The following is a 57,671-nucleotide window of genomic DNA, read 5'->3' on the forward strand; positions in this document are numbered from 1 at the left end:
TATAGTATTGAATATAATTTTACAAATCATCAGCAATCACTGGATATACCATCGAGAATACGAATGGATATGCCATTGAGAATACGAAGCAGTCAAGTCTGTAATGATCAGTCCGTCTTGATTTATTGTAGTGTTTATATCCCCCTCACAATATATATCCTCCTCACAATATATATCCCCCACACAATATATATCCCCCACACAATATATATCCTCCTCACATTAATTATATACCCCACCTCTACATTATATATCCCCTTCACATTATATATTATATGTATGATTTCCTGTATTCTTTTATATTGATATAAAGAGCATGTTTCCCGACAATCAGCTATTTCCGTCAGGTGACCGATTTCGCGGTTAATGCCGACTTTAGCCATGTGTCTTCTTCCATTCAATGAAGATGCACTTATTGTCATGATAATAAGTGTATAAATATCACATAATAATGAAACAAACCCCGAAATTGCGTCATTTGTTAAATAATCGAGCCATTTTCTTTATTTTTCTTGTTTTTTATTTGGGAGTAAACAATATAAAAATTAATTTTGCCACGAAATACACAATACATGTTATTAATAATCGATTAAATATCATACTCATGAGAAAGAATTGTATATTGAATCTGAGCAAGATGAGCAAGAGTCTGCTCGTTTTGGCAATGCTCCTCTTCGCTGTTGTGGAGAACGCGAGCGCACAGCTTCCATCGTTCAAGCTGAAGAACATCGAGGGCAAGACAGTTGACACCTCTACTCTCAGCAACGACGGAAAACCGTTTATCATCTCATTCTTTGCCACATGGTGCAAGCCATGTAACCGTGAGCTCAGCGCTATCGGCGAGGTTTACGAGGACTGGGTGGCAGAGACTGGCGTGAAGCTCTATGCTGTTTCCATCGACAAGGCACAGAACGCCAACAAGGTGAAGCCTCTCGTTAACCAGCACGGATGGCCATACGAGGTACTCCTCGACTCCAACAGCGAGTTCCGCAAGTCGTTCGGTGGCGAGATGATTCCATTCGTTATCATCTGCGACGGTGAAGGCAAGGTGGTGTTCAAGCACAACGGCTACACCGAGGGTGCCGAGCAGGAGCTGATAGAGAAGGTGAGAGAACTCATCAAGTAATAAAGAAATTTCATAAGCATTATGTTATGGAAGGGATTTCCATGGCATGATGCTTTTAATCCTTTTTTTTGATAATGGCAGAAGCCTGGGCGCTTCTTCTATATACCTTATTAACTTATAAAAGACAATCTCAAATGAGACCAATTCTATTTTTCTCACTCGCAGCAGCCCTCGCCGCCACGACAACAGCGACGGCACAGGAGAACAACGACGACAAGTTCGTTGTAAGCGGTAGTATCCAGAGCGATGTCATCATTCCTCAGGAGGATACCGAAATCGGGGCAAAGAAATACAACGAGTGGGCTCTTACTAATACCTATGCCGATATTGCGGCACGTAGCAACCACCTCGATGCCGGACTCCGTTTCGAGTTCACAAAGCATCCGCTGCCAGGTTATGCCGACACAGACAAGAGCTTCAAGGGATGGGGCGTGCCAAACTTCTATATCAAGACACACTTCGACAAATTCGACCTTACGCTCGGTACTTTTTATGAGCAGTTCGGTTCGGGCTTCATCCTCCGCACATACGAGGAGAGAAGTCTCGGTATCGACAACTCGCTGCTCGGAGGCAAGCTCGTGCTGCGCCCTGCAAAGGGTGTTCAGATCAAGGCACTCTCAGGAAAGCAGCGCCACTACTGGAAGTGGAACGACGCATGGGTGACAGGCGGTGACCTGGAGCTCAGCCTCGACCAGTGGTTCCGTGGCTTCCAGGAGAATAATACATACCTCACACTCGGTGCATCGTGGGTGAACAAGTATGAGTCTGCCGACGAAGACAATGTGATGGTGCCCGGAGCTTCATACAAGCTCAAGTTCCCGTCAACGGTAAACGCATTCGACGTGCGTGCCAACCTGCAGACCGGCGATTTCTCATTCCTCGCTGAATATGCGTGGAAGACCCAGGACCCATCATTCGAGAACAAGTATGTCTACCGTACCGGCCGCGTAGGAATGCTCTCTGCTTCTTACTCACGCAATGGATTCAGCGTGCTGGCTCAGGCAAAGCGTTCTGACAACATGGGATTCCGCAGCGCACGCAGCGTGACAGGACTCTCGTCGAACATTAACAACCTGCCTGCATTCACAATGGAGCAGACATACACCCTCGCAGCTCTCTATCCTTATGCCACACGCTCCGACGGCGAGTGGGCTTTCCAGGGAGAAATCGGATACAAGTTCAAGGGCAGATACGCTCCAAGCTTCAAGCTCAACTATTCTCACGTGTTCGACATCGACAAGAACTTCAGCAAGGGTCCTCACTATGACGGATACGGATATGGCTCAAATGGTTATGGTTCGGCATTCTGGAAGATAGGCAAGTCGTTCTACCGCGACTTCAACATCCAGTATGAGCAGAAGTACAGCCGTGACTTCAAGCTCAACTTCATGTATATGAACCAGTATTACAACAACGACGTGCTCACGGCAATCGAGCGTGAAGACGGTGCACACGTCGGCGACGTGCTCAACCACATCTTCATCGCTGACGCTAAGTGGAAGATGACTCGCAAGATGACTCTCCGCGGTGAGGCTCAGTATATGAAGTCTTCTGACGGCAAGGACTATCAGATCTTCAAGTGGAACTCAAACGGCGCACAGGGCGACTGGATCAGCGGACTGCTCGAGCTCTCTGTACTTCCTAACTGGATGTTCACTGTATCTGACCTCTACAATGCCGGTGAGACAAAGCACCACTATTATATGGGATCCGTGACATTCAACTATGGTGCACATCGCCTGCAGGTGGGTTACGGACGTACACGCGCCGGATTCAACTGTACTGGTGGCGTCTGCCGCTATGTGCCAGCAAGCAAGGGCGTAACATTGTCGTATAACTATAACTTCTAAATCTCATGAAACTAAAGAATATTCTATATAGCTCGGCAGTAGTTGCCGTTGCGGCTCTCTTCACGGCATGTTCTGACATCGACGAGAACGAGCGCTTCGAATACGTTAAGCCTGCATCAGTAAACCGTGCCGTGCTCATCGAGGACTTCACAGGCCAGAACTGTGTTTACTGCCCTAACGGAACTGAAATCATCGAAGGTCTCCTCAAGCAGTATGGCGAGGATCACATCATCGCTGTTGGTATGCACAGCGGTCCGCTCGGATTCAAGGGCAGCAAGAAATATGTAGGTCTCAAGACCGACATCGCTGATACATACTATAACGCATGGGGCGTGACAACACAGCCTACTGCTACTATCAACCGTTCTGTAGTGCTCTCCGACTATACCAAGTGGGGAGCAGCCGTGGCTATTGAGCTGCAGAAGGAAGCCAAGCTTTCGCTCAACTTGACAAATACTTACGACGAGGCTTCTCGTCAGCTCACTATCAACGTTGAGGCTTACGGCACAGACGGCAACACCGACGGCAAGCTCACCGTATGGCTGCTCGAAGACGGCGTGAAGGCTTATCAGAAGGACCAGAGCGGATATAACTACGACTATATCCACAACCACGTGTTCCGTGCCAACGTTACCGCTGACGCATGGGGTGATGCAATCTCCGTGAAAGAGGGTGTGAAAAGCGAGAAGAGCTACACCTACACTCTGCCGGAGGAATGGAATGCCGATAACGTCAGTGTAGTGGCTTTCGTAAACGGTGCCGACAACCACAACGTGGAGCAGGTGACCAAGAAGGCAATCAAGCCACAGTCATTGTTGACAAAGTAATTTATCCTCAGGGAGTCCGGAAATTCCGGACTTCCATATATGCTTTGAGCCGACAGGTCGCTCGGGGCGCATCAAATACAAAACCGATTAAAATCAAAAAAAGAAAAATATGAAATCATTAAAGACCCTTTTGTTGGCTGGTTTGAGCCTCATGGCTTTCACTACAGTCTATGCGCAGGAGGAAGATGAGGTGGAGACAGACCTCACTACCCTGCAGTTCGTTGACGCTGACGGCAATGTAATCGCTGACGGCGCAACCGTAAACTTTGCTCCTACAGATCCAGAGGAGACCCCTGGAGGCTTTGAAATCAAGCCTGGAATCTTTGTAGAGAATCTTACAGACGAGCCGGTGTATACAGCTGCACAGGTTAATATTACTGCAATAAGCAGTGGTTCTTTGAGTTGCTGCTTCCCTATGAACTGCTATAATAAGTCTGAGCCTGAAGAATTTACAACCAATCCTTCAGAGCCTATCCAGGCAAAGGCAAAGCACAGTCTCAATACAGAATGGTATGCTGAGGCATATGGTTCTTGCACTGCTTCTTTCCAGTTGAAGATCTATGAGGAGGCACTTGCTCCGGGTCAGTTTGTTCCTACCAAGGTCCTCAGAGCCAACGGTCCTAAGATCACTGTAAACTTCATCTACAATGACCCAGCAAGCATTAACGGCGTTTCCAACGACGGTGCGAAGGCAGTAGCATTCTACAATGCAAACGGTCAGCAGATCAACAACCTGCAGAAGGGCTTGAACTTCATCAAGTATTCTAACGGCAAGACAGTGAAGACTGTTATAAAATAATCATCCGGAAATATTCAATAACAATTAAATTTAATAGAACATGAAAAAAGTTTTACTTTCTATGGTTGCTCTTCTCATGTCTACATTCACTTTCGCACAGGTGAATGGAGCATTGAAGCTGGAGCGCAACACCGCACCTGCAAAGGTGGCTGTCAAGGCATCGCCAAGAAAAGCCCTTGCTGACGGTCAGCGTTATCTCGGTTATTACTCATCAGACAATTTCGGTCAGTCTGGTTTGGGTATCGCTAATTTAGGAGCTTATGAGAGATGTAAGGCAGTCACAGCAATGAGTGCTGATTTCCTCAAGCCTTTCGTGGGTATGAAGGTTGTAGGTATCAGATATGCCGTCCTGGCTTCTAACTTGGTATCTAAAGTGATGCTCGGTGATTGTGAGTTCACAAGCCAGGGCGTAGGATTTGGCGATGAGGTCCTCTTGAGCAAGGACGTTACTTCTTCAAATGCGGGCTGGAACACAGTGATGTTCGATGCTCCTTACACTATTCCTGCCAACACCGCTCTCTACGCAGGATTCCAGTACAACCAGAAGGCTGATAAGCAGGGTGGTTATTTCACAAGTGAGTGCTATCCTCTCTCTCTCATCAACGAGGGCGTAACAGGAAATCCTCTTTATATTTATACCGACGTTCCAGCAAATAAAGGCGGTAACGGTGAGGGATGGTATAACTTCGGCTCTGACTTCGGTAACATCTGTATTCAGCTCATCGTTGAGGGACAGCCGGCTGGCAACTTCCTCTCTCCAGTTCAGTTGGATGAATTCCAGACTGTAGTAGGCAAGACAAAGAACGTTGAGGTTCTCTTCCAGAATGTATGCAACGGCTCTCTGAGCAGCTACTCTTATACATATACTCAGAATGGTGTCACATCTGCAGAGCAGACTGTTGATCTCGCAGCAAACACTATTGAGACTATCGTGAAGATTCCTGTTCAGATTGAAGGCGCTGCCGCTCCTGGCAAATACGATTTCACTCTGAACATCACAAAGGTGAACAATGTTGAGAACGCTGCTGCCGTTACTTCTATCAAGAGCAAGAACGAGACAATGGCAAAGGATTTCAAGCCTGTTGTAGTTATGGAGGAATACACAGGTTCTACATGTCAGTTCTGCCCACGTGGTATTGTTGGTATGGAGAAGGCTGCCAAGACCTTCGGCGACCAGTTCATCGGTATCGGTATCCACCAGTATGACCGCTCAGACCCAATGTACACAGCTAACTGGGCTAACCTCAGTTGGCAGGGTGCTCCTGGTTGCAAACTCAACCGCAACGGAAGCCAGATAGACCCATATTATGGTTCAGAGACAAACATCTGCGACGATATCGCAGCTCTTCTCACCAAGATTCCTGCAGCTTCACTTACTGTAAAGGGTGAGTGGGGTGCTGAAGATGACGGTACTATCAACGCAACAGCCACTGTTGAGGCACAGACTGAAAAGGAATACCAGCTCGTATTCGCTGTTACAGCAGACAACGTGAAGGGCGAGGGCAATCTCTGGTCACAGACAAACGGCTTCTCAAAGAAGGCAGGCCAGTTCACATACGAGTCTCTCCCAGAGGATATGCAGTTCCTTTACAACGAGCCAATCTACTACTATCCCGCATTCAACGAAGTGCTCGTAGCAAGCTCTTATGTTCGTACACTCAACAAGTGTGCTAACGTCAAGGTTCCTGCAGAGGGTACAGTGGATGGTACATACCAGCTCCAGATGCCTGTTACAAACAAGACTCTCCTGCCGGCTATCGACAAGGACCAGCTCAACATCATCGCTTTCGTTATCGATCCAACTACAAAGAAGATCGTCAACGGTGCCAAGGCTAAGCTCCCGACATGGGTAACAGCAGTGAAGGGTGTTAAGACCAATGATGTAAACGCTGTTGAGGTAGCTCGCTACACAATGGACGGACGTCAGGTTTCTGCTCCTGTAAAGGGCATCAACCTCGTGAAGATGTCTGACGGCACAACACAGAAAGTGCTCGTAAAGTAATATCGCAGAGATAAAAATCTCCTTTATAGATAATATGGAGTTGTGAAGGCGGTACGCCGTCGGAGCAACTCCATATTTTTGTCTTCATAAAGCATTTACCATAGACGGTTAATGACCGTTTGGGAATTGTCCAATCCGTTGCCCACGTCTATTTATCGTATTGTCAATGGTTTCCGAGTTGAAACTTGCGAAAGTTAAGTGACTTTATTGAATAATGGGTTAAACCCAAAACGGTCATTAGGACGTTTTACTTTATTTTTTTATGACTGCTTGCAGTCTTTTGCTTTTTATAAGGTGTCTTTTGTCCGTTTTTAATTCGCAATAGCTCGCTATTACTCATTAAAAGCCAAACAAAATCCACTCTTCTAAAAAATCAAAATCCAAGCAAGCCCTAATGGCCGATTTGGGTTAAAATCTCTAAATAAGCAGGGGTAATGCGATTAGTTTTTTGTGTATTTCGATAAATACCTATATCTTTGCAAGGCTTTTGCGGAAATAGCTCAGTTGGTAGAGCACAACCTTGCCAAGGTTGGGGTCGCGGGTCCGAGTCCCGTTTTCCGCTCCAGAAGATGCCGCAATGGTGGAATTGGTAGACACGAGGGACTTAAAATCCCTTGGCCAGGAATGGCCGTGCGGGTTCGAGTCCCGCTCGCGGCACATATTTAATATCACATTTAGCGTTATAATTATAAAACTTTTCTTTATATCTTTATCAGTATGCAAAAGAATGTAGTATTGTTCATGTCAGCAGCAGCGTTACTCGCGCTTTCTTCATGTTCATCTAAATTAGGTGCATTGAGCGCTGACAATTTTAGTGTTAATCCCAACCCGCTCGAAACAGAAGCAGGTAAGGTGCCAACAACAATCAACGGCAAATTCCCGGAAAAGTATATGAAGAAGAAGGCTGTTGTTACCGTAACTCCAGAGCTGCGCTATGCCGACGGCAAGACAGCAAAGGGCAACGGAGCTACTTTCCAGGGAGAGAAAGTGGCAGGCAACAACCAGACAATCCAGTATAAGGTTGGTGGAAACTACACAATGAACACCAGCTTCGACTACGTGCCGGAGATGCAGAAGAGCGACCTCTATCTCATCTTCGACGCTTACGTAGGCAAGAAGAAAGTAAACGTGCCTGAAGTTAAGGTAGCCACAGGCGTTATCTCAACATCAGAGTTCTACAAGAAGACACTCGCCAGCGACGGTGCCTGCATCGCCCCAGACTCATTCCAGAGAGTGAAGGCTCAGAAGCAGGAGGCAGAAATCAAGTTCCTCATCAACCAGGCTAACCTGCGCAAGAGCGAGATGAAGAACAACTCAGTGAAGGAGTTCGTTCAGATGCTCAAGAAGATCAACCGCGACAAAGAGGGACTCAACATCAAGAACGTGGAAGTTGCAGCTTACGCTTCTCCAGAGGGTGGCGTGAAGTTCAACGACAAGCTCGCAAGCAAGCGTCAGAACACATCAGAGAAGTATGTCAAGCAGACTCTGAAGAAGACAAAGGTGAACACCGATGTGGATGCAAGATATACAGCACAGGACTGGGACGGATTCCAGAAGCTTGTTGCAGCGTCTAACCTCCAGGACAAGGACGTAATCCTCCGCGTGCTCTCTATGTATCAGGACCCACAGGAGCGCGAGCAGCAGATCAGAAACATGTCTGCCGGTTTCCGTGAGCTCGCTGACGGTATCCTGCCGGAGTTGCGCCGTTCACGTCTCATCATCAACTACGAGACAATCGGACGCAGCGACGACCAGATCAAGGAGCAGTACAATGCTGACCCAACCAAGCTCAGCGCCGACGAGCTTCTCTATGCTGCAGCTCTTGAGGACAACGCTGACAAGAAGGAGGCTATCTACAAGAAGACAGCAGAGATCTATCCTAACGACAACAGAGCATTCAACAACGTTGCCGCTCTGGAGTTTGCAAAGGGTAACAACGACGCTGCCAAGGAATATCTCGCAAAGGCTGTAAACGCAAAGAGCGACGCTGCCGAGGCTAATGCCAACAAGGGTCTTGTAGCTCTGCTCGAGGGTAACACCGCAGAGGCACAGAACCACATCGCCAAGGCTACCGGCGCCAACGACCTGAACAAGGCTCTCGGTGCTCTCAACATCGCCAACGGCAAATATGCACAGGCTGAGCAGAACTTCAACGGTGTGAACAGCAACACCGCTGCTTTGGCACAGATTCTGAACAAGAACTATGCTGGCGCTATCTCTACTCTCAACGGAGTGAAGAACAAGACTGGCGTGACAGACTACCTGCTCGCTATCGCCAACGCACGTCAGGGCAACAACGATGCTGCTTCTTCATATCTGAAGAGCGCGCTGCAGAAGGATCCAAGCCTGGCTTCATACGCAGCAAACGACCTCGAGCTGATCAATGTCAGCAAGTAAGGTCATCGCTATGACAATATAATAAACTGATCATACACAGAGGAGGATGTAAGCAACATATCGTTTGTCTACACCCTCCTCTTTTTTTTATTCCAAGAAAATGAAACGCATACTCTATTTCTTCATCACCATCATGGCGATAGCCTTCACTGCCTGTTCCGGCAGAAAGGGATACTTCACCATTGAGGGTCGCTTCCTAAACATGAACCAGGGAGAACTCTATGTGTATAGCAACGACGGACTGACAAACGGCATCGACACCATAAAGGTGAACGGCGGACGATTCTCCCTCGACATTCCATGCAAGAGGAAGGGAACGCTGATGATCGTCTTCCCCAACTTCTCAGAGCAGCCCGTCTTTGCCGAACCCGGCAAGAGCGTAGACATAAAGGCGGACGCCTCACACCTGAAGCAGATGACAACCACCGGCACAAAGGACAACGAGCTGATGAGCGACTTCAGACAGGCGGTGGCATCTGCAAGTCCGCCAGAAACGGTGAAGATGGCAGAGACCTTCATCAAAGACAATCCGAAGTCGCAGGTGGCAATATATCTGATGAACAAATATTTCGTATGCAGCGGAAACACCGAATACGTGAAGAAAGCCAAGGAGCTGCTTCCGTTGATAAACCAGCCTGACAACGGCGGACTCGTGAGGATGCAGCGCAACATCGACATGCTGCTCGCCTCATGCAAGGGAAACATGCTGCCGGCATTCAATGCCACTACGACCGACGGCAATTCCGTGAGCAATGCCACATTCAGAGGCAAGACAACGATAATATTCACATGGGCTTCGTGGAGCTTCGAGAGCGAGAACATGATGCGCCGTGTGAACACTGTCATCAACAACGCCGGCGGCAGCGTGGCTGCCCTGGGCATCAATGTAGATGCCAGCGCCAAGATATGCAGCAGGGTGATGAAGAACGAATCGCTGACTTATCCGTCGGTATGCGACGAACAGCTTTTTGAAAGCAAGCTTCTCTCGAAACTCGGACTGCATGCCGTGCCCGATAACATCATCGTGGGGGCCGACGGCAAGGTGGTGGCACGCAGCGTGCCGATAGACGAGATAGAACGTTATCTCAGATAATGCATAGCCCCCGATAGGCATACAACAGAATAGACATAAATACACTCACTACCCATAAACCAGAAGACTAATGCTCGTAAAGACATACAGCGCCGCCGTGAACGGACTTGAGGTGACCACAGTGACGGTAGAGATAAGCCTCACCAGAGGAATCATGTTCCACCTGTCAGGACTCGCCGATACGGCGGTGAAGGAAAGCCACGACCGCATCGTTGCGGCATTGCTCAACAACGGATACAAATTCCCCGTTGCCGACATCACGGTGAACATGGCTCCCGCCGACCTTCGCAAGGAGGGCAGTGGCTACGACCTGCCATTGGCGATAGGTATCCTTGCCGCCATGGAGAAGGTGGAGACGGAGAATCTCGACAAATACATGTTTGTCGGAGAACTTGGTCTCGACGGCAGGCTGCAGCCCGTACGCGGTGCCCTGCCCATAGCCATCCGTGCCAGGAAAGAGCAGTTCAAGGCTCTCATCGTGCCGCGCCAGAACATCCGTGAGGCGGCGGTGGTGAACAATATCGACGTGTATGGCATGGACAGTCTTGCCGATGTAATCGCTTTCATCAACGGCACGGCAGAATTTGAACCAACGAGGATTGACACGAGGCGCGAATTCTACGAACAGCAGTCTAATTTCGATCTCGATTTCGCCGACGTGCGCGGACAGGAGAACGTGAAGCGTGCCATGGAAGTGGCTGCCGCCGGCGGTCACAACATGGTGATGATAGGTCCGCCGGGAAGCGGAAAGTCGATGATGGCAAAGCGTCTGCCCTCTATCCTCCCTCCGCTCTCGCTTGCCGAGAGCTTGGAGACCACACAGATACACTCCGTGGCAGGAAAGCTCGGCAAAGGGATGTCGCTCATCTCGCAGCGCCCCTTCCGGTCGCCCCATCACACTATATCCCAGGTCGCCCTCGTTGGCGGTGGCATGAATCCGCAGCCGGGAGAGATATCTCTCGCTCACAACGGTGTGCTCTTTGCCGACGAGCTGCCGGAGTTCAACAAGGCAACGCTCGAGGTGTTGCGTCAGCCGCTCGAAGACCGCAAGATAACGATAGCCCGTTCGAAATACACCATAGAATATCCCTGCTCATTCATGTTCGTGGCGAGCATGAACCCCTGTCCGTGCGGATATTTCAACGACCCCACACACCATTGTGTCTGCACCCCCGGTCAGATACAGCGATATATGAACAAGATCAGCGGTCCGCTTCTCGACCGCATCGACATCCAGGTGGAAATCACTCCCGTGCCCTTCAAGGATATCTCCAAGGCACAGCCCGGCGAACCGAGTTCTGCCATCCGCGACCGTGTCATCAAGGCGCGCCACCGTCAGGAAGAGCGTTTCAAGGATATTCCTGGCGTATATTGCAACGCACAGATGACCGAGCGCATGATACACCAGTATGCCGAACCCGACGAGACAGGCATCAACCTCCTGCGTATGGCGATGGAGCGTCTGAATTTGTCAGCCCGTGCATACAACCGTATTCTGAAAGTAGCCCGTACCATCGCCGACCTTGAAGGATGTGAAAACGTGCAGTCAGACCATCTCGCCGAAGCCATCAGCTACCGCAACCTCGACCGCAGCGACTGGGCGGAGAGAGGACTGTGATTGAGGGTTCCGTAGATTGTAGTGTGGAAAGTCGTTAGCAAGTAGTTTAACCCCAAATGGCCTAATGACCGTTTGGGGTTTATGTCAGAACACCGGTAGGGTGGCGAGCTGATACATCAGCGTTAGAGCCATGCGGCGATGTCCCTCGTTGTTGGGATGCAGACGGTCGGTATCTTTGTTGTTGAAAAATTCAGCCTGTTCGTCCATCAAAGGATAGAGTCCGGATAGGGCGTTCATGTCGATTACCGGAAGGCTCCAGATGTTGCCGGCCTCCTTCACCGACTCCACGTAGCTGCTCACATATTCACCACATTTGTTGCGATATTCCTCCGTAGGCTGCCAGTTGGTGTCTTTCAGATAGAATCCCGCACGGTGTATCGGAGTCACCAGAACCACCTGTTTGCCGGGGAACATCCTCTTCACCTTGTCAAGCGCTATGTTTATCCTTCCGCAATAAGTGGAATCCGTCATGCACATCCTCTTGCGCATTCTCTTCACCATGTGTTTCTGCTCGTGAATGCCAGCCATCACCTCCTCTTCCTGTTCGGTGAACCATTCTCCGACAGGTACCCCGGCATTGAAGTCGTTGGTGCCGATGAAAATCAGTATGGCGTCGAACTCGTTGCCATGCTCCGCCTTGAGCTTGTCAGCCTGTCGCGGAATGTCGTTCCATTGCCGTCCGCTCACGGCATATACGTATGGCGTGATGCCGAGCCATTCCTGCAGCAGACTCCAGTATTTCCTGTTTGCCGCCTTGTGGTTAGGGTCGGTGATGGAATCTCCGAAATATGCCACCCGTTTCCCCTTCCATGGATGGCATCCCCATGAAGGACCTGCTCCTGTAGCGGATTGCGTGACAAACATCCCGGCAGAAGTGTTTCCGGGTGTTTCTACGCCGTTCTCCTTTGCTTGTGTGGTAGTCACAGCCGTTGCCAACAACAACGCCGTGAGAGTAGAATTTAGTATATTCATTTGTTTTTGGATATTCGTTTGCCCCAATCGGCTTGGTCTCCGATTTGGGGATAACCCCCAATCGGCCATTAGGCCGTTTGTTGTTTTTTTATATACTGCTTGCAGGCTTTTGTTTTTTATAAGGTGTCTTTTGCCTGTTTTTAATTCGCAATAGCTCGCTATTACTCATTAAAAGCCAAACAAAATCCACTCTTCTAAAAATACAAAATCCAGGCAAGCCCTAATAACCGATTTGGGGATATAAGCAAATGAGCCTGAGTCCATATCCGAACCCAGACTCATAAGTATTGTTTTAACCCAAATCGGTCATTAGACCGTTTTTTTGTATTTATTTAAATTGCTTGCAGTCTTTTGCCTTTTAAGAGCAAAATCCAAGCAAGCTCTGACTACCGGTTTTGGGTTAAATAAGCTTCTTCCATTACATCTCCGTCAGATGCATGTCGCCCTTTTCAGCCAGTGCGATATGCATGGCGAAGGCCTTTCCGAGGTTGTGGCGTGTCTGTCCCATCTGTGCATGCTCAAGGTAAGCACGCAGGATAGGTCTGTAGTCAGGATGCGCACAGTTTTCTATTATGAGATGCGCACGCTCTATCGGACTCTTGCCACGCAGGTCGGCAACGCCCTGCTCCGTGACGATCACGTTCACGTCGTGTTCAGAGTGGTCCTGATGGCTCACCATCGGCACTATGCTGCTTATCAAGCCACCCTTTGCCGTTGACGGACAGGTGAAGATGCTGATGTATGCGTTGCGTTCGAAGTCGCCGCTTCCGCCGATACCGTTCATCATCTTAGTTCCGCTGATGTGTGTAGAGTTAGCATTGCCGTAGATGTCCACCTCGATGGCAGTGTTGATGGCAATCACACCCAGTCGGCGTATCACCTCAGGCGAGTTTGATATCTCACTTGGGCGGAGCGTGATGTGGTCTTTCAGATAGTTCATGTTGTCGTAAACCTGCTTCAGACACTCGTTAGACACCGTGAGCGAGCAAGACGATGCGTCTTTCACTCTGCCCTCAAGCATCATCTCCACCACGCTGTCCTGCATCACTTCAGTGTATACATTGAAGTCAGGCACCTCCTTGTGCTTGCCCAGTGCGCCGAGGATGGCGTTTGCCGTGCTTCCCACACCGCTCTGCAGCGGGAGGAATGTTGAAGGAATGATGCCACGCTTCATGTCGTTTACGAGGAATTCAGCCACGTTGTGTCCTATCTGGTCAGTAATAGGGTCGCTGTCCTTGAAGGCACGTGCCTCGTCGGGGAGGTCACACTCCACTACGCCCACAATCTTCTTGGCGTCGATTTCCACGTATGGCTTGCCGATGCGGTCGCCCACGTTGATGATAGGTATAGGCTGGCGCATTGGCGGATCGAGCGGCTCATATACGTCGTGCATGAACTTGGCGTCCTTGCTGTGGAAGGAGTTCAGTTCCAGAATCACGTGCTTTGCCATTCTCGCTACGGTAGGGCTGATGCCACCTGCCGATGTGAGATACGCCTTGCAGGTGTCTGTACCCTCCTCGATGTCGCACACTTCGAGGATAGCCCAGTCTATGTCACCATAGAATCCGTAGCGCAGCTCCTGTGCCATCTGGCTCAGGTGTATGTCGTTGTAGGATATCTCTCCCTTGTTCACGCTCTTGCGGAACGAAGGGTTTGTGGTATATGGTGCACGGTATTTTATGGCGTGTGCCTCGGTGAGCACACCGTCGGTGCTCTCTCCTGTAGATGCTCCAGTGAATATATTAACCTTGAACTCCCTGCCGGCTTCATGCTCGGCAGTGGCGATTGCAGCCAGTTCTCTCGTTACCGCCTTTGCCGAACCGGCAGGCGTGAATCCGCTCATTCCCAGCGTGTCGCCGTTTTTGATTAATGCGGCTGCGTCGGCCGCCGTCATACGTGTGTAAGCCATATAATACTTTTTTTAATGGTTAATATTTTTTCCCCGATCCGGCAATGAGGTCAATCAGGGAAAGCCCTAATTACCGATTCGGGTTAAGGCCAAGTCAGTTGTTCACAGTCAGAATGCCAAACGTGCCGGTGGTATTGCCGCGGTATTCTATCATTCCGCGTCCTTTGTCGCCTTTGATGAGAATTCCTCCGCTGTTCATGTCATACACCCTGTGGCAGTATCGGCAAGTCGCCGTGCCGTCGGTATTCATCGTCAGGGCATAGCGAGTCAGTCCCGAACTCTCATAGCAGTTGCGGCACTGGCTGTCGTAGGCATAGAATTTTCCCGTCTGGTTTCCGAATCCCACGATGATGGCATTGTATATGCCTATCGTCCATTGTGCCTTCTGGTCTATCGCCGTCAGCATTCCGTAGCTCGGTTCGCTGTTTTGGTTGGTCTCAAACTTGAACCGTGTCTTGCCGTCTCTTGATATCCTGCAGAACACACCCGGCGACATGGCGTTCATCGCGCTGCCAAGAGTCATGTTCTGCATCGTGGAGTTGTTGATGACGAGGTGACACGGATAGTTGCTGTATTCCGAGTCGGCACAGGCAGACAGCAGCATGACTGCCGCTCCGGCATAGAGCGTCAGCCGCTGTCTGTGGCATGGGCAGTGGGCAATGATGCCGTGGAGCATCTCTGCCACTTTACCCCTTATGATTTTCTTTTCCCAGAGCTTGTTCATTGGTGTGAAATCAGCTGTTGTATGGTATCATTGCCAACACGTCGGCAATCTTTTCCAGTCCCTCCTGCAGCGGCTTCGACACCATTCCCTTGATAAAGGGGTTGATGTCGGCCTTTATGGTGAGACGCATCTTGCATGCCTCGTCGCCCTCAGGCACCACCTGTATCCACAGGTTGGCGGCAATCGGAGAGTTTGTGGTGGCAAACTTGATGCATTTGGGCTCTTCCCTCTCCACGATTTTCATCGCCACGCTTCCCATCGGAGCACTGATGCTCAGGCTGTCGCGGTCGAAGGAGAGGTCCTTTATCTTGTCCTCAGGCAGTTTGTCGCGCACTTTCTCCAGATTGCTCAGGTCGCTGAGCATGGCATATACGGCGGTCTGAGGGTATGGGATATGCTTGATGCTGCTTTCAAACTTGCTCATAACTTCATCCAGTTAGCAGGGTCCTTGCGCCATTCGTTGAGCACTTCCACATGCTCTGGCTTGATATATCCTGTCTCCTTTGCCTGCTCCACCACGTGGTCGTAGTCGGTCAGTGTGATGAGCTTCACTCCAGCCTCTTCGAAAGCCTTCTTTGCCACGTCGAAGCCGTAGGTGTAAGAAGCTACCATTCCTACCACTTCGCAGCAGTTCTTGCGTATTGCCTCTACAGCCTTCAGCGATGAACCGCCGGTAGAGATGAGGTCTTCCACTACCACTACCTTCATGCCAGGTTTTAGCTCGCCCTCGATGAGGTTCTCCAGTCCGTGATCCTTTGGTTTGCTGCGCACGTAAACGAACGGCAGGTTGAGCTCGTCAGCCACGAGAGCACCCTGTGCGATGGCGCCGGTAGCCACACCGGCCACGGCCTCTGCCTCAGGGAAGTTCTCGAGCACGGCGTGCACGAGTTCCAGTTTCACGTAGTTGCGGAGGTCCGGATAAGACAGAGTCTTGCGGTTGTCGCAATAGAAAGGAGATTTCCAGCCAGAAGCCCAAGTGAATGGATTCTCTGGTTGCAACTTGATAGCCTTAACCTTCATGAGTCTAGAGGCAAATTCTTTTTTCAGTAAGTCCATGATTATTTCGTTTTTAGTTATGATACTGTTTATTTCTTTTATTCCGATTATTCCTTTATGGTATTGCACTCCTTGTCTTCAGGGCCTTGATGCCCTTTGTCTTCAGAGTATGGAAACTCTTTGTCTTTTAGAGCAATGATACCATTTGTTCCCTGTGTGTTATACCCTTTATTTCTCTGAGAACAGCACCTGTATCACCGTCTGTCCCACAGCCTTGAGTGAGTTCTTGTCGATGTTGTCCATCGTGTCGGTCACGGTGTGCCATGTGGGTCCGAATGAACTTTGCTGGCAGTTTGGATAATATGCGATGATGTCGATGGTGGGTATTCTCGCCTTTTCGTTCACCGGTCCGTGGTCGTCGGTGATGTATCCGCCTTCCGCCTTTGGGAACAGCGACTCATATCCTGCCACTTCAGCAGCCTTCCACACTTTGTCCACGATGTTCAGGGCGTATTGCTTCGAGAATCCCTCCTGGTAGAAGCGTGCTCCAGTGCCTCCCACCATGTCGAGCAGGATGCCGAAGCGAGCCTCATATCCCGGTTTGTGCGGATTCTCAGCCCAATACTGTGCACCGAGAGCCCAGGAGTCACCGTTGGTGTCTTGGTCGTCGCTCCACTGTGGCACTCCCCAGTCTTCGGCATCGAAGCATACGAAGTCCACTCCCATCTGCAGCGAGTCTGCCTTCTGTATCAGGCGCGCCACTTCGAGCATCACCGCCACGCCGCTCGCAGCGTCGTTGGCACCCATCACCGGTTTGCGCCAGTTAGTGCTGTCGGGGTCGTTGTCAGCCCATGGTCTGCAGTCCCAGTGGGCGCAGAGCAGTATTCTTGTGGTCAGCTCTGGCTTGTAGCTCGCTATGATGTTGGTGCTCTTGAGCACCGTGCCGTCGAAAGCCTTCAGGTCAGCCTTCTGCTCCGTCACCGTGCATCCGTATTCCCTGAATTTCGCCGCTATCCATTCGCCGCACTTGTCGTGAGCTTCGCTGTTCATCGTTCGTGGTCCGAACTCACACTGTTTTGCACAGAAGGCATAAGCCGAGTCTGCATTGAATGTAGGTCCCACCATGGTCATCGTCTCCGTTTCGGCATCAGCCTTTTTGCTGCTTTTGCATGATGCCATAGTGAGTAGCATTGCCGCCATGGGCAGCAAGATATGTGTTAATCTGAGTTTCATTGTATTCTGCTTTTTTGCACCTCAGCCATCACCCTGAGCCAGTTGCCGCCCCATATCTTTTCTATGTCGGCATGAGAGTAGCGTCGTCTGAGCAGTTGGATGGTGAAGTTTATGAGTTCCGAAGAGTCGGCGATGCCGCAGACCCCTCCGTCGCCGTCGAAGTCTGTTCCTATTCCCACGCTGTCGATGCCCATTATGTCGATGGCATGTTCCAAATGGTCTATTGCGTCGATGATGCTCGCCTCCTGTTCGTCGTTTCTTAGAAATCCGTTGTATAGAGTTATCTGCGCCACGCCACCCTTTCTCGCCAGTGCTTCGAGCTGGTCGTCGGTGAGGTTTCGCGGTACGTCACACAGAGCCTTGCTGTTGCTGTGGCTGCATACTATCGGTGTGGCGCTGATGTCGAGGGCATCGTAGAAGCTCTGTTCGCCGGCATGACTGAGGTCCACCATCAGTCCGCAGCGGTTCATCTCCCTTATCACCTGCTCTCCCAGCTGGCTCACTCCGCCGTGAGTGTTCTCCGTGCGTCGTGCGCTGTCGCAGATGTCGTTGTCGCCGTTGTGACACAGAGTGATATACACCACTCCTCGCTTTGCGAAATGCTCCACGTTGCGTATGTCGCCGTTCAGCGCCAGTCCGTTCTCTATGCCGAGCATTATGGATTTGCGTCCGTTGCGCTTGTCGGCATACAGGTCAGCCGGAGTCCTTGCTATCGACACGAACTTGCCGTTTGCCCTCACTATGTCTTCAATCTTGTCGAAGATGAGGTCGGCATATTCCGTTGGTGTCTGTGCCGGCAGCGGTGCTATCTCGGCGAATGTGTCTCCCGGTTTTGGCTGTGGCAGATATGCCGCCATTGTCACGGCGCTTTGTCTGCCGTCTGTCATCTTGTGCAGGTCAACGAGGATGCGGCTGTCTCTCCAGTCGAAGTGTATTCCTTGTGGGAAGAACATCGGTGTGTCGCAATGCGAGTCGATTGTCATCACCTTGTCGTGCAGTTCCTTTGCCTCGTTGAATTCAGCGGCACGTTCCACGAGCCATCTGAAGAGCGGCAGTCCGTCGTCGCCGAGCCATTCCGGATGCCATTGCACTCCGAGGATGCTCTTGTGTTCGCTGCTCTCCACAGCCTCTATCACCCCGTCTTCTGCCCATGCCGACGTCTCCATCCTCCTGCCGCAGCTGCCCACGGCCTGGTGGTGGAATGAATTCACGTAGATGCGCTCCCTCTGGTATATGTCGTAGAGCACGGTTCCCGGTTCTATCCTCACCGAGTGAGTCGGTTCGCCGCGCCATTCCGCATCCTGGTCGTGTTTCACCCTTGTCTGGGTCTTCCTTTCGGCATTGTCGGTTCTGCAGGAGTCGATGTCCTGTCTCACCTTTCCTCCCAGTGCCATGGCGAGTGTCTGTATGCCGCGGCAGATGCCGAGCATCGGAATCTGTCTGTTGTAAGCCAGTTCCACGGTGAGCAGTTCCGGCAGGTCGCGGTGTGAGTTTATGCCATGCAGTTGCGGCACCGGCTCCTCTCCACACCAGAGCGGATTGAAGTCGCCGCCGCCGGAGAGCAGCAGTCCGTCGATAGAATCAAGGGTGTTTATTATCACGTCGGTGTCATCGACGGGAGGTATGATTACGGGCACACCGCCAGCCCTCACCACAGCCATATAGTATGGCTCGGCGAGTGTAGCGTTTCCGTTTGCAAAGTTTCCGGTGATTCCTATCACCGGTTTTTTCCGTCCTTCAGGATATCTCTTGTATATCCCATTAAGGCGCGACTGGAAATCAAATGGTTCCACGTCTTGAAAGTGTTTTTTTTAGTTGACAAGTAGACGAGTAGATTACTCCTTTTTACTAGACATGTAGACGAGTAGACAAGGAAATTACCACTTCTTGTCTGTTAACCACTCTTCAGTTTGTCAATCCAATCTCCTCGTCAACTTGTCAACTTGTTAACTTGTCAACTCGTTAATCAATATCATCCTCAACAGATTGAGCCTTGGCTCTTCTGCGAGGTCCCACCTCTCCGAGATCTTTCGGTGCGATAGGAATCTCTCTCTTGATGCTCTGCTCCAGAGAGATGAGCGTCTCTGTAGACACCACTCCCGGAATCTCCTGCATCTGGTTGTTGAGCAGGTCCATGAGCTGTCCGTTGTCCTTGGCATAGAGCTTCACGAGCATTGTGTAAGGACCGGTGGTGAAGTGGCACTCCACGATTTCCGGAATATGCTCCAGCTGCTCCACAACAGCCTTATACATGCTACCCTTCTGAAGGGTGATACCCACATAAGTACAGGTAGAGAAACCGAGGCTCTTCGGGTCAACGTCGAATTTGCTGCCCGTTATTACTCCGTCCTCTGTCAGATGCTGCACACGCTGATGGATGGCTGCACGTGAAACGTTACATTCTGCCGCTACGTCTTTGAACGGCATTCTTGCATTTTTAGAAAGGATACTAAGTATCTTTTTGTCAAGTCTGTCTATCTTTTCCATAAGAATAAATTACTATTTGGTTCTAATATTATGTTTTATCTTAAAAATGTGCTTTCTATATGGCATTTATAGCATTTTTTACAACATTTGAGCTATTTGCTATTTACCAATAAGCAAAATTAGTGGTTTTTTATAAACCGCACAACATTTTGGCGGTTAAAATTAGTTTTTTTGCAACAAATTGGTTGTTTCCCTTCATTTTCCTTTAGGTTCGGCTAATTATTAGCCAATATCGCCTTGTCTCCGCTTTTTTCCCTCTTGATATATGATAAGGTGAACATTATGGTCGATACAGGAGGCGACGTTGCCTTGTAATCCAAAAATAATGACGAATACCTCGGCTATTTGGGAAAAAGGTGTAACTTTGTGGTCGCGGATTATGAAGGATAAGTAAAAACCGGCAAAATGCGCCTTATCAAAACGAAAGACTGCAAGCGGTTTAAATAAGACTCCGTTAAAGGTCTAATTACTGTTTTATCCCTCATAGTCGGTCATTGACATTCGAAACTTTAAATAATACCTATTGATATATGAAAAATATTCTATTGATTATTTCGCTGTTTGCGATTTGTGTCGGCATCAAGGGCCAGAATGTGAAGGATGATGTGCGTCCGGAGGTGCTCATCGAGACTACGATGGGAAATATACGGGTGGAACTGTATAACGAGACACCGCTTCATCGTGACAATTTTCTGAAACTCATCAGAGAGGACCATTTCTATGACTCGCTACTGTTTCATCGTGTGATACCCGATTTCATGATCCAGGGCGGCGACCCTTCCAGCAAGAATGCTCCCAAGGGGGCAATGCTCGGCGAGCATTCACTGGGCTACACCTTGCCGGCCGAGATCCGTTTGCCTCAGATTTTCCATAAGCGCGGTGCGTTGGCGGCAGCCCGCGAACCCGATGATGTCAATCCGAAGCATGAGTCGAGCAGTACGCAGTTTTATATCGTCTACGGCAGACGGCAGGGCGAGAAGGGACTGCAGCGGGGACGTGAGAATCTGGAAAAACTCTTCGGCGACAGTATCAGGATGACGAAGGAGATGGAGGATGTGTATACCACCGTGGGCGGCACGCCACATCTTGATGGAGCCTATACGGTGTTCGGTCAGGTGGTAGAAGGTATGGATGTGGTTGACCGCATCCAGCACGTTGAGCGTGATGCCAACGACAGACCGCTGGAGGATGTAAGGATTATCCGTGCCACGATATTGAGGGACAAGTAATACAAGTTGACGAGGAGACAAGTTGATGAGTTGACAAGGAGATTCGCCTTTTAAACCTTGCAAACAATGATTGTCAGGTTTGGATATGTCCAAGAGCGTATGGAGGTTAGACAAGAGCCATGATATGATTTGAGACAAAAACCGGGATAAAACTAAGGTTGGTGAGGATATTCAAAACCAAGACCCATTATAACCTCAAACCCATCCTAACCTTCCCAAAGAGAAGGAACAAGTTACTATGCCAATCATTTCAGCCAATGAACTTCAGCCCCCACCTAACCTCCCCCGTAGGGGAGGGACAGTTACCATTGGCAGTATGATTATTGCCTGTTGTAAACGTAAGTTTGCACCACTATAACTATCAGAGTATCAATGGTTTATCGAAGACAGCGGTAACTGTCCCTCCCCTACGGGGGAGGTTAGGTGGGGGCTGATGACAATAACTTGAGAAACTTCCTTGTTCCCTCGTCATATAAATTATACAATAGAAGAGGGCGTGTCATTGCGACACGCCCTCTTCACATTACTTCTTTTATTGGTGTATGGAATTTATCCCCAACCGTTTGTTTGGGTTTATCCCCAACCGTTTGCCTGGGATTATTTCTTCTTGGCCTTTGGAGTAGCCTTCATAGTTATACCCTTCTTGGCAGTAGCCTTCTTAGTAGCGGTCTTCTCCTCGACCTTTACCTCAGCCTTTGGCTTCTCGATGTCTACAAGCTCAACGGTGAAGATGAGAGCCTCATAAGGCTTGATGTTGCGGCCGGAACCCCTCTCGCCATAAGCAAGGTCGTAAGGGATGTAGATTTCCCACTTGCTGCCTACAGGCATCAGCTGCAGAGCCTCTGTCCAGCCCTTGATCACCTGGTTCAGACCGAACGTGGTAGTCTGTGGGTTGCGCTTGTAGCTGCTGTCAAACACCTTTCCGTCGATGCTCTTGCCTTCGTATTTCACGGTCACGCGGTCTGTAGCCTTTGGCTTCTCGCCCTTGCCTTCAGTGATGACCTTATACTGCAGTCCGTTGGGCAGAGTCACCACACCCTGCTTCTTTGCGTTCTCGGCGAGGAAATCCTCACCCTTCTTCTTTGTAGCCTTCTCCATACACTCCTTGTTTGCCTTCTCAGCCTCAGTCATGTAAGCCTGTGCCACAGAGTCTGAGAGCAAGCTGTCGTCCTTCAGCAGCGATGCGATGAATCCCTTGTTGAAGAGCTCGGAGTTGATAGAGTCCTTATATTCCTTGAACTGCTCCTTGCGGTAAGGCAGCATTCCCTGCTCCACCATGAGAGCAATCTGCTGTCCTGCAGCGTAAGCCTGAACCTTAGGGTCGTTGATGTTCTTATACATGTCGTTGAAACCGCGAGCCACTTCGGCGATGTCCTTCTCCTCCACATTGTATTTCTGCTTCAGGAATGGCAGCAGTCCGTTTGTCTGTGCCTTTCCGGCAGCATAGCTCAGCGAGTCAGAAGAAGTGGCGAGTTTCACCACCTCCACTGTTTCAACAGTTTTCTTCTTCTTGTCCTTTTTCTTAGCGGCGAAAGCCGTTGTAGTGAGGCTGCCCGCCAGGATGGCGAGTGCTAAGAATAATGATTTTTTCATTGTTGTATTTTATTTTTTAGTTGACGAGTTGACGAGTTAACAAGTTGACAAGGAGACGAGTTGACAAAGAGATTTTCTTTGCCCTTTACTCGTCTACTTGTCCACTTGTTTTATTCTTGTTTATCGGTTCTGCTGTGCTTTCATTGCAGCCTCAATCTGGGCGCGCTGCTCAGGTGTGAGCTGCTGTCCTGCAGGCTGTGCCTTTCCCTTCTCTGTGCTGATGAGCTCTATCTTGAAGATGAGAGTAGAGAATGGCTTTATCTTGCCGCCGGTGTCACGTGTGCCGTAAGCCTGCTCTTGAGGAATCATAACCTCCCAAACGCTACCTACAGGCATGTGTGTAAGAGCCTCTGTGAATCCCGGTATAACCTGGTTTACAAAGAATTCAGCAGGAATTTTCTGGCCGAAGTTGCCGTCGAACACCTTTCCGTCGATAGTCTTTCCTTCATACATGATCTTTACAGAAGAGTTAGCTCCAGGAATCTCTCCCTTGCCCTCCTTGATCACCTTGTAGCAAACGCCCTTTCCGAGCTTCTTCACGTCGGCACCCTTTGCATATTTGGCAGCGAAAGCCTCGTTCTGCTTCTTGTATGCACCGTATTTCTCCTCCAGAGCCTTGTTCTTTATCTCGGTCATCTTTCTCTGTGTCACATCCTGTGCCTTGTTCATAGTCATGATGCCGCCCTTGCCTGTTGTTCCGCTGATGAAACCGGCCATGAAGTTCTTCAGAGAGATGGTCTTTGTGGAGTCTTCGCCGAAGAGCTCGTGGTTGATGCCCCTCACCAGCTGGTTGCTGAGCTGTTGGCCAATCTGTATACCGGCATAGTATGCGGCCTTCTTCTTGTCGTCGCCGGCATTGGCACCCTCGTTGAGGCCCTTTATGAATTCGTCGATATATGCTGTGTCAACGCCAAGGTTGCTCACGAGATAGTCTTTCAGTCCGTTAGACTGAGCCATACCGATAGCGTAGCTCAGTGAGTCAACGTCGTTCTTCAAATCGGCCTTTGGAGTTGACTTTCCACAAGAGGCCAGACCTGCGGCTACTACAGCTGCCGCAGCAAACAATGTAATTTTTTTCATCGTCGTATTATAATTGTTATAGTTTTCTTTCTTGTCCTTTTCCTTATGCGATAAGGTCTTCCTTACATCACCTCGAGCAGTTCAACGTCGAAGATGAGCGTTGCGAATGGAGGGATAGAACCGCCTGCTCCGCTCTCGCCGTAAGCGAGGATATAAGGGATATAGAAACGATACTTCGCGCCCTCCTGCATGAGCTGCAGACCTTCTGTCCATCCCGGAATCACCTGGTTGAGCGGGAACACCGCCGGTTCGTTGCGCTTGTAGCTGCTGTCAAACACCTGTCCGTTGATGAGAGTTCCCTCGTAGTGGCATTTCACCTGGTCGGTAGCCTTAGGCTTTTTGCCGTTGCCCTCTCTCAGCACCTCATACTGCAGACCGCTCTTGAGAGTCACCACACCCTCCTTCTTGCCGTTCTCGGCGAGGAATTTCTCTCCCTCAGCCTTTGCAGCCTTTCCCTGCTCGGCGCGGATGGCGTTGATGCGCTCCTCCTGCTGGCGGAAATACTCCTGAACGATTGTCTGTGCGTCCTTGTGTGGAACCTTCAGTACGTTACCGTTGATGACGTCTTTGATAGCGTCGGCGAAATCGTCGATGTTAAGGTCCGACGCACCCATCTGTGCCAACTGCTGGCCGATGCCCAAACCGAGGGCGTAGCTTACTTTGTCCATTTGCTTATGTATAATATTTATTGTTTATATTCCTGAATATGTATGCGTATGCGCTGTGCGCCACAATACATTCCAGATGCTGAAACACCGCTGATTATCACGGTGCTTCAGCATCAAAAGCGCACAAAGGTACTATTTTTATCTGACTAAGTATGTTGTATTAAAGAAAAAATGCTAATTTTGTGCATTCTTAATTTATTTTGAGCCTCCTTTAGTGCGGCTCCTTGTTGTTCAATAATAATTCTGACTATGAAGAAAATTGTAGTGCTGACAGGTGCCGGCATGTCGGCAGAAAGCGGACTGAGCACCTTTCGTGATGCCGACGGTCTATGGGAGAACTATCCCGTGGCGCGAGTGGCAACCCATGAGGCCTGGGAGACAGATCCCGACTACGTGAATGACTTCTACAACATGCTCCGCGGAAAACTCCTTGAGGCGAAGCCCAACAGGGGGCATGAGCTGGTGGCTGCCCTGCAGGAGAAATACGACGTCAGCGTGGTGACCCAGAATGTTGACAATCTGCATGAGCAGGCTGGCTCCAGAAAGGTGATACATCTGCATGGCGAGCTCATGAAGGTGTGCTCGTCGAGGGACCCCTACAATCCGCATTTCATCAAGACCCTTGCTCCCGGCAATCTAACCGTTGCCCATGGCGAGAAGGCAGGCGACGGTTCGCTGCTCCGTCCCTTCATCGTGTTCTTCGGCGAGAGCGTGCCGATGATCGAACCGGCTGTTGAAGAGGTGGAGAAAGCCGACATGATGATCATCATCGGCACGTCGCTTGTGGTATATCCAGCCGCCGGACTCGTGCGCTATGTGCGTCCCGGAGCTCCGATATATCTCATCGATCCCAAGCCCTCGGTCTCAGGTTCCCGTAGCGACATCCGTCAGATAGTGAAGGGAGCGTCGGCAGGAATGGAAGAACTCATGCAGATACTGGAGAAAGAAGGATAAGAAGTGTAAATCAAAACAATAATAACCAAAATCTATGGAAGAAAACAAGAAAGACAATGTGCAGCTTCCGGACAATGCGTTCCGAGAGCTGAAAGAGGGGGAACAGTATGAACCCATCATGAGCCCCAAGAAAGTGTATCCGGAGGTAAACATGTGGTCTGTGACCTGGGGTATCGTGATGACGATGCTCTTCTCAGCCGCTGCCGCCTACCTCGGACTCAAGGTGGGCCAGGTGTTTGAGGCAGCCATTCCTATCGCCATCATCGCCGTGGGAGTGTCTACAGCCGCCAAGCGCAGCAAGGCATTGGGCGAGAACGTCATCATCCAGAGCATCGGAGCCTGTTCGGGAGCCGTGGTGGCAGGAGCCATCTTCACTCTGCCTGCCATCTATATCCTGCAGGCCAAGTATCCCGACATGGCAGTATCGTTCTTCAAGATTTTCCTCAGTTCGCTGCTCGGCGGTGTGATAGGAATCCTGTTCCTCATCCCGTTCCGCAAGTATTTCGTCAGCGACATGCACGGAAAGTATCCTTTCCCTGAAGCCACCGCCACTACCCAGGTGCTCGTTTCCGGTGCCAAGGGCGGAAGCCAGGCAAAGCCGCTGCTGCTCGCCGGTATCGTGGGCGGACTCTACGACTTCATCGTCGCCACCTTCGGATGGTGGAACGAGATGTTCACCACGCGTGTCATCGGACTGGGCGAGACGCTTGCCGACAAGGCGAAGCTCGTGTTCAAGGTCAACACCGGAGCTGCCGTGTTCGGTCTCGGATATATCATCGGTCTGAAATACGCCTTCATCATCACCCTCGGTTCGCTTGCTGTATGGTGGGTGCTCGTGCCGGGAATGGGAGTTATCTTCCACGACCAGGTGCTCAACGCCTGGAACCCCGAGCTCACCACAGCCGTCGGCGCCATGTCGCCGGAGGAGATATTCAAGTATTATGGCAAGAGCATCGGTATCGGTGGCATCGCCATGGCGGGTATCATCGGCATCATCAAGAGCTGGGGCATCATCAAGAGTGCCGTGTCGCTTGCCGCAAGGGAGATGAAGGGAAAGGGTGACGCCACAGCCGACGTGCCTCGCACGCAGCGCGACATCTCGTTCAAGATCATCGCCATCGGTTCTATCGCCACCATCCTCATCACATTCCTCTTCTTCTGGTTCGGAGTGATGGAGGGCAACCTTCTCTTCGCCATCGTCGGCATCCTGCTCGTGGCATTGATAGCATTCCTGTTCACCACCGTGGCAGCCAACGCCATCGCCATTGTGGGTAGCAACCCTGTGTCGGGAATGACGCTGATGACTCTCATCCTCGCCTCTGTAGTGATGGTGGCAGTGGGAATGAAGGGCACCGGCGGTATGCTGGCGGCGCTCATCATGGGTGGTGTGGTATGTACCGCACTCTCTATGGCCGGCGCTTTCATCACCGACCTCAAGATCGGCTACTGGCTCGGCACCACGCCAAAGAAGCAGGAGTCATGGAAGTTCCTCGGTACCCTCGTGTCGGCAGCTACCGTGGGCGGTGTGATGATGCTGCTCAACGAGACCTACGGATTTGACAGCGGTCAGCTTGCCGCTCCTCAGGCAAATGCCATGGCGGCGGTAATCGATCCGCTGATGAATGGTGTGGGTGCTCCTTGGATGCTCTATGCCATCGGTGCTGCCATCGCCGTAGTGCTCACCTTCTGCAAGGTGCCGGCATTGCCGTTCGCCCTCGGTATGTTTATCCCTATCGAACTGAACACTCCGCTGCTCATCGGCGGTTTCATCAGCTGGTATGTTTCTTCGCGCTCAAAGAGCGAGAAGGTGAACAAAGACCGCAACGAGAAGGGTACTCTTATTGCCAGCGGATTCATCGCCGGTGGTGCCCTGATGGGTGTTGTCAGTGCGTTGCTGCGCTTCTTCGGAGTGAAGTTCGACTATGAAGGATGGTGGGCAAACTCATGGTCGCAGGTTGCCGCCCTCGCTGCCTACCTGCTTCTCATCATCTATTTCGTATGGGCTACGAAGGTGAAGGAAAAGAAATAATCCCCTTACGATCTGATGGCCGTTTTGGAGTACACCCAAAACGGCCATCAGGTCATTCAATGTAATTTTTTTATTGCTGTCTGCTACAACTTCTCTTTTTGAACATAAGTAAGACGGATTCATTTTTTGATGATATTGAGCTAATGATTCTTGGATTTTTGTTTGGATCTTGCAGGATTTGCAAGTGCTTGGGCACTTCCTTTTTGGTGTATAAAGGGGGATTCGTAGACAAAAACCAGGATAAACACCTGTATCCTTTTGCGAGCCTCACGGCTTGATTCCTGTCGCCCAGGTCGCCCTTACGAGAGCAAGCTCTCGACTGTCACCCTGCACACCATGAATCGGTGGCGACTATGTCGCCACCTCGCAAAAGCATACAAGCGATAAACCAAGATAAACCGGCTGCGCGGAGTAACTGTTCTCTATTCGTAATTCTGAGCCGTTGGGGGAATAATAATTATGACTACGCACATAGGCATCAGCCCCCACCTAACCTCCCCCGTAGGCAACCCATCCTGGCCTTCCCCAAGGGAAGGAACAAGTTACTCTGCAAATCAGCATCAGCCCCCACCTAACCTCCCCCGTAGGGGAGGGACAGATACACTTGACTGCTTGATTGTCAATGGCTTATCAGATTAGGAGTAACCAGCATCTCCCCTACGGGGGAGAACGAGAGGGGGCTGATGATGATCACTGGAGAAACCTACTCCTATTCACGACATCAGCCTCCACTTAATCATATTAGCCCCCACCTAACCTCCCCCGTAGGCAACCCATCCTGACCTACCCCAAGGGAAGGAATAAGTTACTCTGCAAATCAGCATCAGCCCCCACCTAGCCTCCCCCGTAGGGGAGGGACAGATACACTTGACTGCTTGATTGTCAATGGCTTATCAGATTAGGAGTAACCTGCATCTCCCCTACGGGGGAGAACGAGAGGGGGCTGATGATGTTCACCGGAGAAACCTACTCCTATTCACGACATCAGCCTCCACTTAATCATATTAGCCCCCACCTAACCTCCCCCGTAGGCAACCCATCCTGACCTACCCCAAGGGAAGGAACAAGTTACTCTGCAAATCAGCATCAGCCCCCACCTAGCCTCCCCCGTAGGGGAGGGACAGATACACTTGACTGCTTGACTGTCAATGGCTTATCAGATTAGGAGTAACCTGCATCTCCCCTACGGGGGAGAACGAGAGGGGGCTGATGATGTTCACCGGAGAAACCTACTCCTATTCACGACATCAGCCTCCACTTAATCATATTAGCCCCCACCTAACCTCTCCCGTAGGATGGGTTGTCCTAATCAGAGGCACAAACAACGAAAAGCGGTTGAACAACGACATGGAAGTCGTCATTCAACCGCTTCATTTAACCCTAAACGGTCATTATGCCGTTCGGCGTTTTATCCCAAAACGGTCATTATGCCGTTTGGCGTTTATCCCAATTCGAGCATTATGCCGTTTGGGGTTTAATCCTCATCGCCCCAAAGGTTGAAGCCATTGTTGTCTTTGGCTGTCTCAGGCTGAGAAGTGCCGGTCCAGAAGTTGATGCCCTTGCTGAAGTTGTAATTCTTCATCGTCACTTCATCCTTCTTGGCAGACAAGTCCTTATAGGTCTTCACTCCGATGCTCGTGTTGTTCATCACGTTCTCGGTGTGCACCTTAATCAGCGTTGTCTCTGGTGATATATATTCTTTTCTCATTTTGTCTGTCCTCCCTCAGTTTTACTTTACGATAAATTTCTTTCCGTTCACGATGTATATTCCCTTTGGCAGACTGCTGGTGTCGGTGGCGTTCATCTTCTGTCCGCTCAGACTGTAGATGCCCTTTGAGGCAACCTCAGCATCGTCGTTTCCGCTGATGGCGTTCCAGATGGCAGTAGTCTCGCCCTGCTCCTCAATGCCGTTGATGTGCATAGTGAGCTGCTTTGCTTCTGACGGGTTGGTAGAAGTGGAGATAATCCATGAGCGGAAAGCTCCTGCATGAGGTTTCACTGTGTTTGTCTCCACCTTGGTTGGGTCATACTGATAGAAGCTGTTTGTCTTGGCGTCGATGAAGTAAGAGTATTCAGGGAAGTCAACGTTGTCCCAAGAACCAGTACATTTGAAGCCTGTGTTCTCGATGTCAACCACCTTTTTGCTTGTCAGCGTAACGTTTTTGAATACCGGATTAGTCACGGCTACTGATGGCTTCACGAGCACAGGAGTACCGCCGACGATCATCTGATAGAAATGCTCGAAGAGGTTGAGGTCTGTACCTGTAACGTCGCTGTAGTGCAACACCTTCACTCCATCACCGAACACGCTCTTCATCTGCTTCTGGCTTACGCTGAATGGCAATACTACGGAATACCATCTGCCGCTGCGGAATGTGCGGTTGTTGAGAGTCACGTTATACTGCTTGCCAACTGTCAGACCTTCTATCGTTGTTGCATTGTCTTTATCTCCTTCGAGGGTCACATTTTGCAAATTTTCAGTTTTGTAATCCGCATCTTTATCAAAGCAGAATCCAGAGAGGGCGAGCTTCGTTCTTGATGCGAAGAGATAGTAAGTCTTGCCAGCCTCTACAGGGAACTCGTATGTCACGTATCCCTCGCTGATCAGCATATATCCGGTATTGTCGTAGTTGGTGTCGCCGGTTTCGCTCATGCCGTCACCCTTGAGGATATCGGCGTTGCAAGCCTCGTGGAGCACGATGATAGGCTGGATGCTCGTGCCGAGAGTCAGTGCCTTGTGCTTGTCAGCCTCGGCAACGGCAGAGTTGAAGTTTGTGAACGACTTGTTATTGCCGTCAATGATATCCTGGTAGTATTTCTCCAGCTTGTCCATGTATTCCTTCGTATAGAAGGTGTCACCGTCTTTATTATTTGTCTTTTGAATCTCTGTCCAGTCATCGTTGTTCACCTTTGATGATGTGTAGGCGAATTTGGCAGGTATGCTCTTGCCAGTCTCGTCGAGGAAGTATACAGGGCGCTTTCTAACCACGTCTTTGTGTAAGGTTCCGCTGACGTTATGGATAGCTCCCTGCTGCTCCACGAATACTGTGAGTTTTCCGTTGGCTTCAGGCTCAAACTTGAAGAAGCTGCCCACTGCCGGCAGTGCGAAAGTGTTCTCGTGGAGTTTTTTGTTTGAAGCATTGCAGTGGAGATATTCATGGCTTTTGTTCTTGCCACCGATCTTTCCGTCGCCGAGTTCCGACTCCACGTCAGCAGTTCCATACAATGCCTTGACTGATACTGTGTGGATAGAACCGAGGGTGTTGGCATCGGTATTGTCGTTCTTGGAGAGAGCCTTGAAGTTGCTGCTTCCAACCTTTATGCCTCCGAACGTCATTGTCATGCCGTTCCTTTCTACTGTAGTGCCAACATTCTGTGATGTGGCTGTGTTTAGATAAGTCGTGGCATCGTCAAGCAGGAAGTATGTGCATGATACGATGTCGGATGATGTCGTTTTACCATCGCTAGCTGTAAATTCGGCGTAAGCCTTCACTGTAGAAGTTTTTGTCAGATTCAATTTTACAGGCAATGATTCAGCTACAGTCCAAGTGCTTGAGGTAACGGTGCCGTCATTGTTTCTTACCTCTGTTGCGTATTTTACCTTGAGTTTGCTGGAGAGATCCGTTGTCCATTGCGAGTCCTTAATCGTCACCTCGAGGTTTGAAGCCACTATGGCCTCACCATCAGGAGTGATTACAGGGGCGTCGACAGAAGCGAGTTCGTCAGAGCCTGTGTTGCTGAATTCCTTTGATACCACCCCACTATAGCGGTAGTTTGTCGCATCGTTGTTGTCCACATGCTTCGTGATGGTCCTTACTGTCACTTTGTCGCCCTTATTCCAATCTATCGTCACTGTCTGTGAACTTCCTGTCAGCTTTGTTGCATTCTCTGTATTCGGGATAGAGCCATCGGTGGTGTAATAAGTTTCGAGAGCCGTTCCATCCTGCGTATTTGCAGTCTGTGTGATGATGAACGACAACTTTGAAGTTGACGTTTTGTCATCGTTCGGAGTGATTGTCGGGGCAGATACAACGTTGAGGCTCAGTTTGCCGTCGTTGTCATTCTTGTAGGTGATGGTGGCGCCGAAAACATAGATTCCTGTTGAACCACATTTTAATGTAACACTTTTGTTGTTTGTGTCCCATACTACGGGCATTTCAACATCAGATACCTTAACACTAGTAGTGCCTGATTCAATGTCGATGCCATTACTTGGCTTTGTTGTTTCGCTGCTTGCAAACAGACTGATCTTGCTGATTGTTGCGCCGTTGGCATTGATTGTTAGAGTTCCATTTTTATCGGAACGGAACTTGAAGCAATTGTCTCTTTTTTCAAGTCCATCGTTGTTTGAGAATGTTGCCGTTATGAACCCGTCTTCAGATTTAAAGATGTAGCCTGTTGTTTCTGTTATCTCAACGTTGAAAGTCTTGTTCCCATCCGTCGTTGTCCCTTCCGCCCACGCTACTGTCATGGAGCAAAGAAACAGAATTACGAATGTGGCGAGTCGCTGTAGCGACCTCCTGCATTTGTGCTGCTTGCTGCCGGTAGAACTCGACAGGCAAGTCGTCCCTGTTTGTAGATTCTTCATTTTTTTGTTGTTATATTCCTAAAATCCGCAACTATCATCCAATACACGATTAAGGGTAGATTTATGAGTCGTTAGTAGCAGCTTTCAGTAAAAAGCAACAGCACAACATCAATATGTAGCCACCATCCCCTTACCCCACGATGCGACTTGAGGTAATACGCAGATTCAAACCGGAAAGAAAGGATTCTTATCCGAATTCTGTTTTGAAGGGTTTTGCATAAGCTCGGTTCTCTGTGTAGATATTCAGCACGTATTGCCTTGCAGTCATGATCCACTTGGCAGGTACGGAGATGAATCTGAAGACAAAAGCCTTTATGCGACTCGTTTTCTTGAGCCCAAAAGCCTTGGTGTCAAGCCTGCTCATGATGGTCTTGTAGAAATTGTGTATCAATGCAGTAAGCAGAAGAAAGACAGTATTCTCCGCCATGAATGACTTGGGGAGCCTGCTCCAACCGAATCCGTTGTTCATGTCGTCAAAGATACGTTCCTTGCCGCCACGCAGATTGTAGAATTCAACAATGTCCCTTGTCGATGACTTGTAATCGTTGGTCAGAATACAACGGTAAGTGTATTCGCCTTCCCACAGGTCAAGGTCGCCACTGTTGCGTCTTTGTCTCTGGATGACAAGACGATAGCACTTGCCTTCCCATTTCTCAACGAGAATGGAATTGAGTTCGAACTGGATGCCGTTAATCTCCTCCGTCTTCCATCCTCTCAGAGCAAAGATGTCATTGTAGAGCGAACTGCATCTGTTGGCGCGGATGTAGAAGTGCGTGCAATGCTTCTCTATCTCACTGACGATTTCCTTCGAGCAGGAACCGCAGTCTGCCCTGAAGCGATTTACACGGATGTTCTGGGATTCCAGAAGAGCGAAGAATCTCTTATGGGTGTCTGCCTGATGAAAACGCACATTCGTGTTACCATCGCTGTTCTCGATATAGACTATCTTGTCACCGATAACATATACGCCAGGCCTGTAGCCGAGGAACTTTTTGTAGGTCGGTTTTGCATCATACTTCTCCGTTTCAAGGAACTGATGGTCAAAGTCAACATCGTATTCCTCAATTTCCTTCAACTCGCCTGTAGAAACCAAAGCGTTTATAAGCAATGTGTTGAGTTTGTCTGCAGTATTGAAATCATAGGTCTTGCCTTGGTCGGAAGTATATGAGATGTTTTCCTGTGTCAGTTCCTTGATGGCTCTGAGGATGGTATCAGAGCTGCATGTGCGCAAGGTCGGATGATACGAGAGATGACGCATCAGATGCGATGTTACATCCTCCACGCATGAACCGCCACAGAAGTACACGCTCATCAGAGAACGAATAATTTCGCTGTACTGATATCCGATGATACTGCTGCATCTCTGACCAAGTGTCTGGTCGATAATAGGTGAAAGCATGGAGTCAAATTGCTCCATGATTGAAAAAATTCCTCCAAAAGGTGTGAGTTTTTCAGATTTTATTTGTACCTTTGCCATGTCTTGTTACGATTTACGCTTGTTTTGATTTGCAACACTAAGATAAGTGAAAAATCTGACATGGCAAAATCCTGAGCAACTTTTTGTTGCTCAGGAACTTATAAATAAAGTTAAATCAAAGTGTTGCGGAATTAAGGTTATCATTTATTCATGAGGTTTATGATGCAGATGCTATATCTGTATCCGTAACCCATTATAAGAAAACAAGTATGGACTTTAATAAAGCTCGATTATTATATCTTATCGTATTTTTCCTGTATTCCGGCCTAAGTGTGTCCGGACAATCGATTCATGTTTCAGGAAGAGTACTTCAACAAAATACGCAAACACCTGTTGAGTTTGCTAATGTCGTTCTATTCAAACAAGATTCAGTCTTTCTGAAAGGAACAACGACAGACACTATCGGAAGATTTGAATTTGAAAATCTTCCCACAGATAATTATGTGCTGTCAGTATCCTGTTTAGGATTTGAAACAAAGCGGATTTTGATACAGAATCTGACGGAATCAGCACAAATAGATGTGTATTTGAATGAAAATGTTTTGTTACTTGGGGAAGTGGTGATTTCTGCTTCTTCCACAATAAACAAGATTAACCAACGGATTGTGTTCCCGACAAAATTGCAAATCAGCCATTCTGCCAACGGAATGCAATTGCTGAATACAATGATGCTTCCCGGCTTGAACATCAATCCGATGCTGAATACGATTTCATCATCCGACGGCGGGAAAGTCATTTTGCAGATTAACGGCGTAAATACCACGCCGGAAGAAATTCAGACCTTGCAACCCCGCCAAATCAAGCGGATAGAATATTCGGATTATGCAGGTATCCGATACGGACATGCTTCCAAAGTTATCAACTACGTGGTAGTAAGGGATGATAAAGGCGGTGTTGTTGGTGTGGATTTGATGAACTCGCTGAATATCCTTGCAGGGGGCGATGTTTTCTTTGCCAAATTCAACAAAGGAAAATCGGAATATGCTTTGAACTACACCGCAACGTTTCAACGCATCAACACGAATAACAGAAATCGCACAGGTAGTTATCAGTTTGAAAATTCATCCCCTATATTGAGGGAAGAAATCAGTGCCGGAGGTGATTATTCGTACCAAATGCAACCTGTTGGCGGAATTAATTTAGTGCATACTTAATTCTGCCAATGGGCTTGTCGTTAATGAAGTTTACGTATTGCAGAATGGTAAGTGCACTAATTTTGCCAATGATTCTGGCAAACAAACCATTCGTTATTTTCGCGTAGTTCCTGATGACCAGGAACTGGTCTGTAAGTTGAGAGAATATTGTCTCAATCCTCTTTCTTGCCTTTGCAAACGGAATGAATGTTGGTTTCCAGTCCTTTTGGTTGAGCCGATACGGACACTCCAGTCTTATGTGTGCGGTTTCGAACAAGTCAAGCTGTACGTCAGCTCCAATATACCCTTTGTCACCATAGATGCTACAGTCGTGATAAGTATGTTTTACATCCTTCATATAATGGAGATCAGCTACACTTGCCTTTGACAGATCATAGGAATGGATAACTCCACTTAACCCACAGAGAGCGTGTAACTTATAACCAAAATAATACGTATTCTGCGAAGCACAGAAGCCGAAGTCGGGAGCTTGCGAGAAATTGCCGGTACGCCCCATCTTGCAACGTTTTCCTCTTGCAACCCTACAAACCTCTATCGGCTTGGAGTCAACAAAGAACTGTTCCTCTCCGCCATCCATTTCCATGGCAATCCTCTTGCGCAGTTCCTCACACAGGCCTGACGTTTTCTTCCTGCGGTCATTGAACTGTCTCCTTGATATGAGATTGGGAATGCTGTCCTTGTACTCTTGCAATTTATAGTCGAACAACCACTTCTCACTATCAATGCTCTCGGTCTCTGCCGTCAGGGATAGCGCCACCACTTCCAAATCCGAAAACTTGGGAACAGGACCACGACGTGGAACATTACCCGATTCATTGACGAGATTTTCAGAGAATTGCTTGCATATCTCAAGTATTTTGACGAATTTTGTATAAAGGTTGTACATACGATGGTTCGAACTTAATGTTTTGGTCACTACTAAGTTACTAAAAATCAGCGATATGTACAACTTTTTACTCATATTTATCAACTTAAATTAATTCCGCCAACGGGTAAATGCATGATTTTTCGCTGACATACAACTATCAGCAGAGCGATTCGGCTTTTTTCAATGCCAAGTTGAAATATAATCTGAGCAATCAGCCTCACAACGATTTCAACAGTTTTCTAAAAGAGAATGGCACGGACAAAGGGTTGATTTTTGACGGAAGTCAGCAAAAAATTAATGTTCCTACCATCGACTTGTATTACCAGTATGGTTTACCCAAAAATCAGAAAATATATGCTAATGTGGTGGGGAGTTATGCGAACGCAGCATCTTCGCGGAATTACTGCGAATACAACGATGTTGATACTCTTTTCAGCGAACGTTCGGAACTGTTTTCCGATAAATATTCACTGATTGCCGAAGGCATATACGAAAAAGGATTTGCCCATGGAAATTTGAAATTCGGGATAAAACATATTCAGTCGTTTACAGAGCAGACAATTAATCAGGGCGAGGAATTCAAATCGGATTTGAATCAGGCGGAATCGTCGGTTTTTGCAGAGTGGTTTTATAGTAAGGGCAAATTCAGCTATAGCTTGGGACTTCGCCTGAATCGCCTGCATTTTTCCAATGTATCTGTTACCAAAAGCTATTACCATTTCTTACCCAAAGCGATGGTTGGCTATCGGTTCAGTGATAATTCTTTTATCCGGTATGATGCGGAGATGAGTCAAACGAATCCAACCCTGATGGAGTTGGCCGACACGGAAATCCGTCTTGACTCGTATCTTGCCGAGAAAGGGAATCTGTTGCTTCAACCGTACCTGAATCTGAATAATAATTTATATTACGAAAACAGAAAAGGGTTGTTCGCTTTCAATGCAAGCCTGCATCATCACTACAAACACAATCCTATCATGGAATCGAAAAGAGAACATGGAAATGTGTTCCTGACAATGCCCGAAAACATGAAAGATTGGAATAAGTATAATGCGGAGATAACATTGAAAGTAGGGATGATAAAAAACTTCCTGCAATTTTCGGTTACAGGAGGCTTCAACCACTTTGACAGTCGTGGGAACAACTATTCGCATACCCATTCTAATTTTTATTACAGGGCAGATGTTTTGGCAATGTATAAGAAATGGATGCTGATAGGCCAGCTACAGCCTTTTGACGAAAGGTTATACGGCGAAACCGTCATAAAGGATGGTAATTATCACTACTTGGCTATCCGGTACAATGCGACTAATTTTTCTTTTGGCATAGGTGCGTTCAATCCGTTTAAGAATGTTTCCCGAACCATTATGGAAAACAAAAATGCACAAGCGCCTTTCCGAAGAGAAAGTTTTAGCGATGCATCCCGAATTCTCGTTGCCACGCTCACTTGGAATTTTAATTTCGGAAAAACTCATCTTGTCGGTACTAAATCGCTGAATAATCAGGATACCGACTACGGAATCAAAGGAAGTTATAAGTAAGATTAGGTGTTGATTTCAACAAATTCTGTATTATGTATTTCTGGCAAATCTATCACTAATTATCTTTCAGCGACATGTTGTTGCTTCGCGTTCACTGAATCCTATCGGAATTCAGTGAACGCCTTTGTGTGTCGTCAACTGACGATATCATCCTTTTTTTTACTCAAAATCAATAAAAATGAAAGATAAGATAAAAAACATTGCAGAAAAATTAGAACATCAAATCAGGATGCATGAACTCGATTTAAATGACAGGATTAAAGATATTCCTCAAATAATATTGCTGTTGGAACAGGGGTTCTCGGAATTGAAAGAAATAGTTTCGTTTTATAAGTTCAAAAGTGAAATGGATGAAATATTCTTTTTCAAGATAATAAAACCCAAGTTTTTTAGTAAACTAATCTATTACAGGAAAGTGTATAACATCGAAATGATGCGCCCCAACGGACAAGATTGTGTGCTGAAAAATTATTTCATCAATGAACTGAATCAGTTAGAGAATTTCTACAATAAGAACATTGATTTCTATAAATACTACCGTTCGGGAAGTACGCATTTGGATAAGTACTTTTTTCTGAGAGGAAAACAAGATATTCAAATGACAATGGAAACATTTTATTTTGAAAGAGACCCTAATTTTTCTACGATTTGCGATTTTAAAGTTGCAAAAATAGTAGCAAACGAAATGTTGCGAATTTATCTGAATCCTAAAATCCGCAACTATCATCCAATACACGATTAAGGGTAGATTTATGAGTCGTTAGTAGCAGCTTTCAGTAAAAAGCAACAGCACAACATCAATATGTAGCCACCATCCCCTTACCCCACAATGCGACTTGAGGCAATACGCAGATTAAAACCATAAGGAACGGACTTTATCCGAATCCAGTTTTGAAAGGTCTTGCATAAGCCCGGTTTTCAGTATAGATATTCAGCACGTATTGCCTTGCTGTCATGATCCACTTGGCAGGTACGGAGATGAAGCTGAAGACAAAAGCCTTTATGCGACTCGTTTCCTTGAGCCCGAAAGCCTTGGTGTCAAGCTTGCTAATGATGGTCTTATAGAAATTGTGTATCAATGCCGTAAGCAGAAGGAATACGGTGTTCTCTGACATGAACGACTTGGGGAGCCTGTTCCAGCCGAATCCGTTGTTCATATCATCGAATATACGCTCTTTGCCCCCACGCTTGTTGTAAAATTCGACGATGTCTCTTGTTGATGAGTCATAATCGTTGGTAAGAATGCATCTGTAGGTGTATTCACCTTCCCACAAGTCAAGCTCTCCATCCATGCGCTTTTGTCTCTGAATGACAAGACGATAGCACTTGCCTTCCCATTTCTCAACAAGAATGGAATTGAGTTCAAACTGGATGCCGTTGATTTCCTCCGTCTTCCATCCCCTCAGTGAAAACAAGTCATCGTAGAGCGAACTGCATCTGTTGGCGCGGATGTAGAAGTGCGTGCAATGCTTCTCTATCTCACTGACAATTTCCTTCGAGCACGAACCACAGTCGGCTCTGAAGCGATTCACACGGATGCTGTTGGCTTCCAGTAGGGCAAAGAATCTCTTGTGGGTCTCAGCCTGATAAAAGCGCACATTTGTGTTGCCATCGCTGTTCTCGACATAGACAATCATGTCACCGATGACATATACGCCAGGCCTGTAGCCGAGGAACTTTTTGTAGGTCGGTTTTGCATCATACTTCTCCGTTTCAAGGAACTGATGGTCAAAGTCAACATCGTATTCCTCAATTTCCTTCAACTCGCCTGTAGAAACCAAAGCGTTTATAAGCAATGTGTTGAGTTTGTCTGCAGTATTGAAATCATAGGTCTTGCCTTGGTCGGAAGTATAGGAGATGTTTTCCTGTGTCAGTTCCTTGATGGCTCTGAGGATGGTATCAGAGCTGCATGTACGAAGGGTAGGATGATACGAGAGATGGCGCATCAGTTGTGACGTTACGTCTTCCACGCATGAGCCGCCACAGAAATAAACGCTCATCAGCGAACGGACTATCTCGCTGAACTGATATCCGAAGATACTGCTGCATCTCTGACCCAGTGTTGAGTCGATAACGGGTGAAAGCATGGAGTCAAATTTCTCCATGATTGAAAAAATTCCTCCAAAAGGTGTGAGTTTCTCAGATTTAATTTGTATTTTTGCCATGTCATATTAGAGTTTTGCTTGTTTTCTTTTTGCAACACTAAGATAAGTGAAAATTCTGACATGGCAAAATCCTGGGCAACTTTTTGTTGCTCAGGAACTTATAAATAAAGTTAAATTATAGTGTTGCGGAATTAAGGATATTAATTTATTGTTCTTCTGTTGTACCTGGTTCTCGCTTCTGATATACGTGTTGGGGGCGCCGGTGTGGGCATCGTTTCTCCGCCTTGCGCCTTCTTGTGTCATTGTGGCAATTCCTTTTTGGGGAACTGCCGGTATGACGCTGTGCTTGTATGTCGAATTTTTATGTTGTAGAGTCAGATAGATTCCCTTACCTTAGTCGACAGGTTTTTGCCTGTTTCCTTTTGGCTTACGAGTAGATTCTCTATACGTCTGTTTTGACTTACGAATGGAGTCGCTTTTTCGTCTGTTTTTGTAATTCGGTGTGGGATAATCTGTTGCAAAGTTACACAGATGAATGATACGTTATATTATCGGATGCGTTTTTTTTAACGAAAACGTTTGCGCAGACGTTGTTTTTATCACGGAGATTATCGTGGTAGTGGTGTGTGGACATCGTCTTTATTATAATATGGATACATTATTATCACTGATTATTTATTTATTCTGTGGCGCTTTTCCTCTTTATATGATTTCAGACAAAACAAGATATGATTTTAGACAAAAACCAGGATAAACCTATAGTCAGTCACTGTGTTGAATATCAGCCCCCACCTAGCCTCCCCCGAAGGATAACCCATCCTAGCCTTCCCAAAGGGAAGGAACTTGTTACTCAGAATATTGTCATCAGCCCCCACCTAGCCTCCCCCGAAGGGGAGGGACAGATACCCTTGTTGTCTGATTATCAGAAGGCTATCAATAGTAAGAGTAACCTGCATCTCCCCTACGGGGGAGAACGAGAGGGGGCTGATGTTCATTGGCTGAATTGATTGGCTGAAGTCTTGACAAAGCAGAGTAACTTGTTCCTTCCCTTTGGGAAGGTTAGGATGGGTTATCTTTGGGTTTAATCGCTGTGTCCCACCCTGTCAGAAACGAAAAAAATCCCGCCAGGCAAAGCCCGACGGGATTCTTATTCTTGTGAGATGTCCAGTTTGTCAGTGCTTCGTGAGAAGCCGACAAGCGGGAACATCATGCGATGTATCGTCTGTTCAGCGATTAGAGCTGAGGACCAGCTGCAACGAGAGCCTTACCAGCCTCGTTAGTCTCATACTTCTTGAAGTTCTTGATGAAGCGGGCAGCGAGATCCTTAGCCTTCTCCTCCCACTGAGCTGCGTCAGCATAAGTGTCGCGTGGGTCGAGGATGTTGGTGTCTACGCCGTTGAGCTCTGTAGGAACAACGAAGTTGAAGAATGGGATAGTCTTTGTTGGTGCAGCGTCGATAGAGTGGTCGAGGATAGCGTCGATGATACCACGAGTGTCGCGGATAGAGATACGCTTGCCGGTACCGTTCCAACCAGTGTTCACCAAGTAAGCCTTTGCACCGCTCTTCTGCATCTTCTTAACCAGCTCCTCAGCATACTTTGTTGGGTGGAGCTCCAGGAATGCCTGGCCGAAGCAAGCAGAGAATGTAGGAGTAGGCTCAGTGATGCCACGCTCTGTACCTGCGAGCTTTGCTGTGAATCCAGAGAGGAAGTAGTACTTTGTCTGCTCAGCGCTCAGGATAGATACTGGAGGAAGAACTCCGAATGCGTCTGCAGAGAGGAAGATAACCTGCTTTGCAGCCGGGCCCTGAGAGTAAGGACGCTGGATGTTCTTGATGTGGTAGATAGGATAAGAAACACGTGTGTTCTCTGTTACGCTCTTGTCAGCGAAGTCGATCTTGCCGTCCTTGTCCACAGTAACGTTCTCAAGGAGAGCGTCGCGTGTGATGGCACCGTAGATGTCTGGCTCAGACTCCTTGTCGAGGTTGATAACCTTGGCGTAGCATCCACCCTCGAAGTTGAACACACCCTCGTCGTCCCATCCGTGCTCGTCGTCGCCGATGAGCTTACGCTTAGGATCGGTAGAGAGAGTAGTCTTGCCAGTACCAGAAAGACCGAAGAAGATAGCTGTGTTCTCACCGTTCATGTCGGTGTTTGCAGAGCAGTGCATAGAAGCGATGCCCTTCAATGGGAGGAAGTAGTTCATCATAGAGAACATACCCTTCTTCATCTCACCGCCATACCATGTGTTGATGATAACCTGCTCCTTAGAAGTTACGTTGAACATTACAGCAGTCTCTGAGTTCAGACCCAGCTCCTTGTAGTTCTCAACCTTAGCCTTAGAAGCATTGTATACGATGAAGTCCGGCTCCTGGTCGAACTCAGCCTCGTTCTGAGGACGGATGAACATATTTGTAACGAAGTGAGCCTGCCAAGCCACCTCAACGATGAAGCGAACCTTCATGCGGGTGTCCTTGTGAGTTCCGCAGAAACCATCAACAACGAACAGCTTCTTGTTGCTCAGCTCCTTCTTTGCTATTTCCTTTACTGCAGTCCAAGCCTCCTTGGAAGCACGGTGGTTGTCGTTCTTGTATTCCTCAGAAGTCCACCATACTGTGTCGTGAGAATTCTCGTCGTCAACGATGAACTTGTCCTTAGGCGAACGGCCGGTGTAGATACCAGTCATCACGTTTACGGCGCCGAGCTCAGTCTCCTGACCTACCTCGAAACCCTCGAGACCTTCCTTGGTCTCCTCGTTGAACAACACCTCATAAGAAGGATTGTACAGAACCTCAGTAGTACCTGTGATTCCATACTTCTCTAAAACTGACTTATCAAACTTTGCCATTTTATAATAATGTATTTAGTGTGAATATTTCTTTTTATCTTGAATAACTATTGAATCTGTCTTTGCAGAATACCTATCGATTTCTGTATACCTACTGTTTAAAATCGGGGCAAAGGTAGTAAAATTCTATTTTTCAACAAAGCGATGGTTGCCAAAATAACACTCGTCTAAACAATTTTAGGTTAAAGAAGTTTAAATACAATATCACTGAAAGTTATTTGTAAAATGCAAGTGTCAATTATTATTATTTATTTCTTATTTTTGCACGATTCCAGAAACCGCTTCCGTCGGGACGCCCTCTCATAAGCAGCCCCGCATGGATAAGAATAACGACAAAACAATATATTCCCTATGAAAGTAATAAACTTCAGTGATCAGAATTCTATCATCAACCAGTATCTGGCAGAGATGCGCGACAAGGACTATCAGCAGAACCGACTGCTCTTCCGCAACAACATACAGAGAGTGGGCGAGATGATGGCATACGAGATAAGCAAAACGCTTGACTATCAGCAGAAAACCGTGCATACGCCGCTTGCCGACGCAGAGGTCAGCGTGCCGGTGGACGATGTGGTGGTGGCAACGATCTTCCGTGCCGGACTGCCCTTCCATACCGGATTCCTCAATGTCTTCGACCATGCCGGAAACGCCTTCGTCAGCGCATACCGCAAATACACCGACGAGGAGCATACCCAGGTGGGCATACACATAGAATATCTTGCCACTCCCGACCTGACCGGCAAGACGCTCATCATCGCCGACCCGATGCTCGCCACCGGAGGTTCGATGGAGCTGGGCTGGGAGGCTCTCGTGTCGAAAGGCAGACCGAAGCACGTGCATGTGGCGTGCGTCATAGCCACGCCGGAGGGTGTGGACTATATCAAGACACACCTGCCGGAGGAGAACACCACGATATGGTGTGCCGCCATCGACCCCGGACTCAACGAGCATAAGTATATCGTTCCGGGATTCGGAGATGCCGGCGATTTGTGTTATGGCGACAAGCTGTAGGATACTACAGGATAGATTATAGGTTTTGACCGATTTGGGTTTAAAGAAGACTTCGTATCTTCTGACATAAGTTACCCCTGCCTTTCTTCCTCTGGAAGGGCAGGGCGTGTTGTTTCAAAAGCCCGGTCGGTCATCATGACGTTTTGGGCAACCGCTTGGCGTAAAATCTGCCCAACCGGGGCAAGCACCTTGCCCATGATGAGAAAGCAGCGTGCCCCATGTGGGCAAGCACCTTGCCCGTTTTTTGTTCAAATGACATGGTGGCAAGGGATATTGGAGATGGCGTACAGCTTGCCCCGAAACCTATTGTCATTCCGTGTTTTCATTTTTAGACCGGAGGAACATCGCCTTATGATGATGGACACTATATTATCACAGATATAACCTGTTGGCGGAATTAAATTAGCGCACGCTTATTAATGACCGATTGGGGTTAAAATTGGGCACGGTGCTTGCCCAACTGGGGTACGCTGCTTTCTCATCATGGGCACGGTGCTTGCTCCGGATGGGCAGAATTGCAGTCAGACGTTTGCCCAATAAGTTAACATGCTATCTGACAATTCCTTCCATCAGCAAAACCATCCAGACAATTGGCTGACAATCGTAAGGTGGTCAATTGCTTGTTTGTCTGGGTGTTACGACAAAAAACCAGATGGTCTGACAGTTTTTTCGGCAATTCTTGATTTTACGGAGAATCAAGCGATATTTACAACTTTTACTCATATCTGTCAACATAAATTAATCCCGCCAACGGGTAGATATAATTTATTCCGTGGTGCTTTTCCTCTTTATATGATTGCAGACAAAACAGAATATGATTTAGACAAAGAAACGGGATGTGATTTTAGACAAAAACCAGGATAAACCCATAGGATGGGTTATCCTTCGGGGGAGGCTAAGTGGTGGGGTAATTCGCGGTACCCACTATATATCTATACCCAATTGCCGACTGCATACAGAGGTCTGTTCTCCATCCATTCCTGATTCTGGTATGGCATCATGGAAAGGCGCAGACCTTTTAGTTTAGGGTGTTTGCCTATGAATGTTCTCAAGGATTTGGCATGCACGTTCACTTCAGCCTTAACTTCAATCGGAACAACAACAGCACATTTTTGTACCACTAAATCGATTTCAACCCTCGAATCATTGCTGCTATAATAATATATAGACAAGTCCTCTGTCATCAACTGTGTCAATACAAACAGTTCGGTAAATGCACCTTTGTATTCCTTGAACAGGGTGTCAGCCACAATGATACTTTCAGCAGGAGCGTCTGACATTGCCCCCATTAATCCTATGTCAAGTACAAATAGCTTGAATACGGACATTTCCTCATAAAACTTCAAAGGAATCGAAGGTGTAGTAATTCTGTTGATTTGATATATTAGCCCCGCATCCAAGAGCCACTGTATGGCTATTTCGAACTCAGAGGCTCTTGCCCCTTTCTTTAAAACTCCAAATATGAATTTTTTGTTCTCCTTGGCGAGTTGCGCAGGTATGGAGTCCCATACCATATTGATGCGGGGCACTTCTTGAATTGGTGCATGCTTGGAGAAGTCTCTACGGTAATCGAACAGAATTTGCTTCTGGATGTTACGCACTTCCTCAAGATTCTTTGTCAAGGCAAATTCTGCCACAGCAGCCGGCATCCCTCCTACATAATAATACTGACGCAGACGATCAATCAAACGAACCGACAAAGAATCGATAATGGAGAAATCCTTTGAGGCTAGAACATCCACCAAAGGCTGTTCGTCTATAGCCATGAGAAACTCATCGAAAGTCATAGGATACATCTTTATCATGTCAACCTTACCTACTGGGAACGATGTGTCACGGTGAAGCGAAATTCCGAGTAGCGAACCAGCCACAGCTACATGATATTGGGATGCATCCTCACAAAAATATTTCAAAGAATTTAGAACCGTCGGATTCTCTTGTATCTCGTCGAAAATGATAAGAGTGTTCTCCGGTTCAATATTCACATGCAGAATGGCTGAAAGAGAGAGCAATATTCTGCTGATGTTATAGTCCTGAGAAAATATCTTGTCCAGCGTTTTGTTCTTGTCACAATTGACATACGCCATTTTCTCGTAGTAATGTGAACCGAACTCTTTTAAGATATATGTTTTGCCCACTTGTCTTGCTCCGTTGACAATCAATGGTTTACGGTTTTTCTTGTTTTTCCATTCAATGAGCTTTGATAAGATTTTTCTCTTCATATCTACATTTATTTGCACGAGTATTTGCTGCAAAGATACATTTTTTCGCACGAATAATCATCACGGTCACACATTTTTTCGCACGAGTCAATTATGTTTTTCGTTTTGCTGCTAATAAATGAGTAGACACATTACTATTTTGCAATACAACATGACATACCAAAAAGGAAGCACTGAAGCACTTCCTTTTCCTGAAGAATTCTCTTGTCCTATGGCATCAGCCCCCACCTAGCCTCCCCCGTAGGATAACCCATCCTAGCCTTCCCAAAGGGAAGGAACTTGTTACTCAGAATATTGTCATCAGCCCCCACCTAGCCTCCCCTGAAGGATAACCCATCCTAGCCTTCCCAAAGGGAAGGAACTTGTTACTCAGAATATTGTCATCAGCCCCACCTAGCCTCCCCCGTAGGGGAGGGACAGTTACTATTGCTATTGATAATCAGACAACTACAAACGGCTATCATGTAGTCAAGGGTATCTGTCCCTCCCCTACGGGGGAGGTTAGGTGGGGGCTAAAGTTCATTAGGCGGAGTAATCTGTTCCTTCCCTTTGGGAAGGTCAGGATGGGTTGTCTTGGGAAGGTCAGGATGGGTTGTCTTGGTGAAGGTCAGGATGGGTTGTCTTGGTGAAGGTCAGGATGGGTTGTCCTTGGTGAAGGTCAATGGGTTATCCTTCGGGGGAGGTTAGGTGGGGGCTGATGGCAATATTCAGAGTAGTTGGTATTGGTATTGAGTTAAGATTGGACTTCATCACCCTTATGGTTTATCCAGTTTTTTTTCTTTAATCATACACTGAGATCAGCTGTTTACGGATTAACGGATATCAGGTGCTAATCAAATTCCCAGCAAGTTCAGATTGCCGATTTGGGTTAAAAGACCTGTAAAAGTCGGCTTGTGTCATAAGAATCGTGCGTCGATTGACTAAAAAAACTCAATAAAACGGTTATTTTATATAATAAAGCATTATATAAGGTAGATTTTCCGATTATTCTGACTACATTTGCAGCTAAATTACACTAAAAGACTCTTATGAAACGAAACTTATTCCCGATCACGCTGCTTCTGGCAGGAGTCATGATGCTCGCTTCATGTCTCAACGACGAAGATGACAGCATTAAAATTACATATTACGGCGATGCCGCCCTCACCTCGTTTTCCGTTGGAACGCTGACGAGGACATACCTCAACAACAAAGGTGAGGCATTGAAATCCACCGTCGACGGTACCGACAGCACGACAACGGTAGACGGAAGCAAATACAAGTTCACCATCGACCAGCTGAAGCGTGAGATATACAATGCCGACTCGCTGCCGGCAGGTACCGCCGTGAGCAAGGTTGTATGCTCGTTGGCGAGCAAGAATTCCGGAGTGGTGTATGTAAAGAGAATGGCAAGCGACACCCTCGATTATTTCACCGGAAACGATTCCATCGACTTCAAAGACAAGAGAGTGTTCAGGGTGTATTCCACCGACGGACAGTCATACAGAGACTATAACGTGGAAATCCGCGTACACAAAGAGCTCGCAGACTCCTTTGAGTGGCAGAGAGAAGATGTGTCGAACATCCTTCCAGACCTCGGCAAATACAAGGGAGTGAAGATTTTCGCCATGGGCGAAAACGTGTTTGCGATGGTCAACGACGGAGCCACCTCGTTCGTAATGCGCAAGGGAATCAACGACAACAGCCGTTGGAACACGGTGACGCCCAACGTGAATACCGTGTTCTCGCCGGATGCCTACAAGAATGTGGCGACACTCGACGGATGGATATATATGCTCACCAACGGCATTATGTTCAAGTCGAAAGACGGAGCTGAATGGCAGAACGTGAATGCACAGGGAGTGGAAAACCTGAAGCAGCTCGTGGGAGCGTCGGCAACAAAACTCTATGCCATCACACAGAACGGTATGGCTTCGTCGAAAGACGGCGAGGTGTGGACCGACGTGGCACTCGACGGCGACAAGAACCTGCTGCCTACCGGAAGCATCAGCTTCTGCACCATGCCTTCGACGACGAATAAAGGCGTGGACCGACTCGTGATGGTGGGAAATTCCGCCAAGGCAGACACCGCCGCCGTGGTGTGGGGAAAGATTGAAGACTACAGCGAGGAACAGGACTCATACTCATGGTCGCTATATGAGGGAAACTACAAGAAGGAACTGCCTAATATGGCAGGACTATCAGTGGTGAGATACGACGGCAGACTCTATGCCATCGGAGGCGCAGGACTCGGCGGCAGCACCGCACAGCCATACGCACAGCTCTATTTCAGCAAAGACCAGGGCCTGACATGGCATAAGAGCACACTCTTCACACTGCCAGCCGACATGCCGAAGGACGTGGACCCCAACACGCTGAGCATGACGACAGACAAATACAACAACGTGTGGATAATCAGTGCCTCTACGGCACAGGTGTGGAAAATGCGCATCAACCGCCTCGGATGGAAGACCGAACAGACGGCTTTCAGCGAGTGACCGTTTTAGAAATTCACAGAGCATGGGCGGATATGGTATCCGCCAGCCGGCGAAAGGCCGGTTTGCCGAACGCCATGCCTAATATATAATAAGGTGTAAAGAACATACAGCCCCAGAAGGCAGAAAACATATAAAATGACAACATCGCATATCCAGAATATCCTATATGCTGCGCCCCGTGAAGCACGCTCTGCAGGAGTGATGAGGCTCGCGGAACGAGGATGGGCTTTGCTTCTCCTGCTCCTCCTGCTGCCGCTGACGATGCAGGCACAGGAAGACGACATGTATAAGATGGAGATAGGAGCCGGTGTGGGACTGGTGAGCTATGAGGGCGACTTCAACGGGAGCGTGGCAAAGAACGCACAGCCCGGAGCATCCCTCGTGTTGCGCCGCGTGTTCAATCCATATATGGGACTGAAACTCAATCTCCTCTACGGCAAGCTGAAAGGCGACTCCGACGGGGAGAAGACATACTATCCCGACTATCAGCAGGAGAAATACAGCTTCAGCAACACGCTGATGGACCTCTCGCTGACATACGAATACAACTTCTGGCCCTATGGCACGGGACGTGACTACAGAGGGGCGCAGAAGCTAACGCCATTCGTGTTTCTCGGTCTTGGAGCCACATACGTGAAGACAAGCGACAAGAGCGTCTTCACCGGAAACTTCCCGCTCGGAGTGGGAGTGAAATACAAGTTGGGAAAGCGGGTGAACCTCGGACTGGAATGGGCAATCCATTTCTCCCTCAGCGATGAGCTCGACGGAGTGAAGGACCCCTATATGATAAAGAGTAGCGGACTGTTTAAAAACACCGACTGCTACTCGGCTCTGCAGCTGACGCTGACATACAGCTTCATGCAGAAATGTAGAACTTGCAACAGTGACAAATATGACTGACAACCAGAACATTATACCCCTGGATATGGAGCGCATACCGCAGCATATCGCCATCATCATGGATGGTAACGGACGGTGGGCTACGGAAAGAGGAAAGGAAAGAAGCTACGGACATCAGGCCGGAGTGGAATCGGTGAGGAGAATAACATCGGAGTGTACGAGACTCGGAGTGAAATACCTCACGCTATACACATTCTCCACAGAAAACTGGAACAGACCTGCCGACGAGGTGGCAGCCCTCATGGGACTCGTGCTCACGGCACTGGAAGACGAGCTGTTCATGAAGAACGACGTGCGCTTTCAGGTGATCGGCGACATCGACCGTCTGCCGGAGGAGGTGCAGAAGAAACTGCAGGAGACCATAGACCATACCGCCGACAACAAGGCAATGACAATGGTCATAGCCCTCAGCTACTCGTCAAGATGGGAGATAACGAAGGCGGTGAAGGAGATATCAACGCTCGTGGCAGAAGGAAAAGCCAAGGCCGACGACATCAACGAGGACTTCATCAGCAAGCATCTCGTCACCAGTTTCATGCCAGACCCCGACCTGCTGATACGCACCGGAGGAGAGCTGCGCATATCAAACTACCTGCTATGGCAGATAGCATATTCAGAACTCTATTTCTGCGACACATACTGGCCCGACTTCGCCGAGGCAGACCTTCACAAGGCGATAGCCAGCTACCAGTCAAGGCAGCGACGCTTCGGAAAGACAGAGGAGCAGGTGGAACAGGAGAAAAACTGAGGCAACAGGAGAACAAGAAGACAAAAGATTATACGACATAAACAACGATGAATAAGTTATTAAAGAAAGTGCTGTTGTGCATAGCAGCGGTGATAATGGCATCCGATGCCTGTGCACAGGAGAAGATCGTAAACCCAGACATAACATACGCTGGATCACCACGCAACTGCGTCATCGCCGGCATCGCCGTATCAGGCGTGGACGGATACGAAGACTATATGCTGACAGGTATCTCAGGACTCACCGTGGGACAGGAGATATCTGTGCCGGGACAGGAAATCACCGACGCCGTGAAAAGATACTGGCGCCATGGACTCTTCTCAAAGGTCACCGTAGCCGCCGACTCCATCATCGGCGACAAGATATTCCTGCATTTCTATCTTGCCACCCGTCCGCGTGTGTCGGTAATCAACTACACGGGAGTGAAGAAATCGGAAAGAGAAGACATGGAGACGAAACTCGGACTGCTTAAAGGCAGCCAGATAACTCCAAACATGCTCGACAGAGCGAAGACCCTCGCCGAGAAATACTTCAAGGACAAGGGCTTCAACAATGCCGAGATAACGATAACCCAGATTGACGACATCTCCAACAAGAACCAGGTCATCCTCAATGTTGATGTGGACAAGAAGGAGAAGATAAAGGTGAGAAACATCATCATCGATGGCAACAAACAACTGTCTACCAAGAAGATAAAGGGTGGACTCTTCTCAAAGGGCGCCCTCGGCAAGATCCGTGAGGCAGGCAAACTGTCGAGCTTCCTGAAAGCCACCAAGTTCACGCCGGAGAGATATAAGGAAGGCAAGCAGGCGCTGCTCGACAAATACTACGAGCTGGGATACCGCGATGCCGCAATACTGGAAGACAGCGTGTGGGAAAACGACCCCAAGCATGTGAACATATATCTGAAAGTCACAGAAGGAAAGAAATACTATATCCGCAACATCACATGGGTGGGCAACACCGTATTCACCACCGACTATCTCAACCGTGTGCTCGGCATGAAGAAGGGCGATGTGTATAACCAGAAGCTGCTCGGCAAACGACTCAGCGAAGATGAGGACGCCGTGGGCAACAACTACTGGAACGACGGATACCTCTTCTATAACCTGCAGCCGACAGAGGTGAACATCGTGGGCGACTCCATCGACCTGGAGATGAGAATCTTCGAGGGACAGCAGGCACATATCAGCAGAGTGCGCATCAACGGCAACACAAGACTCTATGAGAACGTGATACGCCGTGAGCTCCGCACAAAGCCAGGCGACCTCTTCTCGAAGGATGCCCTGCAGCGTTCTGCCCGTGAGCTCGCATCGATGGGACATTTCGACCCGGAGCAGATACAGCCAGACGTGAAGCCGAACTACGAAACAGGAACCGTGGACATCTCCTACGACCTCGTGCAGAAGTCAAACGACCAGGTGGAGTTCTCGCTCGGATGGGGACAGACCGGTGTGATCGGTCGTGTAGGACTGAAGCTCAACAACTTCTCGATGCGCAACCTGTTCAACAAAAACCGTGAGCACCGCGGCATCATGCCTATCGGCGACGGAGAGACACTCTCGCTCGGCGCCCAGACCAACGGTTCATACTATCAGTCGTATAACGCTTCATATTCCACAAACTGGTTCGGAGGCAAGCGACCGATACAGTTCACCGTCGGTGCATACTTCTCAAAGCAGACCGACGTGAACAGCAACTACTACAGCAGTGCGCTGATGAACAACTATTACTACAACCACTACGGATACGGAAGCTCATACAACTATAACTACGAGAACTATCTCGACCCAGACAAATATGTGGAGCTGTTCGGAATATCAGTGGGATGGGGCAAGCGCCTGCGCTGGCCTGACGACTACTTCACCCTCTCGGCAGAGGTGTCGTTCCAGAGATATATGTTGAAGAACTGGCAGTACTTCATCGTGACAGACGGTAACTGTAACAACCTCAACTTCTCGCTCTCGCTCTCAAGAACATCTACCGACAACCAGCTCTTCCCACGTCGTGGATCAGAGTTCCAGGCTTCTGTGACAATCACTCCGCCATGGTCAAAGTTCCAGAAGAAAGACTATGCCAACCTTGCCACCGACCCTCAGTCGCCTAACTACAAGGACGAGCAGCAGGAGAAATACCGTTGGGTGGAGTATCACAAATGGAAGTTCAAGGCACGTACCTTCACTGCCCTCACCAATGGCCAGAAGTGTCTCGTGCTCATGGCACGCGCCGAGATGGGACTCCTGGGATCATACAACAAGCACAAGAAGTCACCATTCGAAACATACTATGTGGGAGGTGACGGTATGAGCGGATACTCTTCAGGCTATGCAGAAGAGACCATCGGACTCCGTGGATACGAGAACGGTACGGTGGGATACAACAGCTATGCCTACGACCGCTTCACCATGGAGCTTCGCTATCCGTTCCTGCTCGGCAACACCACAATCTACGGGCTCACCTTCGTGGAGGCAGGTAACGCCTGGAGCGACACCAAGAAGTTCAACCCGTTCGACATGAAGCGCTCTGCCGGTATCGGTGTGCGTATCTATCTGCCGATGGTGGGACTGATGGGTATCGACTGGGCATACGGTTTCGACAAGGTGCTCAACGGATCATCGTATAAGAGAGGCGGATCGCAGTTCCACTTCATCCTTGGTCAGGAGTTCTAAATAATGGATAAAGAAAATATTAACACAATGAAGAAACTATTGTTTATCGCCGTGATGCTGGTTTCAGCATTGGGCATGAGCGCACAGAAGTTCGCTCTCGTCGATATGGAGTATATCCTCAAGAATATCCCTGCCTATGAGCGTGCCAACGAGCAGCTCTCTCAGGTGGCAAAGAAATGGCAGGCAGAAGTCGACGCCATGGGCACAGAGGTGCAGACGCTCTACAAGAACTATCAGAACGAGTCGGTATTCCTTTCGCAGGAGCAGAAGAAAGCCCGTCAGGAAGCCATCCTCGCCAAGGAGAAAGAGGCAAGCGAACTGAAAAAGAAATATTTCGGACCGGAAGGCGAACTGTTCAAGAAGCGCACCAGTCTGATGACCCCTATACAGGAGGAGATATACAATGCCGTGAAGGACATCAGCGAGCTGCGCGGATATTCCCTCGTGCTCGACCGTGCTTCAGACACCGGCATCATCTTCGCTTCGCCAAAGGTGGACATCAGCAATGAGGTGCTTACCAAGCTCGGATATTCAGCCAACTGATTTAGTGATGGATTATTTGGTGGGTAATAAAAAACATATTACATTTGCACCGCACAGAGAAAAGGTGGAAAGACAAGAATAATATTAATAACAAAACAAATAAACAACGAAAATGAAAAAAATGATTTTAATGTTGATGTTGTTCGCTCCTATCGCAACATTCGCACAGAAGTTCGGACATGTCAACGCACAGGCCGTTATGGAGAGCCTGCCAGAGTTCATTAAGGCACGCGCTGAGGTTGAGGGTCAGGCAAAGGTCTATGACAACCAGCTCAAGGAGATGCAGACAGAAATCCAGAAGAAGGCTGAGGAGTATGACAAGACTCAGGCTACTATGAACGATACCAAGCGCAAGGAGACAGAGGCTACTCTGCAGGACCTCTACCAGAAGTTCCAGCAGGCTCAGCAGGATAACGCTCAGGCTATCCAGAAGCTCCAGAACGAGAAGCTCCAGCCTATCGTTACAAAGCTCCAGAACGCTATCAAGAACGTTGGCAAGGCTGGCGGTTATGTTTACATCATGGACCTCTCAAGCGGTATTCCATACATCAGCGACACTCTCAGCAAGGACGTTACTGCTGACGTGAAGGCTGAGCTCAACAAGCTGAAGTAATACAGACCGCAAATACGGTGGACAGTGAATGAGGCGGATGACGGAAGTCTGAAGTCTGTCATGTGCAGTCACCGTGAAGATATTACATACGGAGTGTGTCAAAAGTAGAGGACTGCGCCTTATAACGCTCCTTGCTTTTGACACATTCTGCTTTAAATCAACAACACCTATCAGATTATGAAAAGAATTTTCTTATTTCTCTTCGTTGCCATCTTCGCTTTTGCTGCTGAGGCACAGGATTTCAAGTTCGCTTATTTCAGTTATGGCGAAGCCCTAAAGTCGATGCCCGACTATGAGCTGGCTGCCACCAATGTGAACAAGCTGCGCAACCAGTATGACAACGAACTGAAGAAGGCAGAAGACGAGTTCAACGCCAAATATGAGGACTTTCTCGAGAACCAGCGCACCCTCGCTCCAGCCATCCTCGACAAGCGTCAGGCAGAGCTGCAGGAACTGTTGCAGAAGAACCTGAAGTTCAAGGAGGAAGCCAAGCGTCTGCTCTCTCAGGCAGAAAACGATGCCTTCGCTCCTCTCAAGCGTAAGCTCAATGCAACGGTAAAGAAAATCGGTATGGAGCGTGGCTATGCCTTCGTGCTGAATACCGACGGCGACGCCTGCCCGTATGTTGACAGTACCAAGGGCGATGACATCAGCGTGATAATCGCTGACGCACTGAAATAATCCCCAAGGTCCATAAGACTGATTGGGAACAATTGCGTAACAACTATGGTTTGCAATCATATAAACATCATACTACTATGATTGAATCTACAGGTAAAACAGGTCCTATCGGAGTGTTCGATTCCGGCTATGGCGGACTGACCATCCTTCATCAGATGCGTCAGCTGCTGCCGCAGTACGACTATCTCTATCTCGGCGACAACGCCCGTGCTCCGTATGGTCCGCGGTCGTTCGACATCGTATATCAGTTCACTCGTGAGGCAGTGGAGAAACTGTTCAGCATGGGATGCCATCTCGTCATCCTCGCCTGCAACACCGCCTCCGCCAAAGCCTTGCGGTCGATACAGCAGAATGACCTGCCGCAGATAGACCCCAACCGCCGTGTGCTCGGCGTGATACGTCCCACGGCGGAATGTATCGGCAGCATCACGCAGTCGCGCCACGTGGGCATCGTTGCTACCGCCGGAACCATCAAGAGCGAGAGCTATGTGATGGAGATACACAAGCTCTATCCCGACATCACCGTGACGGGAGAGCCATGCCCCATGTGGGTGCCGCTGATAGAAAACAACGAATATGACAGTCCAGGTGCCGACTATTTCGTGGAAAAGCGCATCGGCAATCTGATGCGCCGCGACCCGCAGATAGACTCCATCATCCTCGGCTGCACCCATTATCCGCTGCTTCTGAACAAGATTCTGAAGTATGTGCCGCGTGGTGTGCGCATCGTGCCGCAGGGCGAATATGTCGCCAACAGTCTTAAAGACTATCTCATGCGTCATCCTGAGATGGATATGCGCTGCTCCAAGCACGGCACCTGCCATTATCTTACCACAGAGAGTGCAGAGAAGTTTCGTGAGTCAGCACAGCTCTTCCTCAACGAGGATATCGATGTGGAGCGTGTCGTGTTGGGATAAACAACAATTTCTCCCGATTTTCTTGCTTTTCCCATTTTAAAATCTTATGTTTGCACCTTGGAAAGTGCAGATGAATCCGAAATATGCACCTTTGAAGGTGCATTTCTTGTAATTAAGTGCACCTTGGAAGGTGCATTTTGTGGTATTATATGCACTTTGGAGAGTGCAAACTTTATTATGGAACCAACTTCGGCGGTATAAAAATAATACGGATATGGATATTACACTTGTTAACTTCATGAACGAACAGTTAAGTCTTGTAAGTTTAGACTTCAAACGCTATATGTATGAGAAGTTGCCTTGGGAGGCAAGGCTCGTAGGGTTGATGGGACCGCGTGGTGTCGGTAAGTCAACAATGATACTGCAGCGAATCAAGGAGATGGCAGAGGCAGATCAGCAACAAACTCTCTACATATCGGCAGATCACAGTTATTTCACCACGCATACCTTTGTGGATACAGCTGACGAGTTTGTGAGAGAAGGTGGTAAATGGCTGTTTATAGACGAAGTTCATAAATATGACGGCTGGTCGAGAGAATTGAAGCAGATTTATGATTCCCATCCAGAGCTGCATATATTCTTTACTGGTTCTTCAGTACTTGATATTCTTGAGGGTGAAGCCGATTTGAGTCGGCGTGCATTACTGTTTGATATGCAGGGGCTGTCTTTCCGTGAATACCTCGAATTGTTTCATGGCATCAAGACACCAGTCAGGAGTCTTGAGGATGTGTTGGATGGCAATACACGTATCGAAGGCATTCTCCATCCCATACCATTGTTCAACAAGTATTTGCGTGAAGGCTATTATCCATTCGCAGAAGAAGGCTATGTGCAGCAGAGACTGCAACAGGTGGTTCGCCTTACTATGGAAGTAGACATACCACAGTTTGCTAATATGTCGCCAGCTACGGGTAAGAAATTACGTAGGATGCTGACGATCATAGCCGGTAATGTGCCTTACAAGCCGGAGGCTACAGGTCTGGCAAATGAAATAAAGGTGAGCAGAAATGATATCCCTACTTATCTGCTATATATGGAAAAGGCAGGTATGATAGGTCAGTTGCGCGATGAGACAGGCGGAATGAGAGGCTTGGGAAAGGTGGAAAAGGTTTATCTTGACAACACCAATCTGATATATGCCATATCTGGCGAGAATGCCAACATAGGTAATGTCAGGGAAACGTTCTTCTACAACCAGACCCGTCTGGCATGTGATGTTACATCTTCCAAGGTATCAGACTTCGCCATAGGTAAATATACTTTTGAGATTGGAGGAGCAAAGAAAAGCCACCGCCAAATAAGGGATGTTGAAAATGCTTTTGTGGTGAGGGATGATATGGAATATGCAAATGGTGATATACTCCCGTTATGGAGTTTCGGACTATTGTATTGATTCCAATCTGTGGAACTCCAAATTATTTCAGAATTTCCAACGCAGCTGCAACTGTATGTCGGTGAGAGATGATGCATCCACCTGTTGCAGTGCCGTTCCCACTTGCGAACGGTCGAAATAATCGGTCGTGCCAGCCTTTGCCATCACGTATAGACGCTTGGTGGGCATATACTTCACGATGAGCGCATAGCGGATTCCTTCGCCGTAATACGACGGGAAGGAGAAATCATAAAGCATGCCGCGTTCATAGCTGTATATGCTGCTGTAGTAATCGTCGGTGTGGAAATATCCGCATGTGGCGTAGATGGCGAAGCGGCGTATTGCCGTGGTGCCACCGCCGAGAGAAGCCATATATCCGTTGCTGCGCTCTTTGAATACCGTTGTGGTGCCGTCTATCTGAGCCTTTATGCTCCAGCTGCCGCCATCGTATAGTGCCGCCAGGCGAGCACGCTGGTCTGTCTTGTAAATCAGTGCCGTCTTGTCGGCATTGTCTTTCTGCCGTTTCTTCAGCCGGTAGCGCCCTGTCAGCGTGAGGCGTCCTGTGGTGTAAACGGCAGAAAACAGGTTGTCGAAAGAACGTGATGCCGTTGATGCCTGATACCGTGCCCACGGGAAATAAGCTGCGTCGGCGTAATAGCTCAGCAGCAGACCGCCAAAGGGCTTCCAGTCAGCCCCCACATACACTCCGCTTTCGTTTTGCACTCTTCCTCCGTCGCTGTAGCTTTGAGAGAAGAGCGAATAATACTTGTATGAATAATATCTCTGCACGAGGCGCATGGTGAAATTAGACGCCAGGCGGTATGACATCGTGTTTATCGTAGCCCATGCGTGGCTGCTTCCCGTTGCTGTTTCTCCCCTGAAGGAGAACAGTCCGCTGCGGTAGCCATAGTCTACGCTCATGCCATAGAAATGTTCGCCATGGGGATAATATCTGCGGTAAAGCGAATTGGTGTTTGGGCTGAGGCGCTTGTCGAGGCTCGTGTAGTATGCCGACACGCCGCCAACGAAATGCGACTTCATGAACGAGAGGTTCGCTCCGGCGGCAAACTGCGAAGCGTTGTTTTTCTTCTTCATCTCCGTCTCCGTGCGGTGGTATCCAGTCTTCAGTATCGTGGCTATAGAACCGTCGTCGTTGTTCAGCGTGGCGTCGATATACCGGTATGATACGAAAGCAGTGAGATCGAGACATGGAGAAATCCTCACCGTGGCGGCACCGCCCTGCATATAGTTGCCGGATGACCGTGAGGAATGCGGACGGATAGCAGTCCCCGTCTTGTTGAAGGAAGCCATTGAGGTGGTCTTTCCTATCGAGAAATCATTGTTCACGAGCA

At 48.5% G+C, this 57,671-nt stretch carries 45 protein-coding genes and 2 tRNA genes (1 of these 47 running past the window's edge); 27 read left to right on the forward strand and 20 right to left on the reverse strand.

The genetic code is table 11. From position 1 onward, the window contains the following. Window positions 1-134: 134 nt before the first annotated feature. On the reverse strand, window positions 135-422 hold the full coding sequence (locus CCC32_RS00195) for a hypothetical protein (protein WP_287071353.1): 288 nt from the start codon (window positions 420-422) through the stop codon (window positions 135-137). 215 nt (window positions 423-637) lie between these two features. Here CCC32_RS00195 and CCC32_RS00200 point away from each other — a divergent pair, with 215 nt between their 5' ends. The 10 genes from CCC32_RS00200 (at window position 638) to CCC32_RS00245 (ending at window position 11,712) form a co-directional block, all read left to right on the forward strand. Beyond that, the gene (locus tag CCC32_RS00200) at window positions 638-1,126 is read left to right on the forward strand and encodes a TlpA family protein disulfide reductase (RefSeq protein WP_042520312.1); all 489 of its coding nucleotides are present in this window, start codon (window positions 638-640) and stop codon (window positions 1,124-1,126) included. Window positions 1,127-1,260: 134 nt separating this feature from the next. After that, a complete protein-coding gene (locus CCC32_RS00205) occupies window positions 1,261-2,976 on the forward strand; it encodes a DUF6029 family protein (RefSeq protein WP_044072099.1) in 1,716 nt (571 codons plus the stop codon). Window positions 2,977-2,981: 5 nt separating this feature from the next. Then, window positions 2,982-3,803, forward strand: coding sequence for an Omp28 family outer membrane lipoprotein (locus CCC32_RS00210; protein ID WP_022316108.1), 822 nt, complete (start codon window positions 2,982-2,984; stop codon window positions 3,801-3,803). A gap of 109 nt (window positions 3,804-3,912) precedes the next feature. Then, window positions 3,913-4,602 carry a hypothetical protein gene (locus tag CCC32_RS00215; RefSeq protein ID WP_287071355.1) on the forward strand — a complete coding sequence of 230 codons (690 nt, stop codon included), beginning with the start codon at window positions 3,913-3,915 and terminating at the stop codon, window positions 4,600-4,602. 40 nt (window positions 4,603-4,642) lie between these two features. Further along, window positions 4,643-6,604 (forward strand): hypothetical protein, encoded by a 1,962-nt coding sequence (locus CCC32_RS00220; RefSeq protein WP_287071356.1) that lies wholly within the window; start codon window positions 4,643-4,645, stop codon window positions 6,602-6,604. Between the two features lie 489 nt (window positions 6,605-7,093). Further along, a tRNA-Gly gene (locus CCC32_RS00225) sits at window positions 7,094-7,169 on the forward strand. Window positions 7,170-7,175: 6 nt separating this feature from the next. Beyond that, window positions 7,176-7,261, forward strand: a tRNA-Leu gene (locus CCC32_RS00230). A 60-nt stretch (window positions 7,262-7,321) separates the two neighbouring features. Next, window positions 7,322-9,001 carry a tetratricopeptide repeat protein gene (locus CCC32_RS00235; protein ID WP_287071357.1) on the forward strand — a complete coding sequence of 560 codons (1,680 nt, stop codon included), beginning with the start codon at window positions 7,322-7,324 and terminating at the stop codon, window positions 8,999-9,001. Between the two features lie 100 nt (window positions 9,002-9,101). After that, window positions 9,102-10,094 (forward strand): TlpA disulfide reductase family protein, encoded by a 993-nt coding sequence (locus tag CCC32_RS00240; RefSeq protein ID WP_042520288.1) that lies wholly within the window; start codon window positions 9,102-9,104, stop codon window positions 10,092-10,094. 70 nt (window positions 10,095-10,164) lie between these two features. Next, complete coding sequence (locus tag CCC32_RS00245; RefSeq protein WP_042520287.1) at window positions 10,165-11,712, forward strand: YifB family Mg chelatase-like AAA ATPase; 1,548 nt, start codon at window positions 10,165-10,167, stop codon at window positions 11,710-11,712. Window positions 11,713-11,796: 84 nt separating this feature from the next. Here CCC32_RS00245 and CCC32_RS00250 read toward each other — a convergent pair whose 3' ends face one another. From CCC32_RS00250 to CCC32_RS00285, 8 genes are all read right to left on the reverse strand, one after another. Continuing rightward, entirely contained in the window at window positions 11,797-12,576 is a 780-nt protein-coding gene (locus CCC32_RS00250; protein ID WP_502705597.1) for an SGNH/GDSL hydrolase family protein, read from the reverse strand. Window positions 12,577-13,102: 526 nt separating this feature from the next. Then, entirely contained in the window at window positions 13,103-14,593 is a 1,491-nt protein-coding gene (locus CCC32_RS00255) for a butyryl-CoA:acetate CoA transferase (RefSeq protein ID WP_022317153.1), read from the reverse strand. A 94-nt stretch (window positions 14,594-14,687) separates the two neighbouring features. Continuing rightward, window positions 14,688-15,317: a hypothetical protein gene (locus CCC32_RS00260; protein ID WP_052484681.1), complete on the reverse strand. Its 630-nt coding sequence runs from the start codon at window positions 15,315-15,317 to the stop codon at window positions 14,688-14,690. Between the two features lie 10 nt (window positions 15,318-15,327). Then, on the reverse strand, window positions 15,328-15,741 hold the full coding sequence (locus tag CCC32_RS00265; protein WP_022317155.1) for an SRPBCC family protein: 414 nt from the start codon (window positions 15,739-15,741) through the stop codon (window positions 15,328-15,330). After that, window positions 15,738-16,373, reverse strand: a complete 636-nt coding sequence (gene pyrE, locus CCC32_RS00270; protein ID WP_042520285.1) for an orotate phosphoribosyltransferase — start codon at window positions 16,371-16,373, stop codon at window positions 15,738-15,740. The genes CCC32_RS00265 and pyrE overlap by 4 nt, the downstream gene beginning before the upstream one ends. A gap of 168 nt (window positions 16,374-16,541) precedes the next feature. Continuing rightward, complete coding sequence (locus CCC32_RS00275; protein ID WP_231560833.1) at window positions 16,542-17,492, reverse strand: M28 family peptidase; 951 nt, start codon at window positions 17,490-17,492, stop codon at window positions 16,542-16,544. Window positions 17,493-17,542: 50 nt separating this feature from the next. Continuing rightward, entirely contained in the window at window positions 17,543-19,339 is a 1,797-nt protein-coding gene (locus CCC32_RS00280; protein ID WP_287071367.1) for a membrane dipeptidase, read from the reverse strand. A 169-nt stretch (window positions 19,340-19,508) separates the two neighbouring features. Next, window positions 19,509-20,033: an Lrp/AsnC family transcriptional regulator gene (locus CCC32_RS00285; RefSeq protein WP_022317159.1), complete on the reverse strand. Its 525-nt coding sequence runs from the start codon at window positions 20,031-20,033 to the stop codon at window positions 19,509-19,511. 530 nt (window positions 20,034-20,563) lie between these two features. Here CCC32_RS00285 and CCC32_RS00290 point away from each other — a divergent pair. After that, window positions 20,564-21,262, forward strand: a complete 699-nt coding sequence (locus tag CCC32_RS00290) for a peptidylprolyl isomerase (protein WP_287071370.1) — start codon at window positions 20,564-20,566, stop codon at window positions 21,260-21,262. Window positions 21,263-21,859: 597 nt separating this feature from the next. On the opposite strand, the gene bamJ (CCC32_RS00295) is transcribed toward CCC32_RS00290, so the two are convergent. The 3 genes from bamJ (CCC32_RS00295) to bamJ (CCC32_RS00305) all read right to left on the reverse strand — a co-directional run bounded on the left by bamJ (CCC32_RS00295) (window position 21,860) and on the right by bamJ (CCC32_RS00305) (window position 24,603). Next, window positions 21,860-22,855: a BamJ family beta-barrel-assembly machinery protein gene (bamJ, locus tag CCC32_RS00295; RefSeq protein ID WP_022317162.1), complete on the reverse strand. Its 996-nt coding sequence runs from the start codon at window positions 22,853-22,855 to the stop codon at window positions 21,860-21,862. 120 nt (window positions 22,856-22,975) lie between these two features. Further along, complete coding sequence (gene bamJ / locus CCC32_RS00300) at window positions 22,976-23,935, reverse strand: BamJ family beta-barrel-assembly machinery protein (protein ID WP_022317163.1); 960 nt, start codon at window positions 23,933-23,935, stop codon at window positions 22,976-22,978. A 62-nt stretch (window positions 23,936-23,997) separates the two neighbouring features. Then, window positions 23,998-24,603, reverse strand: coding sequence for a BamJ family beta-barrel-assembly machinery protein (gene bamJ, locus CCC32_RS00305; protein ID WP_042520280.1), 606 nt, complete (start codon window positions 24,601-24,603; stop codon window positions 23,998-24,000). Window positions 24,604-24,852: 249 nt separating this feature from the next. On the opposite strand from bamJ (CCC32_RS00305), the gene CCC32_RS00310 reads away from it, so the two are divergent. Next, a complete protein-coding gene (locus tag CCC32_RS00310; protein ID WP_042520279.1) occupies window positions 24,853-25,557 on the forward strand; it encodes a Sir2 family NAD-dependent protein deacetylase in 705 nt (234 codons plus the stop codon). A gap of 34 nt (window positions 25,558-25,591) precedes the next feature. Next, entirely contained in the window at window positions 25,592-27,586 is a 1,995-nt protein-coding gene (locus CCC32_RS00315) for an OPT family oligopeptide transporter (RefSeq protein WP_044080156.1), read from the forward strand. Between the two features lie 1,474 nt (window positions 27,587-29,060). Here the strand turns inward: CCC32_RS00315 and CCC32_RS00320 are convergent. From CCC32_RS00320 to CCC32_RS00330, 3 genes are all read right to left on the reverse strand, one after another. After that, window positions 29,061-29,294: a hypothetical protein gene (locus tag CCC32_RS00320; RefSeq protein ID WP_287071379.1), complete on the reverse strand. Its 234-nt coding sequence runs from the start codon at window positions 29,292-29,294 to the stop codon at window positions 29,061-29,063. A 21-nt stretch (window positions 29,295-29,315) separates the two neighbouring features. Beyond that, complete coding sequence (locus CCC32_RS00325; RefSeq protein WP_287071382.1) at window positions 29,316-32,174, reverse strand: hypothetical protein; 2,859 nt, start codon at window positions 32,172-32,174, stop codon at window positions 29,316-29,318. Between the two features lie 187 nt (window positions 32,175-32,361). Further along, on the reverse strand, window positions 32,362-33,651 hold the full coding sequence (locus CCC32_RS00330; protein ID WP_287071384.1) for an IS1380-like element IS612 family transposase: 1,290 nt from the start codon (window positions 33,649-33,651) through the stop codon (window positions 32,362-32,364). 209 nt (window positions 33,652-33,860) lie between these two features. On the opposite strand from CCC32_RS00330, the gene CCC32_RS00335 reads away from it, so the two are divergent. Then, window positions 33,861-34,805 (forward strand): TonB-dependent receptor, encoded by a 945-nt coding sequence (locus CCC32_RS00335; RefSeq protein ID WP_287071386.1) that lies wholly within the window; start codon window positions 33,861-33,863, stop codon window positions 34,803-34,805. On the opposite strand, the gene CCC32_RS00340 is transcribed toward CCC32_RS00335, so the two are convergent. After that, on the reverse strand, window positions 34,786-35,766 hold the full coding sequence (locus CCC32_RS00340) for an IS982-like element IS1187 family transposase (protein ID WP_287071389.1): 981 nt from the start codon (window positions 35,764-35,766) through the stop codon (window positions 34,786-34,788). The genes CCC32_RS00335 and CCC32_RS00340 overlap by 20 nt on opposite strands. 35 nt (window positions 35,767-35,801) lie before the next feature. Between CCC32_RS00340 and CCC32_RS00345 the strand changes: the two genes are divergently transcribed. Together CCC32_RS00345 and CCC32_RS00350 are read left to right on the forward strand one after the other, a co-directional pair. Further along, a complete protein-coding gene (locus tag CCC32_RS00345) occupies window positions 35,802-37,214 on the forward strand; it encodes a TonB-dependent receptor (RefSeq protein ID WP_287071391.1) in 1,413 nt (470 codons plus the stop codon). 178 nt (window positions 37,215-37,392) lie between these two features. After that, a complete protein-coding gene (locus tag CCC32_RS00350) occupies window positions 37,393-37,956 on the forward strand; it encodes an RteC domain-containing protein (protein WP_052484764.1) in 564 nt (187 codons plus the stop codon). A gap of 133 nt (window positions 37,957-38,089) precedes the next feature. Here the strand turns inward: CCC32_RS00350 and CCC32_RS00355 are convergent, their stop codons facing one another. Next, the gene (locus CCC32_RS00355; RefSeq protein ID WP_287071402.1) at window positions 38,090-39,379 is read right to left on the reverse strand and encodes an IS1380 family transposase; all 1,290 of its coding nucleotides are present in this window, start codon (window positions 39,377-39,379) and stop codon (window positions 38,090-38,092) included. Between the two features lie 1,173 nt (window positions 39,380-40,552). Then, entirely contained in the window at window positions 40,553-42,166 is a 1,614-nt protein-coding gene (pckA, locus tag CCC32_RS00360; protein ID WP_287071404.1) for a phosphoenolpyruvate carboxykinase (ATP), read from the reverse strand. Between the two features lie 351 nt (window positions 42,167-42,517). Between pckA and upp the strand changes: the two genes are divergently transcribed. Both upp and CCC32_RS00370 read left to right on the forward strand, forming a co-directional pair. Further along, on the forward strand, window positions 42,518-43,177 hold the full coding sequence (gene upp / locus CCC32_RS00365; protein ID WP_022316081.1) for a uracil phosphoribosyltransferase: 660 nt from the start codon (window positions 42,518-42,520) through the stop codon (window positions 43,175-43,177). Window positions 43,178-43,723: 546 nt separating this feature from the next. Then, window positions 43,724-44,041: a hypothetical protein gene (locus CCC32_RS00370; protein WP_287071407.1), complete on the forward strand. Its 318-nt coding sequence runs from the start codon at window positions 43,724-43,726 to the stop codon at window positions 44,039-44,041. A gap of 68 nt (window positions 44,042-44,109) precedes the next feature. Here CCC32_RS00370 and CCC32_RS00375 read toward each other — a convergent pair whose 3' ends face one another. Further along, window positions 44,110-45,399: an ATP-binding protein gene (locus CCC32_RS00375; RefSeq protein WP_287071410.1), complete on the reverse strand. Its 1,290-nt coding sequence runs from the start codon at window positions 45,397-45,399 to the stop codon at window positions 44,110-44,112. 1,028 nt (window positions 45,400-46,427) lie between these two features. Here CCC32_RS00375 and CCC32_RS00380 point away from each other — a divergent pair. From CCC32_RS00380 to CCC32_RS00420, 9 genes are all read left to right on the forward strand, one after another. Continuing rightward, window positions 46,428-47,876 (forward strand): DUF6242 domain-containing protein, encoded by a 1,449-nt coding sequence (locus tag CCC32_RS00380; protein WP_287071412.1) that lies wholly within the window; start codon window positions 46,428-46,430, stop codon window positions 47,874-47,876. Between the two features lie 201 nt (window positions 47,877-48,077). Beyond that, window positions 48,078-48,776 carry a type IX secretion system protein PorG gene (gene porG, locus CCC32_RS00385; RefSeq protein WP_042519267.1) on the forward strand — a complete coding sequence of 233 codons (699 nt, stop codon included), beginning with the start codon at window positions 48,078-48,080 and terminating at the stop codon, window positions 48,774-48,776. Continuing rightward, window positions 48,769-49,524 carry an isoprenyl transferase gene (locus tag CCC32_RS00390; protein WP_042519133.1) on the forward strand — a complete coding sequence of 252 codons (756 nt, stop codon included), beginning with the start codon at window positions 48,769-48,771 and terminating at the stop codon, window positions 49,522-49,524. The genes porG and CCC32_RS00390 overlap by 8 nt, the downstream gene beginning before the upstream one ends. 47 nt (window positions 49,525-49,571) lie before the next feature. After that, the gene (locus CCC32_RS00395; RefSeq protein WP_287071418.1) at window positions 49,572-52,193 is read left to right on the forward strand and encodes a BamA/OMP85 family outer membrane protein; all 2,622 of its coding nucleotides are present in this window, start codon (window positions 49,572-49,574) and stop codon (window positions 52,191-52,193) included. 27 nt (window positions 52,194-52,220) lie between these two features. Further along, window positions 52,221-52,736, forward strand: a complete 516-nt coding sequence (locus CCC32_RS00400; protein ID WP_022316701.1) for an OmpH/Skp family outer membrane protein — start codon at window positions 52,221-52,223, stop codon at window positions 52,734-52,736. A gap of 112 nt (window positions 52,737-52,848) precedes the next feature. After that, on the forward strand, window positions 52,849-53,349 hold the full coding sequence (locus tag CCC32_RS00405; protein ID WP_022316702.1) for an OmpH/Skp family outer membrane protein: 501 nt from the start codon (window positions 52,849-52,851) through the stop codon (window positions 53,347-53,349). 177 nt (window positions 53,350-53,526) lie between these two features. After that, window positions 53,527-54,030 (forward strand): OmpH/Skp family outer membrane protein, encoded by a 504-nt coding sequence (locus CCC32_RS00410; RefSeq protein WP_022316703.1) that lies wholly within the window; start codon window positions 53,527-53,529, stop codon window positions 54,028-54,030. Between the two features lie 77 nt (window positions 54,031-54,107). Then, window positions 54,108-54,947, forward strand: coding sequence for a glutamate racemase (gene murI / locus CCC32_RS00415; RefSeq protein ID WP_022316704.1), 840 nt, complete (start codon window positions 54,108-54,110; stop codon window positions 54,945-54,947). A 214-nt stretch (window positions 54,948-55,161) separates the two neighbouring features. Further along, the gene (locus CCC32_RS00420; protein WP_042519125.1) at window positions 55,162-56,340 is read left to right on the forward strand and encodes an ATP-binding protein; all 1,179 of its coding nucleotides are present in this window, start codon (window positions 55,162-55,164) and stop codon (window positions 56,338-56,340) included. A 27-nt stretch (window positions 56,341-56,367) separates the two neighbouring features. Here the strand turns inward: CCC32_RS00420 and CCC32_RS00425 are convergent, their stop codons facing one another. Next, on the reverse strand, window positions 56,368-57,671 hold the 3' portion of the coding sequence (locus tag CCC32_RS00425; RefSeq protein ID WP_287071423.1) for a ComEA family DNA-binding protein. It continues 775 nt past the right edge of the window; 1,304 of the gene's 2,079 nt are visible here — the last part of the coding sequence; its start codon lies beyond the right edge, outside the window; the stop codon is at window positions 56,368-56,370.

Origin of the sequence: Prevotella sp. LMAG:51 (genome assembly GCF_008680225.1) — a bacterium.
In the GTDB taxonomy this organism is placed as follows: Bacteria; Bacteroidota; Bacteroidia; order Bacteroidales; family Bacteroidaceae; genus Prevotella; species Prevotella pectinovora.

Coding starts and splice junctions, on each gene's coding strand:
- CCC32_RS00195 (WP_287071353.1), bottom strand. CDS start 422: ATGACAATAAGTGCATCTTCATTGAATGGAAGAAGACACATGGCTAAA.
- CCC32_RS00200 (WP_042520312.1), top strand. CDS start 638: ATGAGCAAGAGTCTGCTCGTTTTGGCAATGCTCCTCTTCGCTGTTGTG.
- CCC32_RS00205 (WP_044072099.1), top strand. CDS start 1,261: ATGAGACCAATTCTATTTTTCTCACTCGCAGCAGCCCTCGCCGCCACG.
- CCC32_RS00210 (WP_022316108.1), top strand. CDS start 2,982: ATGAAACTAAAGAATATTCTATATAGCTCGGCAGTAGTTGCCGTTGCG.
- CCC32_RS00215 (WP_287071355.1), top strand. CDS start 3,913: ATGAAATCATTAAAGACCCTTTTGTTGGCTGGTTTGAGCCTCATGGCT.
- CCC32_RS00220 (WP_287071356.1), top strand. CDS start 4,643: ATGAAAAAAGTTTTACTTTCTATGGTTGCTCTTCTCATGTCTACATTC.
- CCC32_RS00235 (WP_287071357.1), top strand. CDS start 7,322: ATGCAAAAGAATGTAGTATTGTTCATGTCAGCAGCAGCGTTACTCGCG.
- CCC32_RS00240 (WP_042520288.1), top strand. CDS start 9,102: ATGAAACGCATACTCTATTTCTTCATCACCATCATGGCGATAGCCTTC.
- CCC32_RS00245 (WP_042520287.1), top strand. CDS start 10,165: ATGCTCGTAAAGACATACAGCGCCGCCGTGAACGGACTTGAGGTGACC.
- CCC32_RS00250 (WP_502705597.1), bottom strand. CDS start 12,576: ATGTTTGTCACGCAATCCGCTACAGGAGCAGGTCCTTCATGGGGATGC.
- CCC32_RS00255 (WP_022317153.1), bottom strand. CDS start 14,593: ATGGCTTACACACGTATGACGGCGGCCGACGCAGCCGCATTAATCAAA.
- CCC32_RS00260 (WP_052484681.1), bottom strand. CDS start 15,317: ATGAACAAGCTCTGGGAAAAGAAAATCATAAGGGGTAAAGTGGCAGAG.
- CCC32_RS00265 (WP_022317155.1), bottom strand. CDS start 15,741: ATGAGCAAGTTTGAAAGCAGCATCAAGCATATCCCATACCCTCAGACC.
- pyrE (WP_042520285.1), bottom strand. CDS start 16,373: ATGGACTTACTGAAAAAAGAATTTGCCTCTAGACTCATGAAGGTTAAG.
- CCC32_RS00275 (WP_231560833.1), bottom strand. CDS start 17,492: ATGGCATCATGCAAAAGCAGCAAAAAGGCTGATGCCGAAACGGAGACG.
- CCC32_RS00285 (WP_022317159.1), bottom strand. CDS start 20,033: ATGGAAAAGATAGACAGACTTGACAAAAAGATACTTAGTATCCTTTCT.
- CCC32_RS00290 (WP_287071370.1), top strand. CDS start 20,564: ATGAAAAATATTCTATTGATTATTTCGCTGTTTGCGATTTGTGTCGGC.
- bamJ (WP_022317162.1), bottom strand. CDS start 22,855: ATGAAAAAATCATTATTCTTAGCACTCGCCATCCTGGCGGGCAGCCTC.
- bamJ (WP_022317163.1), bottom strand. CDS start 23,935: ATGAAAAAAATTACATTGTTTGCTGCGGCAGCTGTAGTAGCCGCAGGT.
- bamJ (WP_042520280.1), bottom strand. CDS start 24,603: ATGGACAAAGTAAGCTACGCCCTCGGTTTGGGCATCGGCCAGCAGTTG.
- CCC32_RS00310 (WP_042520279.1), top strand. CDS start 24,853: ATGAAGAAAATTGTAGTGCTGACAGGTGCCGGCATGTCGGCAGAAAGC.
- CCC32_RS00315 (WP_044080156.1), top strand. CDS start 25,592: ATGGAAGAAAACAAGAAAGACAATGTGCAGCTTCCGGACAATGCGTTC.
- CCC32_RS00320 (WP_287071379.1), bottom strand. CDS start 29,294: ATGAGAAAAGAATATATATCACCAGAGACAACGCTGATTAAGGTGCAC.
- CCC32_RS00325 (WP_287071382.1), bottom strand. CDS start 32,174: ATGAAGAATCTACAAACAGGGACGACTTGCCTGTCGAGTTCTACCGGC.
- CCC32_RS00330 (WP_287071384.1), bottom strand. CDS start 33,651: ATGGCAAAGGTACAAATAAAATCTGAAAAACTCACACCTTTTGGAGGA.
- CCC32_RS00335 (WP_287071386.1), top strand. CDS start 33,861: ATGGACTTTAATAAAGCTCGATTATTATATCTTATCGTATTTTTCCTG.
- CCC32_RS00340 (WP_287071389.1), bottom strand. CDS start 35,766: ATGAGTAAAAAGTTGTACATATCGCTGATTTTTAGTAACTTAGTAGTG.
- CCC32_RS00345 (WP_287071391.1), top strand. CDS start 35,802: ATGCATGATTTTTCGCTGACATACAACTATCAGCAGAGCGATTCGGCT.
- CCC32_RS00350 (WP_052484764.1), top strand. CDS start 37,393: ATGAAAGATAAGATAAAAAACATTGCAGAAAAATTAGAACATCAAATC.
- CCC32_RS00355 (WP_287071402.1), bottom strand. CDS start 39,379: ATGGCAAAAATACAAATTAAATCTGAGAAACTCACACCTTTTGGAGGA.
- pckA (WP_287071404.1), bottom strand. CDS start 42,166: ATGGCAAAGTTTGATAAGTCAGTTTTAGAGAAGTATGGAATCACAGGT.
- upp (WP_022316081.1), top strand. CDS start 42,518: ATGAAAGTAATAAACTTCAGTGATCAGAATTCTATCATCAACCAGTAT.
- CCC32_RS00370 (WP_287071407.1), top strand. CDS start 43,724: ATGCTATCTGACAATTCCTTCCATCAGCAAAACCATCCAGACAATTGG.
- CCC32_RS00375 (WP_287071410.1), bottom strand. CDS start 45,399: ATGAAGAGAAAAATCTTATCAAAGCTCATTGAATGGAAAAACAAGAAA.
- CCC32_RS00380 (WP_287071412.1), top strand. CDS start 46,428: ATGAAACGAAACTTATTCCCGATCACGCTGCTTCTGGCAGGAGTCATG.
- porG (WP_042519267.1), top strand. CDS start 48,078: ATGAGGCTCGCGGAACGAGGATGGGCTTTGCTTCTCCTGCTCCTCCTG.
- CCC32_RS00390 (WP_042519133.1), top strand. CDS start 48,769: ATGACTGACAACCAGAACATTATACCCCTGGATATGGAGCGCATACCG.
- CCC32_RS00395 (WP_287071418.1), top strand. CDS start 49,572: ATGAATAAGTTATTAAAGAAAGTGCTGTTGTGCATAGCAGCGGTGATA.
- CCC32_RS00400 (WP_022316701.1), top strand. CDS start 52,221: ATGAAGAAACTATTGTTTATCGCCGTGATGCTGGTTTCAGCATTGGGC.
- CCC32_RS00405 (WP_022316702.1), top strand. CDS start 52,849: ATGAAAAAAATGATTTTAATGTTGATGTTGTTCGCTCCTATCGCAACA.
- CCC32_RS00410 (WP_022316703.1), top strand. CDS start 53,527: ATGAAAAGAATTTTCTTATTTCTCTTCGTTGCCATCTTCGCTTTTGCT.
- murI (WP_022316704.1), top strand. CDS start 54,108: ATGATTGAATCTACAGGTAAAACAGGTCCTATCGGAGTGTTCGATTCC.
- CCC32_RS00420 (WP_042519125.1), top strand. CDS start 55,162: ATGGATATTACACTTGTTAACTTCATGAACGAACAGTTAAGTCTTGTA.